This is a genomic window from Nitrosomonas eutropha, assembly GCF_003201195.1.
In the GTDB taxonomy this organism is placed as follows: Bacteria; Pseudomonadota; Gammaproteobacteria; order Burkholderiales; family Nitrosomonadaceae; genus Nitrosomonas; species Nitrosomonas eutropha.
The window spans coordinates 1-57671 of sequence record NZ_QICQ01000004.1; the positions used below are offsets into that span (position 1 = coordinate 1).

General features: G+C 47.0%; 50 protein-coding genes, 3 tRNA genes and 2 pseudogenes (1 of these 55 running past the window's edge). 23 read left to right on the forward strand and 32 right to left on the reverse strand.

From position 1 onward, the window contains the following. Positions 1 to 150 precede the first annotated feature (150 nt). The 3 genes from C8R14_RS02250 (at position 151) to C8R14_RS02255 (ending at position 2294) form a co-directional block, all read left to right on the forward strand. On the forward strand, positions 151 to 1446 hold the full coding sequence (locus C8R14_RS02250; protein ID WP_011634672.1) for a peptidoglycan recognition protein family protein: 1296 nt from the start codon (positions 151 to 153) through the stop codon (positions 1444 to 1446). A gap of 83 nt (positions 1447 to 1529) precedes the next feature. After that, entirely contained in the window at positions 1530 to 1697 is a 168-nt protein-coding gene (locus tag C8R14_RS13690) for a hypothetical protein (RefSeq protein WP_207204464.1), read from the forward strand. Beyond that, positions 1698 to 2294: an amidohydrolase family protein gene (locus C8R14_RS02255; protein WP_011634671.1), complete on the forward strand. Its 597-nt coding sequence runs from the start codon at positions 1698 to 1700 to the stop codon at positions 2292 to 2294. Positions 2295 to 2323: 29 nt separating this feature from the next. Here the strand turns inward: C8R14_RS02255 and C8R14_RS02260 are convergent, their stop codons facing one another. From C8R14_RS02260 to C8R14_RS02280, 4 genes are all read right to left on the reverse strand, one after another. Further along, positions 2324 to 2602, reverse strand: coding sequence for a hypothetical protein (locus tag C8R14_RS02260; RefSeq protein ID WP_166485007.1), 279 nt, complete (start codon positions 2600 to 2602; stop codon positions 2324 to 2326). Next, positions 2580 to 3701, reverse strand: coding sequence for a sigma-54-dependent transcriptional regulator (locus C8R14_RS02265; protein WP_166485006.1), 1122 nt, complete (start codon positions 3699 to 3701; stop codon positions 2580 to 2582). The genes C8R14_RS02260 and C8R14_RS02265 overlap by 23 nt, the downstream gene beginning before the upstream one ends. Positions 3702 to 4036: 335 nt before the next feature. Beyond that, positions 4037 to 5194, reverse strand: coding sequence for a DNA polymerase IV (gene dinB / locus C8R14_RS02270; RefSeq protein WP_011634669.1), 1158 nt, complete (start codon positions 5192 to 5194; stop codon positions 4037 to 4039). A 430-nt stretch (positions 5195 to 5624) separates the two neighbouring features. Next, a tRNA-Leu gene (locus C8R14_RS02280) sits at positions 5625 to 5709 on the reverse strand. A 98-nt stretch (positions 5710 to 5807) separates the two neighbouring features. Here C8R14_RS02280 and rnr point away from each other — a divergent pair. Next, entirely contained in the window at positions 5808 to 8012 is a 2205-nt protein-coding gene (rnr, locus tag C8R14_RS02285; RefSeq protein WP_011634668.1) for a ribonuclease R, read from the forward strand. Between the two features lie 27 nt (positions 8013 to 8039). After that, on the forward strand, positions 8040 to 8822 hold the full coding sequence (gene rlmB / locus C8R14_RS02290) for a 23S rRNA (guanosine(2251)-2'-O)-methyltransferase RlmB (RefSeq protein WP_011634667.1): 783 nt from the start codon (positions 8040 to 8042) through the stop codon (positions 8820 to 8822). Positions 8823 to 8891: 69 nt separating this feature from the next. Here the strand turns inward: rlmB and C8R14_RS02295 are convergent, their stop codons facing one another. The 12 genes from C8R14_RS02295 to C8R14_RS02350 form a co-directional block, all read right to left on the reverse strand. Beyond that, complete coding sequence (locus C8R14_RS02295) at positions 8892 to 9317, reverse strand: ExbD/TolR family protein (protein ID WP_011634666.1); 426 nt, start codon at positions 9315 to 9317, stop codon at positions 8892 to 8894. Then, positions 9317 to 10114 carry a MotA/TolQ/ExbB proton channel family protein gene (locus C8R14_RS02300; protein ID WP_011634665.1) on the reverse strand — a complete coding sequence of 266 codons (798 nt, stop codon included), beginning with the start codon at positions 10112 to 10114 and terminating at the stop codon, positions 9317 to 9319. Before C8R14_RS02300 ends, C8R14_RS02295 begins: the two co-directional genes overlap by 1 nt. Positions 10115 to 10117: 3 nt before the next feature. Further along, the gene (locus C8R14_RS02305) at positions 10118 to 10840 is read right to left on the reverse strand and encodes an energy transducer TonB (RefSeq protein ID WP_011634664.1); all 723 of its coding nucleotides are present in this window, start codon (positions 10838 to 10840) and stop codon (positions 10118 to 10120) included. 235 nt (positions 10841 to 11075) lie between these two features. Further along, a complete protein-coding gene (rng, locus tag C8R14_RS02310; RefSeq protein WP_011634663.1) occupies positions 11076 to 12527 on the reverse strand; it encodes a ribonuclease G in 1452 nt (483 codons plus the stop codon). 32 nt (positions 12528 to 12559) lie between these two features. Continuing rightward, entirely contained in the window at positions 12560 to 13183 is a 624-nt protein-coding gene (locus tag C8R14_RS02315; RefSeq protein WP_011634662.1) for a Maf family protein, read from the reverse strand. A gap of 81 nt (positions 13184 to 13264) precedes the next feature. Further along, positions 13265 to 13732: a 23S rRNA (pseudouridine(1915)-N(3))-methyltransferase RlmH gene (rlmH, locus tag C8R14_RS02320; RefSeq protein WP_011634661.1), complete on the reverse strand. Its 468-nt coding sequence runs from the start codon at positions 13730 to 13732 to the stop codon at positions 13265 to 13267. 91 nt (positions 13733 to 13823) lie between these two features. Continuing rightward, entirely contained in the window at positions 13824 to 14189 is a 366-nt protein-coding gene (rsfS, locus tag C8R14_RS02325) for a ribosome silencing factor (RefSeq protein WP_011634660.1), read from the reverse strand. Further along, positions 14186 to 14881 carry a nicotinate-nucleotide adenylyltransferase gene (gene nadD / locus C8R14_RS02330; protein WP_011634659.1) on the reverse strand — a complete coding sequence of 232 codons (696 nt, stop codon included), beginning with the start codon at positions 14879 to 14881 and terminating at the stop codon, positions 14186 to 14188. Before nadD ends, rsfS begins: the two co-directional genes overlap by 4 nt. A 53-nt stretch (positions 14882 to 14934) precedes the next feature. Further along, entirely contained in the window at positions 14935 to 16284 is a 1350-nt protein-coding gene (locus C8R14_RS02335) for a dihydrolipoyllysine-residue acetyltransferase (RefSeq protein ID WP_011634658.1), read from the reverse strand. A 72-nt stretch (positions 16285 to 16356) separates the two neighbouring features. After that, the gene (gene aceE, locus C8R14_RS02340; protein WP_011634657.1) at positions 16357 to 19017 is read right to left on the reverse strand and encodes a pyruvate dehydrogenase (acetyl-transferring), homodimeric type; all 2661 of its coding nucleotides are present in this window, start codon (positions 19015 to 19017) and stop codon (positions 16357 to 16359) included. A 41-nt stretch (positions 19018 to 19058) separates the two neighbouring features. Continuing rightward, positions 19059 to 19946 carry a bifunctional methylenetetrahydrofolate dehydrogenase/methenyltetrahydrofolate cyclohydrolase FolD gene (folD, locus tag C8R14_RS02345; RefSeq protein ID WP_011634656.1) on the reverse strand — a complete coding sequence of 296 codons (888 nt, stop codon included), beginning with the start codon at positions 19944 to 19946 and terminating at the stop codon, positions 19059 to 19061. A 137-nt stretch (positions 19947 to 20083) separates the two neighbouring features. After that, positions 20084 to 20743, reverse strand: a complete 660-nt coding sequence (locus tag C8R14_RS02350) for a hypothetical protein (protein WP_011634655.1) — start codon at positions 20741 to 20743, stop codon at positions 20084 to 20086. A gap of 248 nt (positions 20744 to 20991) precedes the next feature. Here C8R14_RS02350 and argS point away from each other — a divergent pair, with 248 nt between their 5' ends. The 3 genes from argS (at position 20992) to C8R14_RS02365 (ending at position 24210) form a co-directional block, all read left to right on the forward strand. Next, positions 20992 to 22752, forward strand: a complete 1761-nt coding sequence (argS, locus tag C8R14_RS02355) for an arginine--tRNA ligase (RefSeq protein ID WP_011634654.1) — start codon at positions 20992 to 20994, stop codon at positions 22750 to 22752. A gap of 23 nt (positions 22753 to 22775) precedes the next feature. Then, complete coding sequence (locus tag C8R14_RS02360; protein WP_011634653.1) at positions 22776 to 23441, forward strand: SPOR domain-containing protein; 666 nt, start codon at positions 22776 to 22778, stop codon at positions 23439 to 23441. Positions 23442 to 23556: 115 nt separating this feature from the next. Next, complete coding sequence (locus tag C8R14_RS02365; protein WP_011634652.1) at positions 23557 to 24210, forward strand: thiol:disulfide interchange protein DsbA/DsbL; 654 nt, start codon at positions 23557 to 23559, stop codon at positions 24208 to 24210. A 9-nt stretch (positions 24211 to 24219) separates the two neighbouring features. Here the strand turns inward: C8R14_RS02365 and C8R14_RS02370 are convergent, their stop codons facing one another. Then, on the reverse strand, positions 24220 to 24903 hold the full coding sequence (locus C8R14_RS02370; RefSeq protein WP_011634651.1) for a hypothetical protein: 684 nt from the start codon (positions 24901 to 24903) through the stop codon (positions 24220 to 24222). An 18-nt stretch (positions 24904 to 24921) separates the two neighbouring features. Then, positions 24922 to 27090, reverse strand: a complete 2169-nt coding sequence (locus C8R14_RS02375) for a RelA/SpoT family protein (protein WP_011634650.1) — start codon at positions 27088 to 27090, stop codon at positions 24922 to 24924. A 355-nt stretch (positions 27091 to 27445) separates the two neighbouring features. Here C8R14_RS02375 and C8R14_RS02380 point away from each other — a divergent pair. Together C8R14_RS02380 and C8R14_RS02385 are read left to right on the forward strand one after the other, a co-directional pair. Then, positions 27446 to 28146: pseudogene (locus C8R14_RS02380) on the forward strand (IS5 family transposase). A gap of 249 nt (positions 28147 to 28395) precedes the next feature. Continuing rightward, positions 28396 to 28482 (forward strand) — tRNA-Leu (locus C8R14_RS02385). A gap of 272 nt (positions 28483 to 28754) precedes the next feature. Here C8R14_RS02385 and C8R14_RS02390 read toward each other — a convergent pair. Further along, positions 28755 to 29143 (reverse strand): annotated as a pseudogene (locus C8R14_RS02390) (transposase); the annotation flags it as partial. 535 nt (positions 29144 to 29678) lie between these two features. On the opposite strand from C8R14_RS02390, the gene C8R14_RS02400 reads away from it, so the two are divergent. Both C8R14_RS02400 and trbK read left to right on the forward strand, forming a co-directional pair. Further along, the gene (locus tag C8R14_RS02400; protein WP_011634646.1) at positions 29679 to 30116 is read left to right on the forward strand and encodes an Hsp20/alpha crystallin family protein; all 438 of its coding nucleotides are present in this window, start codon (positions 29679 to 29681) and stop codon (positions 30114 to 30116) included. 382 nt (positions 30117 to 30498) lie between these two features. Further along, complete coding sequence (gene trbK / locus C8R14_RS02405; protein WP_041353518.1) at positions 30499 to 30690, forward strand: entry exclusion lipoprotein TrbK; 192 nt, start codon at positions 30499 to 30501, stop codon at positions 30688 to 30690. Between the two features lie 104 nt (positions 30691 to 30794). Here the strand turns inward: trbK and gatB are convergent, their stop codons facing one another. From gatB to gatC, 3 genes are all read right to left on the reverse strand, one after another. After that, positions 30795 to 32231 (reverse strand): Asp-tRNA(Asn)/Glu-tRNA(Gln) amidotransferase subunit GatB, encoded by a 1437-nt coding sequence (gene gatB / locus C8R14_RS02410; RefSeq protein WP_011634645.1) that lies wholly within the window; start codon positions 32229 to 32231, stop codon positions 30795 to 30797. 64 nt (positions 32232 to 32295) lie between these two features. Continuing rightward, positions 32296 to 33756 carry an Asp-tRNA(Asn)/Glu-tRNA(Gln) amidotransferase subunit GatA gene (gatA, locus tag C8R14_RS02415; protein WP_011634644.1) on the reverse strand — a complete coding sequence of 487 codons (1461 nt, stop codon included), beginning with the start codon at positions 33754 to 33756 and terminating at the stop codon, positions 32296 to 32298. A 64-nt stretch (positions 33757 to 33820) separates the two neighbouring features. Continuing rightward, positions 33821 to 34108: an Asp-tRNA(Asn)/Glu-tRNA(Gln) amidotransferase subunit GatC gene (gene gatC, locus C8R14_RS02420; RefSeq protein WP_011634643.1), complete on the reverse strand. Its 288-nt coding sequence runs from the start codon at positions 34106 to 34108 to the stop codon at positions 33821 to 33823. Positions 34109 to 34270: 162 nt separating this feature from the next. Between gatC and C8R14_RS02425 the strand changes: the two genes are divergently transcribed. From C8R14_RS02425 to C8R14_RS02450, 6 genes are all read left to right on the forward strand, one after another. Then, entirely contained in the window at positions 34271 to 35332 is a 1062-nt protein-coding gene (locus C8R14_RS02425; RefSeq protein WP_011634642.1) for a rod shape-determining protein, read from the forward strand. A gap of 362 nt (positions 35333 to 35694) precedes the next feature. Further along, positions 35695 to 36585, forward strand: coding sequence for a rod shape-determining protein MreC (gene mreC, locus C8R14_RS02430; protein ID WP_011634641.1), 891 nt, complete (start codon positions 35695 to 35697; stop codon positions 36583 to 36585). Next, on the forward strand, positions 36557 to 37108 hold the full coding sequence (gene mreD, locus C8R14_RS02435) for a rod shape-determining protein MreD (RefSeq protein WP_011634640.1): 552 nt from the start codon (positions 36557 to 36559) through the stop codon (positions 37106 to 37108). The genes mreC and mreD overlap by 29 nt, the downstream gene beginning before the upstream one ends. Further along, on the forward strand, positions 37105 to 38982 hold the full coding sequence (gene mrdA, locus C8R14_RS02440; RefSeq protein WP_011634639.1) for a penicillin-binding protein 2: 1878 nt from the start codon (positions 37105 to 37107) through the stop codon (positions 38980 to 38982). The genes mreD and mrdA overlap by 4 nt, the downstream gene beginning before the upstream one ends. A gap of 22 nt (positions 38983 to 39004) precedes the next feature. Further along, on the forward strand, positions 39005 to 40114 hold the full coding sequence (gene rodA / locus C8R14_RS02445) for a rod shape-determining protein RodA (protein ID WP_011634638.1): 1110 nt from the start codon (positions 39005 to 39007) through the stop codon (positions 40112 to 40114). 4 nt (positions 40115 to 40118) lie between these two features. Next, positions 40119 to 41072 carry a septal ring lytic transglycosylase RlpA family protein gene (locus C8R14_RS02450; RefSeq protein ID WP_011634637.1) on the forward strand — a complete coding sequence of 318 codons (954 nt, stop codon included), beginning with the start codon at positions 40119 to 40121 and terminating at the stop codon, positions 41070 to 41072. Positions 41073 to 41174: 102 nt separating this feature from the next. Here the strand turns inward: C8R14_RS02450 and C8R14_RS02455 are convergent, their stop codons facing one another. The 10 genes from C8R14_RS02455 to tkt all read right to left on the reverse strand — a co-directional run bounded on the left by C8R14_RS02455 (position 41175) and on the right by tkt (position 53326). Beyond that, positions 41175 to 41765 carry a hypothetical protein gene (locus tag C8R14_RS02455; RefSeq protein ID WP_041353517.1) on the reverse strand — a complete coding sequence of 197 codons (591 nt, stop codon included), beginning with the start codon at positions 41763 to 41765 and terminating at the stop codon, positions 41175 to 41177. Further along, complete coding sequence (locus C8R14_RS02460; protein ID WP_011634635.1) at positions 41762 to 42412, reverse strand: SCO family protein; 651 nt, start codon at positions 42410 to 42412, stop codon at positions 41762 to 41764. Before C8R14_RS02460 ends, C8R14_RS02455 begins: the two co-directional genes overlap by 4 nt. A gap of 40 nt (positions 42413 to 42452) precedes the next feature. Then, positions 42453 to 43064 carry a c-type cytochrome gene (locus C8R14_RS02465; protein WP_011634634.1) on the reverse strand — a complete coding sequence of 204 codons (612 nt, stop codon included), beginning with the start codon at positions 43062 to 43064 and terminating at the stop codon, positions 42453 to 42455. Positions 43065 to 43128: 64 nt separating this feature from the next. Further along, positions 43129 to 43737, reverse strand: a complete 609-nt coding sequence (locus C8R14_RS02470; RefSeq protein ID WP_011634633.1) for a cbb3-type cytochrome c oxidase subunit II — start codon at positions 43735 to 43737, stop codon at positions 43129 to 43131. Continuing rightward, a complete protein-coding gene (locus tag C8R14_RS02475) occupies positions 43727 to 45385 on the reverse strand; it encodes a cbb3-type cytochrome c oxidase subunit I (protein WP_011634632.1) in 1659 nt (552 codons plus the stop codon). Before C8R14_RS02475 ends, C8R14_RS02470 begins: the two co-directional genes overlap by 11 nt. Before the next feature lie 657 nt (positions 45386 to 46042). After that, positions 46043 to 47107, reverse strand: a complete 1065-nt coding sequence (gene fba, locus C8R14_RS02480) for a class II fructose-bisphosphate aldolase (RefSeq protein WP_011634631.1) — start codon at positions 47105 to 47107, stop codon at positions 46043 to 46045. 107 nt (positions 47108 to 47214) lie between these two features. Then, complete coding sequence (gene pyk / locus C8R14_RS02485; protein ID WP_011634630.1) at positions 47215 to 48705, reverse strand: pyruvate kinase; 1491 nt, start codon at positions 48703 to 48705, stop codon at positions 47215 to 47217. Positions 48706 to 48739: 34 nt separating this feature from the next. Continuing rightward, positions 48740 to 49918 (reverse strand): phosphoglycerate kinase, encoded by a 1179-nt coding sequence (locus tag C8R14_RS02490; RefSeq protein ID WP_011634629.1) that lies wholly within the window; start codon positions 49916 to 49918, stop codon positions 48740 to 48742. A 318-nt stretch (positions 49919 to 50236) separates the two neighbouring features. Then, positions 50237 to 51244: a type I glyceraldehyde-3-phosphate dehydrogenase gene (gene gap, locus C8R14_RS02495; protein ID WP_011634628.1), complete on the reverse strand. Its 1008-nt coding sequence runs from the start codon at positions 51242 to 51244 to the stop codon at positions 50237 to 50239. Between the two features lie 63 nt (positions 51245 to 51307). Next, the gene (gene tkt, locus C8R14_RS02500; protein ID WP_011634627.1) at positions 51308 to 53326 is read right to left on the reverse strand and encodes a transketolase; all 2019 of its coding nucleotides are present in this window, start codon (positions 53324 to 53326) and stop codon (positions 51308 to 51310) included. A gap of 242 nt (positions 53327 to 53568) precedes the next feature. Here tkt and C8R14_RS02505 point away from each other — a divergent pair. The 5 genes from C8R14_RS02505 to gyrA all read left to right on the forward strand — a co-directional run. Continuing rightward, positions 53569 to 53656, forward strand: a tRNA-Ser gene (locus C8R14_RS02505). Positions 53657 to 53872: 216 nt separating this feature from the next. Next, positions 53873 to 55036, forward strand: a complete 1164-nt coding sequence (hpnH, locus tag C8R14_RS02510) for an adenosyl-hopene transferase HpnH (RefSeq protein ID WP_011634626.1) — start codon at positions 53873 to 53875, stop codon at positions 55034 to 55036. 48 nt (positions 55037 to 55084) lie between these two features. Next, positions 55085 to 56215, forward strand: a complete 1131-nt coding sequence (locus tag C8R14_RS02515) for a glycosyltransferase (protein WP_011634625.1) — start codon at positions 55085 to 55087, stop codon at positions 56213 to 56215. After that, positions 56193 to 56825, forward strand: coding sequence for an ABC transporter substrate-binding protein (locus C8R14_RS02520; RefSeq protein ID WP_242500157.1), 633 nt, complete (start codon positions 56193 to 56195; stop codon positions 56823 to 56825). The genes C8R14_RS02515 and C8R14_RS02520 overlap by 23 nt, the downstream gene beginning before the upstream one ends. A gap of 69 nt (positions 56826 to 56894) precedes the next feature. Further along, positions 56895 to 57671, forward strand: the start of a protein-coding gene (gene gyrA / locus C8R14_RS02525; protein WP_011634623.1) for a DNA gyrase subunit A. Its footprint extends 1770 nt past the window's final position; 777 of the gene's 2547 nt are visible here — the first part of the coding sequence; the start codon lies at positions 56895 to 56897; its stop codon lies off the right edge, out of view.

Consider the following 57671-nt stretch of genomic DNA (forward strand, 5'->3'; position numbering starts at 1 on the left):
ATACTCACTGCGGTGTTCCTGCACCAGACGGACTGCGCGCGCTCTTACTTCGGGGGAATATTTATTTGATTTGTTCATGGCTCCATCTTCTCAGATAGTGGAGCCTCCTCAAAACCCGGGGCGGTTCAGACTGCTCTGAATCCGACCGGCTTGATCACCAATCAGCGGGAGCTTGAACTCGCATTCGAAAGCCCTTTCAGCGAAGCTGAGGAACTTGAGCTTGCCGCCGAATTACTGGCCATTTCCAGTGAAGAAGAACTGGATCTGTTTCTTGGCAAGTTATTCAAGGGGATCGGCCGGGGATTGAAGAAATTTGGCCGTTTCGTTGGCAAAAAAGTATTGCCTGCATTGGGTAGGGGTTTAAAAGCGATTGGCAAGGTTGCACTGCCAATTGTTGGCAAGGCGCTGGGATCTTTTATTCCGATACCGGGTGTCGGTACGGCTATCGGCGGTGCCATCGGAACGGCTGTCAGTAAAGCGCTTGAGCTTGAATTCAGTGGTTTGCCTTCGGAAGAAGCCGAACTGGAAATGGCACGGCGGTTTGTGCGTATTGCTGCGACAGCAGCCAGGCAGGCAGCTTTGGCTGACCCGCGTACTGATCCTGAAACAATCGCCAATGCTGCTTTGACGGCCGCAGCCCGGATGCATGTGCCAAATCTCTCTGCAGTGGTTCGAGGAGGAAATTTAGAGGTAGGCGATACAATTCATCGTGAATGGCACGTCAATAGCATTCAACCGAGGCAATCCGATCAGGAAGCATTTCTCGGTGATGCATGGAACTCGATTAGCACGGGAGCTCGCAGGCTCTCCGGTGGGGTGATCAATATGCTGCATGATTGTACGCCTATCGAAGACCGCACAAGTTTTGCGCCTAAAGACAAGCGCAAAGGAAAACCACGCGATATGAGTAAGGTATACGCACTGGTGTTGCATCAGACTGCCGGCAATCAGAGGAATACGCCACCTGACCGTTACGATGGTGTCACGGCACATTTTGTAATCAAGCCGAATGGACAAACACTACAATTGCATCCATTGACAGCTCGCCTCAATGCTTCAAATGGATTTAATGCTGGCAGTGTAGCCGTTGAATTTGCGGGTAATTTTCCTGATACAAGGGGTAAGCGCTATGTTTATCCGAACGGCGCATCACCTCAAGGGGTTCTGACTGCCGAACAGATCAAGGCCGGGCGTTGTTTGATTCGTTATCTTGTTAAAAACATGGGCCTTACTCATATTCTGGCACATCGACAATCCAGTGCAAGTCGTGAAAACGATCCTGGTCCGGATATTTGGTATCACGTTGGTCAATGGGCAATCAATAATCTGGGTTTACGGGATGGCGGGCAAAATTTCAAGGTTGGTAGCGGCAATCCTATCCCTGATAGTTGGCGAACATGGGGAAAAGCCAAACAGCCTGAGCTTGGTGAAGAGCTCTTCGTTTGAAACCAGTAGCGGAAATCAGCCAGTGGAGCACATTGATCCCGCGTACCGGGCAATCAAAATAATATAGCAGCAAGGAGGTTGTGATGATCATTGATTGCCATTGTCATGCCGGAAGCGGCGATGGACTGACCGGACCGTGGGATACACGGGCGCCCTTGCAGGATTATTTGCGCCGGGCAACGGTAGCAGGGATTCGGCGCACGGTACTGTTTTCTGCGTTTCATTCAAACTATGCTGCTGCCAATCAGTAGGTGGCACGCATTGTAGCGAGCAGGCCCGATCGTTTCTACGGTTTTGCTTTTATACATGCAGAGCGTGATCGAGGACGCGTGCATAAGCTGGTCGAGATAGCTGTCAAGCGCTACGGATTTGTTGGCATCAAGATACATCGTCATGATGCTGCCATTACACGCGATATTTGTGTGGCTGCCCGGGCTTATACCTTGCCGGTACTGTACGATGTGGCGGGTGAAGTATCTGTCTGTGAGCTGTTGGCGCAGGAATATCCGGATGTCAATTTCATTATTCCGCACCTGGGTAGCTTTGCTGATGACTGGCGGGCGCAATTGGCCCTGATTGATCATCTGGTTCGTCATCCGAATATATATGCTGATACCTCTGGCGTGCGGCGCTTTGATTTACTACAACAAGCAGTCAAACGAGCTGGAGCAGCCAAGCTGCTGTTTGGTTCTGACGGCCCGTGGCTACACCCTGGAGTTGAGCTTGCCAAGATCAGGGCGTTACGTCTGCCGTCTTCTCAGGAAGCCTTGATTCTGGGAGAGAATTTCCGGAATCTGATCAGTACAGTCAAGCGTCACCGAACGCTGTCATTGGTAAGTGGGTGGTGAAGCGGCCGCTGATTAGCCTGACCAAACGATTACAAAGGATTTCCAGCCTTACCGGTCGATGATCTATCTTTCTTCCTGTTCTGAATAGTACGGTCGGTTACTCCCAAAAGTTGCGCTGCCTGTTGGGTGTTGCCGTTTACTTGCTTCAGCACGATGCGAAATACCGCCTCCTCAGTGTTTCGGCTGATAGTTTTCAGGCCGATACCCCGGCTTAGCGCTACTCGGATTGCCCGTTCAAAGCCTGAGTCGCACCATTCTTTCCAGCCTTCTGCTTTTGTCGGTCGATCATCTGGCGGAATGCAGCCCACTGTAATAGCGCCTTTTCCTGTATAGCGGCATAGCATGCGTGCAACTACTTGCCCTGAGATCCCGTACATTGCCAGGATATTCACGGCGCAACAAATATTCCTGAACCGGTGTATCTAGTTCAGGTGGATCCTGAGCAGGATGATCTGTCTTCAGAAAGTACCTGGCCAGCGGGAGGATATCTTCAGTGCGTTCCCGCAAGGGGGGTAAATGGCAGATATAGCTGGCGATACGATAATAGAGATCTGTCCGAAATTCACCTTTTTGGACTTGAGCCCGGAGATCACGATTGGTCGCGCAAACCAGGCGAAATGAGGTGCGTTGCCAGGCATTACCACCGACACGTTTGAAAGTATGTTCCTGAATAACGCGCAGCAGCTGAGTTTGTAGAGTGAGAGTCAACTCGCCTATTTCATCAAGGAACAATGTGCCACCGTTTGCGAGTGCGAATACGCCATCCCGTGAGGATACCGCACCTGTGAACGCGCCCCGTTCATGCCCGAAAAATTCGCTACCGGATAATTCCGGCACGATAGTGCTGCAATCCAGTATTACCAGATCACCTTTGTCGGGGCGAGCGTCCAGGGTGTGAATGAGATTTGCCAGCAATTCCTTGCCGGTACCGCTTTCACCCAGGATCAGCACTGAAGAATCGGTAAAATGAGCTACTTCAACAACCTGGCGCAAAATTGCTTTCAGGGCCGAACTTTCTCCTACTAGCGTATTCTGTACGGCAGGTGAATTTACCATGCAATCTATTATTTCCCAGCGTTGCAGGCGGGTAATGATTTCATGGATGATTACCCTGTACTCTGTACACGTCAAGACATCGCAGGCACCTGCTTCCAGAAGCTGCCAGATAGTATTTCCCGAAATGGCACAATCGCAACAGAAAAGAGTCGGTATCTGCCCGCTATGACTAAGCTCACGTAATTGTTCACAAGTTTCCGATGTGATTTCCTTGCTGAAAACTACGCCAGGATGACCAGAAAGATAATCATCATGGTCTTTTATTTCGATTCCTTGTTCAATCAGGAAGGTAATAATGTCGTGAGTAGCTTGTCTCTGATACTTGCTCATCCAATGAACCCAGACTTTCATAGCTATTTCAACCTCCATCACTGGTATTTTCAAACGAAAAAATAGTGTTTTAATGAAGTGAAAATTGAAAAGGGCGTGTGTCAGCCAGGCTCCCGATGGGCCACAATAAGGAAAGAGAATGAAAAACTTCTTTGTATCATTCTGATGGCTGTGATATTCATGGCTTTCCTTTTGACCGACTACGGATAAAAGATTTTACTGGGTTGCCGGGTTATGCCAAGTGCTTATTTCATAAATATGGCGGGTGAGAATCAATAGGGTGTTCTAGATGTTTAGTGAACTCACAGGGATTTTCAGGGGATATTCTGCAGATAAATTTACGGAATATAGACTTTCTATCGGCTACAAAACAGTTCTTCCTGGAAAAGATGGCTTTCTTTCATGAGTTCATCAGCTCGGGACAGGTTGCTGGCACGAACGCCGAGCAATCTCAGTTTTTGTTCGAGGGGAACGCGCCGAAGGCAGTTTCCAGCAGCCTTGCGAATGGTGGTTGCATCAGCGGTGGGGGTACATAAAGTTTGATCGCGTGTGACGGTTTGAAAATCTTCATATCGTAGCTTGATGCCGATAGTTCGCCCGACATAGCCTTTGTGATGCAAATCTTCCGCAATATGTGTGCATAATCCGGTAAAAATAGCGGATAGTTTTTCCCGATCCTGGCGTGCGTGCAAATCTCGTTCAAAGGTAGTTTCGCGGCTGATTGATTTGGGTTCCGAGCTGGTTACCACCGGACGATTGTCGTTGCCAAGTGCTGCGTGATGCAACTGCAGTGCGTAACGCTGACCAAAGTGAATCTGGAGCAAACCGGGCTCAGCATTGGCTAACTCTCCAATTTTATGGATACCCAGATCTGCGAGTTTCGCTTGCGTTTTGGGGCCAATGCCATTGATTTTATGAACGGGTAAAGGCCAGATTCGATGTGGGATATCAGCATGTGTCAGGATAGTCAATCCATTCGGTTTTTCGAGATCAGAGCAGATTTTTGCCAGCAGTTTGTTGGGAGCTACTCCAATCGAGCAGGATAACCCAGTGGTTTCATGTACCGCCTGTTTGATACGCAGTGCAAGTGGAGTTGTTTCATCGGGATGTTTGCTCAGGTCGATATAAATTTCATCGATACCACGATCTTCTATATGCGGAGCGATGTTAGCGACTGCATTTTTAAATAACCGCGAATAATGATGATAAGTATCGAAATCTGCTGGTAACAATATGGCGTCGGGTGCCAGCTTTGCCGCCTGCATGATCCCCATCGCTGAAAAAATTCCGTATGCACGCGCTTCGTAAGTTGAAGTTGTTACTACGCCACGACCGGAATATTCGCGCAGCTTTGCATATAAACAAGTTCCATTCTGTTGCATGATTGGTTGGTGAACGGATCGGCCACCAATGACGACAGGCAACCCTCGTAATTCCGGATAACGCAGCAGTTCTACCGAAGCATAAAAAGCATCCATATCCAGATGAGCGATGCGGCGATTTTTCATGTTCATGAAGCAAGAATGTTTTTGAGCAGATTCCAGTGTATAAAAAAGCTGTAATCACTGGCTGTGAAAATAATCGGGCCGGCTGCCCAAGCTGTACTGGCGAAATTTGACGGTATGATATTGTAAGAGAAAGTAGTTTAATGGTATTCGTTTGAGGCCTGATGTATTTCCAGGTATCCGTACATTTAATGATACGATGTGTTTTTGCCTTTACATCGATGCTGTTGTCGTGGCTGATAAAATGATTGTCATCTTGCAAAAATTACGGAGTAATCCGGGCGATCAGCCGGGTAGAACTGAAGGTATGGAAGTCGAGGGTTTGCCAGATATTGATTGCGTGTATCGGGAGTACTGCCTAATTAAATTACACTGGCTTCACTAGAGAATCTATACAATACAAGTTAATGCCATGTGCTATTTTTTGAGGAAAGTACAATGGTGCCCAGAAGAGGACTCGAACCTCCACACCCGAAGGCACATGGACCTGAACCATGCGCGTCTACCAATTCCGCCATCTGGGCATTATTTTGATTATTGCTGTGTTGCTGGTTGGTTTTGTGAAAACCAGGCAGGTATAAACAACACATGAAGACCGCAAATTCTATAGGAAACCTTCGATTTGTCAATCAAGAGAAAAAGAAATAAGAAAAATCAGCTTCGCGAGCTTGATCCTTTTCTTAAGCGTGAGCAGACACGTTACGGGTTAGCGCTTCCCAGTCGAGAATTTATCCTGGAAGTATTGGATAAACAGGGAGTGCCAATCAGCGAGCCCAAGTTGCTTGAGTTGCTGGATATTACTGCTGAAGAATCTGAATTTTTTCATCGCAGGCTGTCTGCGATGATACGTGACGGGCAGATTATCTGTAATCGCAAGGGTGATATTTGTGTAACAGACAAGCTGGAACTCGTAAAAGGAACCGTGCAGGGGCATAGTGATGGTTTCGGTTTTTTGATTCCAGATGATGGCGGTACTGATCTGTTCCTGACCCCAAAAGAGATGCATAAAGTGCTGCATGGTGATCGCGTAATTGCCAGGCTTACCAATGACGTGGATCGGCGGGGGCGGCGGGAATGCAGAATCGTCAGGGTACTGGAGAGTGTTAATACGCACTTGGTTGGCAGGTTATATGAAGACCACGGTATTTTTTTTATTGTGGCTGAAGATAAACGTATTAACCAGGATATTCTTGTCCCAAAGGAAAATATCATGAATGCGCATGCTGGGCAGGTGGTGATGGCGAACATTATTCAGCAGCCAGGCCAACACGCTCAGCCTATTGGCCATATCGTTGAGATTCTGGGGGATTATGCAGCTCCAGGAATGGAGATTGAAATTGCATTGCGCAAATTCGATTTGCCCCATGAGTTTTCGCCAGAAATCATTTCCACCAAGTTTCCCAAGAAGGTTCTGAAGAAAGAGTTTGCCAAGCGAGAAGATATTCGCCATTTACCGCTGGTAACAATAGACAGTGAAACGGCCAAAGACTTTGACGATGCTGTTTATTGTCGCCAGGAAGGCAAGGATTTCAGATTGTTTGTTGCCATCGCCGATGTCAGCCATTATGTGCGCGATCAGGATGCGCTGGATAAAGAAGCATTTGATCGCGGCAATTCGGTTTATTTCCCGAGACGAGTTATTCCAATGTTGCCGGAAGTGCTTTCAAATGGGTTGTGCTCGCTCAATCCGCAGGTCGATCGGCTGTGCATGGTGTGTGAAATGCTGTGGACTGCCAAGGGGGAGCTGAGCGAATATCGTTTTTATCCAGCGGTGATGCTTTCCCATGCGCGCTTGACTTATAACATTGTTGCCGAGTTGCTGGATCAGCCCAAAGGGAATACCGCAACAGAATATACACAACTGCTACCGCATATTCAATTATTGTACCGGTTGTTCAAGGTGTTGCATAAATCCCGCAGAAAACGGGGAGCGATTGATTTTGAGACCATTGAAACAGAAATGGTTTTCAATAATCAGGGCAAGATTGAAAGAATATGCCCAGTAGAGCGTAATGATGCTCATCGCTTGATTGAGGAGTGTATGCTGGCGGCCAATGTGTGTGCTGCTGATTTTCTGGAGAAACACCAACAGCCCGTTTTATACCGGGTTCATGAAGGGCCGTCCGATGAAAAACTGGTGGCATTGCGAGATTTCCTGAAAGAATTCGGCTTGCAGTTACGTGGTGGCGATAAGCCCAGCGCTAAGGATTATGCCAGGACACTTGACCATATCCGGGAACGGACTGACGCACAATTGCTGCAAACAGTGATGCTAAGGTCTCTTAGTCAGGCAATGTACAGTCCGGATAATGCCGGGCACTTTGGTCTGGCCTATGAAATGTATACCCATTTTACTTCACCCATTCGGCGTTACCCGGATCTGCTGGTACATCGTGCCATCAAGGCAGTGCTTGCCGGCAAGCACTATGACCCTGGCGACTGGCATGAGATTGGAAAACATTGCTCACAAACTGAGCGCCGTGCTGATGAAGCTACGCGGGAAGTTGAATCTTGGCTCAAGTGTTTTTATATGCAGGATAAAATTAATGATTGCTTTGATGGCGTTATCACCGGGGTAACTGCATTCGGGTTGTTTGTTACCCTGAACACTATTTATGTTGAAGGTCTGGTTTATATTTCAGAATTACCCAGTGATTATTTTCGGCATGATTCGGTCAAGCATGTATTACGTGGTGAACGTAGCGGAATTAGTTTCCGGTTAGGTGACAGCTTGCGAGTAAAACTTGTCCGGGTCGATCTGGCCACCCGCAAGATAGATTTTGTCCTTGCAGACAATAACAATGCACGCAAGAAATCAAGCAAATAATATTCTTCTTCATTTCTCATCGCCATCATGTCTCATTCCCAGTATATTTTTGGCTTCCATGCCATTACCAGCCGTTTACGGCAACATCCGGACAGCATCAAGGAAATTTATCTGGATACCAATCGACAGGATCAGCGTGCGCGTGATTTGATGAATCTGGCTGAGACCACTTCCTCACGTCTGATTCTCTGTAATCAGGATCGACTTTGTAAAATGACCGGTACGACTCGTCACCAGGGTGTGGCAGCCCATGTGATGAAGTTGCAGCAGTACACTGCACTTGAAGATTTACTGGATGGATTGACCGAGCCGGCATTTCTGCTGGTGCTGGATGGCGTGAAGGATCCGCACAATCTGGGGGCGTGTTTGCGTGTTGCCGATGCGTTTGGTGTGCATGCGGTGATAGTCCCCAAGGATAGGGCAGTCGGTTTATCGGCAACGGTTCATAAAGTTGCCAGTGGTGCAGTGGATACTGTACCCTTTTTTGCTGTGACCAATCTGGCCAGAACCTTGCGTGAACTGAAGGAGGAGGGCATCTGGATCGTAGGTACAACTGCTGATGCATCCGATACACTTGATTCAATTACGCTGACAAGACCTATTGCCTGGGTACTGGGTGCCGAGGGTGAGGGAATGCGTCGCCTGACTCGGGAAACCTGCGATCAGCTTGTAAGTATCCCGATGAGCGGCAGTATCGAAAGTTTGAATGTATCAGTCAGTGCCGGCATATGCCTGTTTGAAACCTGCCGCCAGCATGTTCAAAAGGCAAAAACTGGGTTGAACTCACTTTCTGCGAAAGAAGTTGTTTGAACTGCGGGTGTGGTGGTTTGAGGTTAACTGCATATCCGATTCCTGTTCTATGGATGAGTCCAGTCCTTGTCAGGGTTGATTTTCGGTTGGGTCAGTCACAAAACCAATGCGTGCCAGCCCTGCCGTAGCAGCAATACTCATGACCTTGGTTACCAATTCATAATGTGTGTCACGGTCAGCACGAATATGTAACTCAGTTTTATCGGATTGTTTAACTGCCTCGGCAAAGCGTGCAGGTAGCTGATCCAGCGTAACAGGTTCTCCGCCCCAGTAAAAACTACCATCTGCATGTATGGCAAATTCAATATGTTCCGGTTGGGTTTGATTGAGGGTGCTAGATGCCTTGGGTAAATCAACTTTTACCGAGTGTGTGAGCAAAGGGGCTGTAATCATAAAAATAATCAGCAATACCAGCATTACATCCACTAGCGGTACCACGTTGATTTCAGTCATGGCCGTCTTGCTCTGATAACGGGTTGAATCACCGAAAGCCATTAGTGGTGCCCCTCTCCGCTGATAACGTCTGCTGATGGATTGGTCGGTTCTGTTACCCGGGTATGCTGTGAGATGGTTGATGCTTCTTTTTGAGGTGTTTTTTGATTATTTTCTTCGCTGGACTTGCTGCCTGTTGTCATGATGGTGTAGAGATCATGAGCGAAGTCATCCAGTTGGGCCATCCACAGGCGGTTGCGTCGTATGAAGGCGTTGTAGGCCAGTACAGCAGGTATGGCAACCGCCAGGCCCAGGGCTGTCATGATCAATGCTTCGCCCACCGGACCAGCCACTTTATCCAGCGTACCCTGACCAGACAGGCCAATCTGGATCAGGGCATGATAAATCCCCCAGACTGTGCCGAACAATCCAATATAGGGTGCAGAAGAGCCTGCTGAAGCAATGATGGTGAGACCATATTCAATACGGGCCGCTTCCTGATCCAGACTATTGCGCAGCGAACGGGTGAGCAGCTCGTTTGTACCACCAGCTGCTGCCAGTTTCTCCAGTCCGTGCTTTTGTGAATCTGCAGTGGCAGTCAATGCTGTTTTAGCCAGCTGAACAAACGCATGTCTATCAGTCATCGCACTGATCTCTGTTTTAAGCTGGGGCACAGAATCAATATGCCAGAAATGCTTGAGAAAATCTTTTGCGCGACGAGAGGCAATCATATTGCTGATACTTTTGGTCACAATCAGGTACCAGCTTGCGACTGACAAGGTAAGTAGAAGTATCAGCACACTCATTCCAACAGAGTCAACCTGTGTCAGAAAATTAGAGAACCCCAGTGTTTTTTCCATCTATTAACTTCCTTCGATGACAAAATTAAAAGGCTGCAGGGCAATTGCTGGTACTGCTTGTCCACCACGCATTGCTGGCCGGCAACGCCAGGTTTTGACAGCAGACAGGGCGGCATTGTCCAATCTTGAATATCCGCTGCTTTCGACAACTTTGGCGCTGCTTATTCGACCTGTTTCATCCAGCTTCACCTGGAGTATCAGCTTCCCTTCCTCACCCAGGCGACGGGATAGAGCAGGGTAGGCGGGGCTGGCCAGATCCGGACAGGATACAGACAATTCGGAAGACAGGGTAACCGGACCTGCTGGCATCTGTGCAGGTTTGGCTGCAGCGACCGTTTCATTGACGATTTTCTTTTCCGGTTCTGGTTCCGGTTTGTGTTCTTCAATGGGTGGCTCGGGCACAACCTTTTCCTGCTGGGTAACAGCAGGTGCCTTGGCTACCAGCTGGCGTTTAGGTTGAGGTTGTACCTTCCTGATTGGTGGCTTGGGTTTTACCTGAGGAGGCATATGTTCTGCTTTCAGCTCCGCTTTGGGCGCTTCGGCAACTTCTTCCTGTTTTTCAGGTGGCGCAATGAACTGCGCGTAAAGTGTGATCGTTTCTGGAGCTGTAGCACTGAAGCGATATTGCCACATGCCGTAAAGTACGGTGGCGTGCGCTGCTACCACTACCAGGAAGCTGATGAGAGATATACCAGTAAGGACCGGTTTATGATAGATTTTAGCCATACCATGTATGTAATGTGTGTTTTCTGTTTACGCGATTTTAGAGTTAACTGTTTGGTGTTGCGAAAACTAAAACTAAAACTAAAACGCTTAAGCTAGTCAAGTTGAACATGCTTGTATATTAATTTCGGATGCTATCAGAATTGATAACGATTATCAATCTCCTCATCGCTTTGTCTGAAAATTTTAGACCAGCCTAGTGCGGGTTGCAATGCGACATATTGTCGCAGGAGAAAGGTTAAATGAGGATGACGTCATATTGTTCTTGCGTATAGGTTGTACCTACCTGCAGGCCTATGGGTTTGGCAATGAAATCACCCAGTTGGGCGAGGCTCTGGGATTCTTCATCCAGAAAGAGATCAATTACTTGTTGTGAGGCCAGAATACGATATTCTTTGGCGTTGAACTGCCGAGATTCCCGTAACAATTCACGCAGAATTTCATAGCAGATCGTTTGTGCTGTCCGGATTTCTCCGCGTCCCTGGCAAGTCGGGCAGGTTTCGCAAAGGATTTGCGCCAGGCTTTCACGTGTGCGTTTACGGGTCATCTCGATCAGCCCCAGCGCGGTGAAGTCGTTGACAGTCATTTTAGTCCGATCCTTTTGCAAGGTTTTATTAAACTCAGCCAGAACTGCAGCCCGGTGTTCTTCGCGATCCATATCGATAAAATCGATGATGATGATACCGCCCAGATTACGTAGTCGTAGTTGTCGTGCAATCACCTGAGCAGCTTCAAGGTTAGTTTTGAATATGGTGTCATCAAAATTTCGTACCCCGACAAAGCCGCCGGTGTTGACATCCATGGTGGTCAGCGCCTCAGTCTGGTCGATGATTACATATCCGCCAGATTTCAGATCGACACGTCTGGCCAGTGATTTTTCGATTTCCTGCTCAACACCGTATAAATCGAATAATGGTCGCTCCCCAGTATAGTGACTGATTTTTTCCATGTCACTCATCATGTATTCCTGGGCGAAGGTGGTCAGCTTTTGGTGAGTTTCGCGTGAATCTATCCGAACCCGGTAGGTGTCGGCATTGACAAAATCGCGCAATACTCGATGGCTCAGATCCAGATCCTGATAAAGCAGGGAAGGCGGAGAAATGGTTAATGATTTTTTCTGGATGTCCTGCCAGAGTTTGTGAAGATAATCGATATCAGCCTGTAACTCTGATTCATCAGCGGTTTCGGCCATGGTCCGGATAATGTAGCCGCCGGAAGAATCAGGTGGAAGAATGCTCTGTAATTTCTGGCGTAACGATTCGCGCTCATTGTTATCTTCGATGCGCTGGGATACACCAATATAGGATTCTTGCGGTAAATAGACCAGCAAACGTCCCGCAAGACTGATCTGGGTGGAGAGTCTGGCACCTTTCACGCCAATTGCATCCTTGACGACCTGTACGAGGATGTTGCTGCCTTCAGACAGGAGTTGCTCTATCGGCTTATTGTGCTCAGTCTGGCCGGATTCATGGATATCTGCCACATGCAGGAAGGCTGCCCGTTCAAGACCAATATCAATAAAAGCTGACTGCATACCAGGCAATACACGGCTGACGCGTCCATTATAAATATTGCCTACAATGCCAAGGCTGCTGGTGCGTTCAATGTGCAGTTCCTGTGTGATTCCTTGTTCTATGATGGCAACACGCGTTTCTTGCGGGGTGACATTAATGAGAATCTCGCTGCTCATATAAACTGGGATCCGATTATATTTATTCTTGTTCAGAAAATGGGGATTCCTGTTTCTTCCAGTAGCTGGGAGGTTTCAAATAGTGGCAATCCAACTACACCACTATAACTCCCGCTGATGTTGATGATGAAAGCAGCTGCTTTTCCCTGAATAGCGTAGGCACCTGCCTTGTCATACGGCTCGTTGCTGGCAATATAAGCCCGGATTTCGTGCGGACTGATATCCCGGAATCGAACGATCGTTGTTGATAAACGTAACCTGATCTGCCCCTGGAATGCCAGCCCTACTGCTGTATGCACCTGGTGTTCTTGCCCAGAGAGTGCGCGCAACATTTCCTCCGCATGTCCGGTATCTTTTGGTTTTCCCAGGATACGACCGTCCAGAACAACAATAGTATCTGCAGCCAGTACAGGCAAAACGGGCAGGCTCCGCTGTTTCAGGCGTAGCCAGCCAGCTTCTGCTTTGGTATGGGTAATTCTGTAGACATAATCGGCTGGAGATTCTTCTGGAACAGGTGTTTCATCCACGTCAACCGGGCGGGATAAGGTTTCCCGCATGAGCAATATGGTGTGCCTGATGCCAATCTGCTTGAGCAGATCGCGTCTGCGAGCACTGCGTGATACAAGATAAATATAACTGCCAGCTGTAGTAATCATTCCCGGATCAAGCCTTAAGGTATGTTTCCATAAGCAAAATATTGTGCACTTGTAGCTGGAACTCTACAGCAGGATTACAAATTATGCACGGTGGTAGGGGTGATTCCGGGTGATGGAAAATGCCCGGTAAAGTTGTTCTGCCAGCAATACTCTCGCCAGCCCGTGCGGTAATGTCATAGTAGAAAGCGCTAGTTTTTCGTGAGCTATTTGTTTAATATCCCGGTGCAGTCCATCTGCTCCGCCAATGATGAACGTTACATCCCGGCCAGATTCTCTCCAATTGGTCATCAGTTCAGCCAGCCTGACAGTGGTGGCTTGCTTGCCTGATTCATCCAGAACAACAATATGGCACCCGGGCGGTAAAGCGATACGGATACGTTCACTTTCGGCTTGCAATAGTTGTTCGGTCTTTTTACCGATCCGCTTTTCCGGTTTTATTTCTACCAGCTGCATCTCGGCTTCTTTAGGCATGCGCTGGCTGTATTCTGTGTATCCTTTTTTAATCCAGTCCGGCATTTTATTGCCAACCGCCAGGATATGGAGCTTCATGATGCAGAATAATAAGCGTGCGAAATTTATAGGAATGAACAGGTTTAGGAAGAGGCTACGTTATTTTAAAACCAATTTTCGCAGCCATGAGTTAACCGTATACAGCGGAATTTTCCTGTGGTAACTGCCAGGATGATTCCGCCCAGAGTCCTTCCAGGTCGTAGTAACTACGGATAGCGGGTTGCATGATGTGAACAACGATATCGCCCAGGTCAACTAGCATCCATTCTCCTGTTTGTTCGCCTTCCATTCCGTAAACGATCCTTCCAGCTGCCTTTACCTTTTCTTGTACATGGCCTGCCAGTGCCTTGGTCTGACGTGTGGAATCGGCGCTGGCTATGACCATGGTATTGAATAATGCAGTCAGCTTGCTGACATTTATGACATGGATATCGCTGGCCTTGAGGTCTTCCAGAGCCATTATGACTGTTTTAAGTTGTTCGTTAGGTAATTTCATTTTTCTCCGGCATAAAAATTATGCTTGTCAATATAGTCGAGGACTGCTTCAGGCAGCAGATAGCGTGCACTTTTTCCTGAAGCAATGAGGCTTCTGATCTTGGTGGATGAAATATCCAGTAAGGTTGTGGGTGTAGTAAAGATGTGGCCACAGGGCAAATTTTTCAACTCTTCGACCGTAACTGCCTGGTGAGTCTGGCAAGCAGCTTTCAATTCATCGGGTAGATCGGACAGATTGTTGAGCAAAGCCGACCCAGGTCGATTGACAATAATAAGATGACACAATTCAAACAATTCACGCCAACGGTGCCAGTGTGGCAGCCTGATAAAGGCATCGGCTCCAATAATGAAACAAAGTGCAATATGCTTGCCTGCTTTGTATTTCGCTTGATATTCCTGTCGGATTTCTTGCAGTGATTCGACGCTGTAGGTTTCACCAGATCGTTTGATTTCACGGTCATCCACTGAAAACATAGCATTTCCACGAATGGCTTCGTGCAACATGGCAACGCGATGTGCTCCGGGTACAATGGGCGTATCGCGCAACCGGGGCTGGCCTGCGGGTAAAAAAAACAGATGGCTTAGCCGTAAAATTCCTGTCAATTCTTCCGCTATTCTCAGATGCCCATAATGAACGGGGTCAAATGTTCCACCGTAAATTCCGATGAGTGAGTATGCTGTTACTTCAGCCATTTGCCGATAAATAGACAATCAGGCACCGCATTGCCTGATTGGTTGTGCATCACTCAGAACAGCGCAAGTCGCATGTCTGTCAGAATGCTGGCCAAATGTGTAGTGAAACGTGCGGCCGCTGCACCATCAATTACCCGGTGATCATAGGATATCGAGAACGGGAGTATCAGGCGTGGAACAAATTTTTCATTCTGATAAACTGGTTTCAGACCTGCACGGGATATCCCTAGAATGGCTACTTCCGGCGCATTGATAATGGGTGTAAAGCCGGTTCCACCGATACCTCCCAGGCTCGATATAGTAAAGCTTGCACCTTGCATGTCACTGGGCATTAATTTACCTTTACGGGCAAGTGAGGATAGCCTGGCAAGTTCCTGAGCGATATCGATTACTCCTTTCTGATCGGCATCCCGAATAACTGGAACCACCAGCCCGTTGGGTGTATCGACTGCAAATCCCAAATGGTAGTAATATTTTATGATGAGTTGACTTTCCTCTGTACTGTTGTCCAGGGAAGCGTTAAATTCTGGGAATTTTTTCAGAGCTGCTGTAACCGCCTTGATAAGAAAAGCTAATATAGTTAGTTTGGTGCCGTTATTCTGCCGGGTTTCATTATGAGTTTTTCTGAGCGCTTCCAGATCGGTGATATCTGCCTCGTCGAACTGCGTGACATGCGGAATCATGACCCAATTGCGATGAAGGTTAGCACCTGAAATTTGTCGGATACGTGACAATGATTTCAGTTCGATTGGCCCAAATTTCGCAAAATCTACATATGGCCAGGGCAGTAGGTTAAGCACACTTCCAGTATTGTGTTCGCTAGCTAATACCTGTTTTACGAAAGCCAGTACATCTTCCTTGAGAATACGCAGCTTGGGGCCGGTTCCAACTACTCTGGTCAGATCCACTCCCAATTCCCGGGCAAATCGTCTTATCGAGGGACTTGCATGAGGCATTGTCTTACCATGCGCTCCGACTTCCTGATCAAGTTTCGGCAATGAAGAAGGAGGGGTCGCTGGTTTCGCTGCTGTGGTGGGTGTAGATTTGACCACCGGTATAGTTTCAGGCTGATTTGGTTCGGCTGCTGCTTCTGTTCGTGCGGGTTGTGGTTCGGATGGAGACCCGGATGGCTGAGGTTTGGAGACCTTTTCTTCAGCATTTGATACCACTTCCATAGTCAGGATTTCTGAATCCTTAGAGACCTTAGTGCCTGGCTGAAGCATAATTTCTCGGATTATTCCGGAGTAAGGCGAGGGCACCTCAACCGTGGCCTTGTCTGATTCCAACACGATTAAAGGATCTTCAGCCTGTACGCTATCGCCAGGCTTGACCACGATTTCGATAACCGGGACATCTTCAAAACTCCCGATATCCGGGACCAGAATTTTCTTGACTTCAGCCACATGTGCTCCTTGATTCGCTGCAACAAATATCGTCAGGGTGAGACAAAATTATTCTACCAATTGTGAACGGGCTTAAACCTTGACCGGTTCGGGTTTTTCCGGATCGATCGCAAAGGCCCGGATTGCCTTGGTTACCTCTGATGCCGAAATTTTTTCTTCATCCGCCAATGCCTTGAGCGCCGCAACTACGACGTAATGACGATCCACTTCAAAGAAGTGTCTTAGTTTCTCGCGTGTATCCGAGCGACCGAATCCATCCGTACCTAGTACGCGGTAACGATTCGGAATGAATTCCCGGATCTGATCGGCAACTATTTTCATGTAATCGGTCGAGGCAATAACAGGCCCTTCACGATCTTTCAGACAGGTTTCTACATACGATAGTCTGGCTGGCTCGTCTGGATGAAGCAGATTCCAACGTGAAACGCTAAGTGCTTCCCGCCGTAACTGGTTAAAGCTGGTGACACTCCAGATATCCGCTGAGATTTTGTAATCTTTTTCCAGAATATCTGCCGCAGCGATTACTTCTCGTAAAATCGTTCCGGAGCCTAGTAATTGCACATGCAATTTGCTGTTATGTTTATTCCCGTTACGGAACAGGTACATACCCTTCAGAATGCCTTGCTCGGCACCCTTGGGCATTTCCGGGTGCGAGTAATTTTCGTTCATCACGGTGATGTAGTAATAGACGTCTTCCTGCTCCTGGTACATGCGGCGTAGGCCATCCTGAATGATAACCGTAAGTTCATAAGAAAAAGTAGGGTCGTAGGATACACAGTTTGGAATGGTGGAGGCGGCCAGGTGACTGTGGCCATCCGCATGCTGCAATCCTTCACCATTCAGCGTGGTACGACCGGCAGTTCCCCCCAGCAGGAAGCCGCGACAGCGCATGTCGCCCGCCGCCCAGGCAAGATCACCCACCCGCTGGAAACCGAACATCGAGTAGAAAATATAGCACGGGATCATTTGCACACCATGTGTACTATAGGCAGTCGCCGCAGCCATCCATGATGCCATTGCCCCTGCTTCATTGATTCCTTCTTGCAGGATTTGTCCGCTTCTGTCTTCTTTGTAGTACATCAGTTGATCGGCATCTTCCGGAGTATAAAGCTGACCTACTGATGACCAAATGCCCAGCTGCCGAAACATGCCTTCCATACCGAATGTACGCGATTCGTCCGCTACGATCGGCACCACGTGCTTACCGATGTTTTTATCTTTTACCAGGATGTTGAGTATGCGCACAAATACCATTGTGGTGGAGGATTCACGCCCCTCACCGCTTGCTTTGAGTAATGTCTCGAATGCGGATAACGGTGGTACTTGCAGAGCTTCGGCCTTGCGGCGTCGGCGATGAATGAAACCTCCCATTGCTTGCTGCCGCTCACGCATATAGTTGTATTCAGGCGAACCTTCTTCAAACTTGAGATAGGGTATCTCGTCAATTTTGTCATCCGGTACTGGCAGTCCAAAACGATCTCGAAATGCCTTCAGCGAGGTCGTACCCATTTTTTTCTGTTGGTGAGTGATATTTTGCGCCTCACCGGCCTCACCCATACCGTAACCCTTGATCGTTTTGGTCAGTATCACGGTTGGTTGGCCGGTGTGTTTCATTGCTTCACTGTAGGCAGCGTAAACCTTGTGAGGATCATGGCCCCCCCGATTTAATCGCCAGATATCGTCGTCAGACATGCTGGCGACCATCTCCAGCAGTTCCGGATATTTTCCGAAGAAGTGCTGGCGCACGTAAGCACCGTCACGTGATTTGAAAGCCTGGTATTCACCATCGACGCATTCCATCATGCGTTGTTGCAGTAATCCCTTGGTATCTTTTGCCAGCAAAGGATCCCAGTAGGAACCCCATATAACCTTGATTACGTGCCAGCCAGCGCCACGAAAGGTACTTTCCAGCTCCTGGATAATCTTGCCATTTCCTCGCACCGGCCCATCAAGACGCTGCAGATTACAGTTGATAATAAAAATTAGGTTGTCAAGTTTTTCACGAGCCCCCAAGGAAACTGCCCCCAGAGATTCCGGTTCATCCATTTCGCCGTCACCCATGAGAGCCCAGACCTTACGGTCATCGGTTTTAGCCAGGTTGCGCGCCCCAAGGTATTTCATGAAGCGTGCCTGATAGATCGCCATAAGTGGCCCCAGGCCCATCGAGACAGTGGGAAATTGCCAGAAATCCGGCATGAGCCATGGATGAGGATAAGAAGAAAGACTGTTGCTGTCGTCTACTTCTTGGCGAAAATTATCCATTTGCTCGAGAGTTAGTTCATCTAACAGAAAAGCACGAGCATAAATACCAGGAGAAGAGTGGCCCTGTACGTAAACCAGATCTCCTTCTTTCTGTTCACTGGCAGCGCGCCAGAAATGGTTGTAGCCGACATCATAGAGCGTAGCTGCTGAGGCAAAGCTCGCAATATGGCCGCCAACGTTGGTATGGCGGTTGGCGCGTAATACCATTGCTGCTGCATTCCAGCGAATGTAGGAGCGGATACGATGCTCTAGCGCGTGGTTACCGGGTGAACGTTCTTCTCTACCAGTTGGAATAGTGTTGATGTAAGCGGTGTTAGCGCTATAGGGCAGGTAGGCGCCGGTGCGGCGCGTTTTTTCCACCAATTTTTCCAGTAGAAAATGAGCGCGCTCAGCCCCTTCGTTAATTAGCACCGTTTCCAGGGCATCCAGCCATTCCTGTGTTTCCTGGGGGTCGATATCCAGTGGATCCATATTGGGGTCTGCTCCCTGTTTACAAGTCTACAAGTTCAAGATTACTGCATAGAACCGCACCGAGCTTCAATCTGAGCTTTTGCTTTCGCGTGTTCCGCAGCTTCGATAGTATTATTCATCAGCATTGTGATAGTCATCGGTCCCACTCCACCTGGAACCGGTGTGATATATCCTGCTTTTTCTTTTACGCCTGAGAATTCGACATCACCACAAAGCTGTCCATCTGCCAGACGATTAATACCGACATCGATTACAGTTGCACCTGTCCTGATCATATCACTTGTCAGTAAATTTGCTTTGCCTGTGGCCATTACGATAATGTCGGCGCTGCGGGTGTGGCTGGCTAGTTCCCGAGTTTGTGAGGTGCAAATTGTGACAGTTGCGCCCTGTTCCAGCAGCATGAGCGCCATCGGTTTTCCGACAATATTGCTGCGCCCGACAACAACTGCGTGTTGCCCCTGAAGCGGGATGCCATATTCCGCCAGCATTTTCATGACGCCAAAGGGAGTGCACGGACGAAACAAGGCGTGTCCTGTTGCCAATGCGCCTACATTACAGGGGTGAAATCCGTCTACATCCTTTTCAATTGCTATGGCGGCAATGACTTCATTCATCTGGATATGGCTGGGTAAAGGCAATTGCACCAGAATACCGTGAATTTCGGGGTTAGCGTTCAAATCCTGTATCTGCCGTAATATAATTTTCTGGGGAGTATCAGCAGAGAAATTAAAAACCTTGGAGTGGATACCCAATTCTCCACAGGTTCTTGCCTTGTTGCGAACATATACGGAAGATGCCGGATTGTCTCCTGCCAGAATAACTGCCAGGCCGGGTTGCATCCATGTTTCCGAGAGGATTCGGATACGTTGTTTCAGTTCTTCGCGTAGTTTGCTTGCGATAAAATTACCGCTGATAATCGTTGCACTCATAAAATTCAGGAGATATCGAATAGAGCAGGTAAATAGCCTGCTTAAATCAGTAGGGCTGATTTAGGAAATTTTCGCCAAAATGTTTTTTTCCTGGCAAATTTTTTTTACGTTTCTGCTCTTCTCCAAGGGCTACTCAGTTAAAGAGGCGGAGTTTTGGAGCGTTTGCCTCTTTTTGTTTTGTAGCGATAAATCAAGAGGCCAATCAGGAACACGGGCGTTATGAACAGAAATGCCGTCAGTAACCCGATCGCCAGAATGGTGACGCCATCGCTTTCCGGAAGATAGATTGTTACGAACCATACACCAGCCATGGCAAAGAGCAAACCACCCAGCAATAAAATGATTTTTCCTTGATCATAGGAGTGCCAGAGTCCTTTTGATACTCTGGCTTCACCGACATAATGATCAAAGACCTCAGCCAGGCTATGATCACCGGGTTTTGATTCATAGCCCAATGCGAGTGCCAGCGCTTCATCACCATCCTCCAGTACAGACATTTTTCTGACGAATACAGCCTGCTTTTTGGCGCGGTTGGATTTGACACCATCCTTGACCATCATATGGTACAGCGCTTGAAATGCCTTTTCTTGTGCATCTGCTGTGGTTGCTTCGTATTGATCATAAAACTGCTGCATGACACCAACGAGATAAAGCTGAATAGTCAAATTTTTGAATTGCGGTGCAAAATCATATTTTTTATCTTTAACAAGCGGCAGTTGCTCTGCTAAAATTTCTTTTGTGTGCTTGATGCAGGCATCAAGTATCTCTTCCTCGAATTTTTCTTCTGTATTTTCCATTGTGAGCCGATCAGGATTTTCGTCCTTTGCGATAACAGTTTTAATTTCTCATTATATACTGGCTGGATAACACATGAAATCCACAAATCCTGAAAAGTAAAAGTAAGTCCAAGGAAGGTTCGAGCAAATGGGGAGCCTTTGCCAAGGCTCTCCGGGCAGGTTTTCGGATTCAATCTGTTCATCAAAACACGCAAACAAGTTTGCAGGCAAGCCGTTATAATGCGGACTTACCGAAATACTTTCCTGTCATGGCTACAACAATTCCCTTCGATTTTAGATCTCATTGTGTACAGCTGCTTGCTCAAGCAGTGAAACAAGTTCTTCCAGAAGAAACAGAGATACACATCGAGTTGCAGCGCCCCAAACAGATGGATCATGGCGATTATTCCACTAATCTGGCCATGAAACTGGCTAAACGTTTACGCCGGAATCCACTTGAGCTGGCAAAGGTGCTGATTGGAGCCTTGCCAGATTCTCCTTATGTGGGAAAAACAGTTGTTGCTGGTGGCGGGTTTGTTAACTTTTTTCTGAAGAAAACAGCGAAACAGCAATTTTTACTTACAGTGTTGCAGGCGGCTGATTCATTCGGACATAGTAAACTGGGGGCAGGAAAAACCATCCAGATTGAGTTTGTATCCGCTAATCCGACCGGGCCGTTGCATGTTGGCCATGGTCGTGGGGCAGCGTTTGGTGCCAGCCTGGCCAATATTATGGCTGCGGCAGGATATGCTGTTACACGCGAGTTTTATGTTAACGATGCCGGTCGCCAAATGGATATTCTGGCTTTGTCAACATGGCTGCGTTACCTTGATTTATGTGGTATCGCTCTTCCGTTTCCCAGCAATGCTTATCAAGGGCGATATGTTGTTGATATGGCGCTGGAAATACATAGGATACACGGCGATCGCTATGCTCATTACTCTGATTCTCCGACGCAACAGCTGGCTGAAATCAATGCTAAAGCGGCTGCTGACGGAGAAGACGAATACCTGGACAATCTTATCACCGCGGCAAAGTCTATTCTTGGTGAGGATTATGCCTATCTCCACAATTTTGTTCTGACGGAGCAGTTGAATGATTGCCGAAATGACTTGATGGAATTTGGTGTCGAGTTTGAAAACTGGTTTTCAGAACAATCATTGTTCGATAGCGGGATGGTAGCGCGTGCTGTACAGTTGCTGGATGATAAAAAGCTGCTGTATCGGCAAGACGGTGCGCTTTGGTTCCAATCTACCGGATTTGGTGATGAGAAAGATCGGGTTGTGCAGCGGGAGAATGGTCAGTATACATACTTTGCATCTGATATTGCCTACCACCTCAGCAAATATGAACGTGGTTTTGATTACATGCTGAATATTTGGGGTGCGGATCATCATGGCTATATTTCCCGGGTAAAAGGCGCTATTGAAGCACTGTCTCTTGATTCAGATAAACTTGAAATAGCGCTGGTTCAGTTTGCTGTCCTGTATCGGGATGGCAATAAAATTTCCATGTCCACCCGGTCGGGGGAATTTGTTACATTAAGACAATTACGTCAGGAAGTGGGTAACGACGCAGCCCGTTTTTTTTATGTGCTGCGTAAAAGTGACCAGCATCTGGATTTTGATCTTGATCTGGCCAAATCACAAAGTAACGATAATCCTGTCTACTATGTGCAATATGCGCATGCTCGTATCTGCAGCGTACTTGAGCAGTGGGGAGGGGCAGTGGATATATTTGGCAGGGCAGAAACGGAATTGCTAACTAATCCAGCTGAGTTGGTGCTTCTACAGAAAATAATTGATTTTCCGGATACTATCGAAGCAGCAGCAAAGGAACACGCTCCTCATCTTATTGCATTTTTTTTGCGAGAATTGGCAAGCGAATTTCATAGTTACTACAATTCGACGCGTTTCCTCATTCCGGATGAAGCGCTTAAAATAGCAAGATTGGCGCTGATTTCAGCCGTTTGCCAAGTGTTATCAAAAGGGTTGTCGTTGCTGGGGGTAACTTCGCCCCGCAAGATGTAGCTGAATGGAATACGGAAAGATTGATGAGTCGGGATTATAAATCCAGAAATTCGGTAAAAACACGAAAGAACGGTAGTTCTTTATGGCTTGGCTTATTTGTTGGCTATACCTTGGGCCTGGTAAGCGCTATCGGGGTGTGGCTATACATTAGCCAGGCTCCCAGCCCATTCCTTACCCAGGGGAAAGAGACTCAGAGCCAGTCATCCGGGAAGTCCGCACGGCAATCGTCGCCGCCGTTATCAGCAGAAAAAAAGATCCCGCCCCAGACAAATCAGGCGGAAACGAGTGGATCACGCTTTGATTTCTATAAAATCTTGCCGGGGATTGAGGAGCCTCCAGCCGAGGATACATTCGATCTTGCGCCACTGCCGCCAACTGCTGCGGTAACCAAGAAAACTCCGGAGAAATTGCCCGAAAGAATACCTGAAAAAGCTGCTGTGACCAAGGACCAGTACTACTTGCAGGCGGGTTCCTTCAAAAACGCTGGGGATGCTGAGAGAATGAAGGCTGAACTCGCTATGCTGGGCATTATTGCTTCGGTTCAGCTCGGAAGATCTGATAGTAATGTGCTTGTACACCGCGTACGGGTTGGCCCATTTACTAAAATGGAAGAGCTGGACAGGGTTCGTGCCTCACTACAATCAAACGGGATAACGACAAGTCTTGTTCGCGCAGCGGGCAACAACTAGGCACTGAATAACAAAGATCTCCAGCTGATATCGTTGTGTTGTTTGAAATAAGCTGGCTTTCTAGTATAAATTCCGTGAATATTCTTTCTGTCACTTTGAAAACGAGGAAAATTGGATGAACGTAAAAAAAATTATCTGCTTTCTCTTGGGTTTTGTCGCTATAAACCTGGCAGGAATTCTAACTGTTCATGCAGAAATCATTGAAGGTAAGGATTACAAGGTGCTTTCAACGCCTCAGCTAACGGAAACCGAATCACAACAAATTGAAGTCATCGAATTTTTCTGGTATGGCTGTCCTCATTGCAGTGATCTGAATCCCTATCTCGGCCGCTGGCTGGAAAGCAAGCCGGCTGATGTTGAATTTCGGTATGTTCCAGCAATTTTCCGTAATAACTGGGCACCTGCAGCCAGGCTTTTTTACGCAATAGAAAGTCTGGGTCTTGGTGAGATACTTCATGACAAGATCTATCATGCCGTCCATCATGAAAAAACAGATTTGTCAAAAGAGGAGACTCTGTTTAACTGGATTGAACAGCAGGGGGTTGAGCGCGATAAATTCATAGGTGCTTACAATTCATTTACTGTACAGAATCAGGCAAACAGAGCTGCTCAAATAACACGGCAATACCAGCTTACTGGTGTGCCGGCTCTGGTGATTGATGGCAAATATCTGACCAGCGGGAAAGCAGGTGGTCTTCCACAGGATACAATTTCGGTTCTCAATCAGTTGATTGAAAAGGTTCGTGAAGAAAGGAAAACTCGGCAGTAATACCGGCTTTTATTCCCAGGATGGAGGTGAGATTCCGTAAAGAATCGCAAATTGGATTGCTTTTTCTTCAAAAGCTTTTCTGTTGTCTTGGAGGCGTTCATAGGCAAACAACACGTCCCATATCGCACGTGTGTTGGTGCTTGCCTCTGCTTTATTTTGCAGACTGGCGATAAAGTGATTTATCTGTTTCAGCTCAAGTTTGATACTTTCCCGGGTCATGGAGGAAAAAAGTTTTGCAAGCTTTCTGAGCCCGTCGTTATCAATTTCCTGTACGTTGGAAAAATCAAGCAATATGTCGCCAGGAGAGCTGCGGCTACACTGGATAATCATATTAGCAGGTAATGTTTCTGCAGTAATTTTTTTCGGTATCTCAAATACAATTGGATTACTGGCTGCTTCTTCATTAAACCATCGAGTGTATTTCTGTTTCAAACCAGCAGATAGAGATACACCTGCTATATTTTTATATAATCTTTCTATTTTAGCCAAGTCATTTACCCGGTCAGTTGCCAGATAAAACATCGCCAGTAATTTCCACCCTGCTACATCTTCTACTTGTTCATTCTCCAGTAGTGATTCAAGTGCTTGCATCTTTATTTGTGTTTCATTAACTATTCGCTGAATCTCCTCGACAGGATCGGGGGGGATTGCCCCGGGTGAGGTGAAATCAAGCAACAGGTTATCAGCACTCATTTTTATAGAGTAATTAATTTATTGGTTTCTGATGCGCCCCATTTTGACTATTTCACCGATATGCTTCAGTCTGCGGAAAATTTGTGCAAGATGTTGACGATCCCTGGCCTGCAGGATAAAGCGCATCGTGGTGTAATCTTTGTCATTTTCCAACGTTATATCGTCAATATTTGAGTCAGCTTTAGCAATCTCTGCGGTTACTCTGGCCAATACCCCGCTTTTATTTACTACCGTCATGAATATATTGACCGGAAAGGTTCTGTCAATATTCGTTCCCCAGATAACGTCCAGTTGATTGTCTATGTTTTTATGATCCTTGATTCTGATTACTGCAGAGCAATCTTGTGTATGAATCACCAGCCCCTGATCTTTTTTAATCAATCCAACGATGCCGTCACCGGGTATAGGGTAGCAGCATCGTGCGAATTTGACTGCCATTCCCTCGGTTCCGAGTATGGTGATAGAGTTGTTGCCTTCAATATTTGATATAGATTCACCTGACGGGGTAGCGAGACGTTTAGCTATAACTGCAGCAAGCTGTTTTCCCAGAGCAATATCTGCCAAAAGTGCTTCCTTGGATTTAGCCCCGCTCTCTCTTGCCAGTTTTTCCCATTGTGAAGGCTCGATAGCTTCCGCGCTCGTACCAAAGGAATGCAATGCCTGATTCAACAGGCGTTCTCCAAGCCTGATCGATTCATCGTATTGAATGGTTCTCAGAAAATAGCGAATACTGGAACGTGCTCTGCCAGTTGCAACATAGGATAGCCAAACAGGATTTGGTTTGGCTGCAGGTGCAGTAATAATTTCCACGCGATCTCCACTTCTCAGGCGGGTGCGAAGCGGTGTGATTTCACCGTTGATTCTGGCTGCTACGCAGCAATTCCCGATATCAGTATGCACAGCATAAGCAAAATCTACTATGGTTGCGCCTCGTGGTAACGTTAATATCTTGCCTTGCGGAGTAAAAACATATATTTCTCCTGGGAATAGATCAACTTTGAGATGCTCCAGAAATTCCAGCGAATCGGATGAGTCATTCAAGGTCTCCAGCAAACCTTTCATCCACTGATTGGCTTTCATGTACAAATCATCCATTGCAGTGTCACTGCCCTTGTTCTTGTAAAGCCAGTGTGAAGCAACTCCGGCCTCAGCAATATGGTGCATTTCTTGGGTGCGGATCTGGATTTCTATCGGCAATCCATAAGGCCCAAGTAATGTGCTGTGTAATGATTGATAGCCGTTTGGTTTGGGGATGGCAATGTAATCTTTGAACTTTCCAGGGATGGGTTTGTATAGGCTGTGGAGGGCTCCAAGCGCCACGTAGCAAGATGAAACATCTTTAACAACCACTCGAAAACCATAAATATCCAGTACATCCGAGAAACGAAGATGTTTCCCTGCCATTTTCTTGTAGATACTGTACAAATGTTTCTCGCGGCCGGTTACCATGGCATCCAGCCCGGCTTCCTGTAAGCGCTGTTTGGTTGCTTCCAGGATTTTTCCAACTACCTCCCGGCGATTGCCTCTTGCTGCCTTGATTGCCTTGAGCAGAACCTTATAGCGGGTTGGATAAGAAAAACAAAACCCCAGCTCCTGCAGTTCCTGATAGATATTCTCCAGGCCAAGGCGATGTGCAATCGGCGCGTAGATCTCAAGCGTTTCTCGTGCAATACGGAGCTGTTTCTCTTGTGGCATTACCTCAAGTGTGCGCATGTTGTGCAGACGATCGGCCAGCTTGATCAATATGACTCGTATATCTTGTGCCATGGCCAGCAACATCTTGCGGAAATTTTCCACTTGCATATCTGCTTGAGTTTGGAACTTGATCCGATCGAGCTTGGAAACGCCATCTACAAGCTCAGCTACGGAAGAACCAAATCGTTTGCTGATTGCTTCCTTCAGGATACCGGTATCCTCCACCACATCGTGCAGCAGAGCGGCAGCGAGCGTTGTCGTATCCAGATGGAGTTCACCCAGTATTCTGGCGACTGCAACAGGATGAGAAATATAAGGTTCGCCGGATTTTCTGAATTGGCCGGAGTGTGCTTCCTGACTGAAGAAATAAGCATTTTTAAGTAAAACCATATCTTCAGACTTGAGATATTGAGATACCTCGTCAAAAAGCAGCCCCGCTTTTGATGTAATAACAGCGGAGTCATTTAAGTCATACAAAATAGCTTCTGACATGAAATTTTAAAATTTTTATGTATGAAATGATTTTTGTCGGCCGTGAACCGCTGTGCTGTGAGGACTATTTCTAATCCAAAGGATTAATTTCAAGCCCGCAGGTCACCTCTCTGTCTATGTGCGGCTATATCAGCCATGCATTAAGCTAACTAACTACATTGAGTGCGAAGAATCTTTACATAGGTTGATCTCATCGCCCAGCCATAATCTTAATTTTTAACATGCCCTTTATAAAAACGCTATTAATTTAACTACTTGGGGAAATTTTAGGGCCTGTTCCTGTTTGATCCCAAGCTATTAATTTAAAGAAGCAAGTTCGTATCGTTATAGCTCTCACCAGCAACACGAGCTTGCAATGCTCCGATTATTGCTCAATGCTGAGCTCTGGTCGAAGCTACTGGCCATTTTGCTTCACAACCACCTCTACAACAAGCAAGATTTGCTGTATAACTGTCGAAGGCATACTGTACCGCAGGTACCGGTTCATTCGGGAGCTGGAACAAGGTTTATAAACAATTCACCGCCTGGCCTGCCAGTGGAAAATGGCTCAAGGTATTTCAGGCTCAGGTGGTTGAGCCGGACATGGAGCAGACTCTCATCAATGCTAGCTATATCAAGGCTCACCAGAGCAGCAAGGATAAGGCAGTCGGGAAAAGCCGGGGCGGTGCAAAATTCACATGGCGGTAGATACCCACGGACTTCCCCCATCGCATTCGATATTACCGGTGGTCAGATCAATGATTGCACACACGCATCGGCTTTGATCCGGGCTGGGCGCAGCTCAATCCATTGTTGCAGACAAAGACTATGACAATCAGGCCATACGTGATCAAATCGAACAAAAAGGTGCCAAGGCAGTCATTCCAGGGAAGGGGTAACTCCAAAACAGATAATTCAGATCTGGATCGAGGACTATACCGATACCGACACCTGGTAGAAAATATTTTCGTATGGTTGAAACAATCCTGAGCGGTGGCCCTGCGCTTTGATAAACTCAAACAAAACTACGAAAGCCTCGTGGCTACGGCCTGTGCCTTTCTGTGGTTACTAATGTGAAATGGGCGCAGATCTTGCTATTTTTCTCGTGTTTATTGCAAATAGAGCTTTTTTGATTAGATCTAAAATAAATAGATTCCCATGGCTCGCCAGAATACAGGTTGTTGAAGAAGGCGTGATCAGGATATGCTCTAGATGAGCTGGTTTAAGTTTTTTTGCTCTTGATTTTTTTTGTTATGACAGAGAATCTGGTATTGGTTGCTGTGCAAGGTAATTTCAGTGATAATTACCCTCTTGCCACAAACTAAAGCCGGGATGGCGGAATTGGTAGACGCACGGGACTCAAAATCCCGCGAGGGCGACTTCATGGGGGTTCGATTCCCCCTCCCGGCACCAAAGAATCAAAGACTTATCGGGCTGGTTAATCTTTAATCATTTCCGAAATTCCTACTTTGTTGGCTTCACTTTCTCACCTTTCCTGGTGCAAATATAGTGCTCTGTCATAGTGACGCTTGCATGTCCAAGTGACTCTTGAGCTTGTCTGATACCCCCACTTGATTCCGTTTTATCTGTTCCTGCTTGTGCTCTTAGATGTTTAGTCCCACGGTGTGCTGGTGTAAAATATAACCAACTACGGAGGGATGATTTATGGGGCAGATATTACATGGAAGCGCCCGCACGCCTTCGGTAAATGGTTCTCCGATATAGCCGCTGTCGCACAGCAGACTTTGGACCTGCCCCAAGCTCGGCCTGCAGTGCTCCAAGGCTTGCAACACACCTTTGTGGTCAGTCACTTCCGCCGCCGTCACCGCAATGGCATACGGCAAGCCCTGAGTATCGACCGCGATGTGACGCTTGATATCCAGAGACCTTCTTGCCTGCGTCATAGCCCTTCTGGCCCGCCGTGTCCGTGTTTTTAACACTCTCCGCGTCCATGATCAAGAACGTGCTGCAAGCGTTGCGCCCCTGTCTGGTACGAACCTCGCCAACGGATTGTTTTTAACGCCCGCTCCAGCAGGCTCACTCCCTGCGCATCTGGCTCGCTCCATTTGCACCAGTTTTATTGGGACTGGATAATCTTCACTGAGTCTGCTGCGCGAATTACCGCTGGATACCCTGAAAATAGATAAATATTTTATTCAAAGCATAGAACAGGATCATACGAGAGATGGTCTGATTTTGCGATTTCCCGAGCCATTATCGCGCTGGGGATAATCTTGGATTGAGTGTGATCGCGGAAGGCATGAAAACAGAGAGGTACGTGGAGTTTTTACGCAAACATCATTACTATTTACTAAAGGGTTATTATTTCAGTTGTCCATTATCAGCAACGAGGCTTATGCATTTTATAGAAGATATAGAAGAATTTGGCTCGGATCAAGCTTGGGGCAAATCAGTCGAGGGATATGACTTGAAAATACTGAAGACATACTTATATTAATGTCTGTATGTTTCATAGAGTAGAAGAAATCATCCAGGCTGGTGTTTTAGAATGATTGGAGGTATCCAGATGGATGTTTGGGTCGGGATGTCATGCGGATTAAATGACAACCTGTTTTGGTAAATGTTTTTGACTTGGTATGGAGGTTATTATGGCAATTACGCGTTATGAACCGTGGGGATTACTATCTCAATTGCAACGAGAACTGGGGCGGGTGCGTGATGATATGGCGACCGAGGAGGGTGCTTTTGCTGTTGCGGAATGGGCGCCTGCTGTTGATATCAAGGAGGAGGAAGATAAGTTTGTTTTGCATGCGGATTTACCTGGCGTAAAGCCTGAAGCAATAGAGATAACTACAGATAACGGCATGCTTACCATCAAAGGCGAGAAACAGACTGAAGCCAAGGTAGAGAAGGAAGGATATAAACGGGTGGAGCGGACGCATGGTTCTTTCTTCCGGCGCTTCAGCCTTCCAGATACGGCTGATCTGGGCGCCATTACAGCGGTAGCTAAAGATGGTGTGCTGGTTGTTACCATTCCCAAACGGGAAGCTGTTCGACCCAAGAAAATCGCTGTGTCTGCAGAATAAGTCGGATGACAAACGGGGCCCACGGGTCCCGTTTGTCTAATCAGCTGGTTCCAGTTTTTCCCTCAACCCTATGTGCCAAGATATTGAATGGATTTCTGTTTGGTTGCTGAAACTAGCTTCTATGTTACTGCAATTAATATGGTTTTTCCGGGGACTGCATTGTGGATATTTTCCGGGAAAAGAGGGTGAAACTGTTTTAAGCCACGAGAACTCAGGTAAAATGATTTGACTTGTGGTTATTAGCTGCGAGTGTTTGGCGGTCGCAGGCGTTAACGATTGAATGTCTGATTCGGGATATTGGATAGTTGGCAGCTAGTTTAACAAGCGAAAACGGTGACGTGTGCGCCAGGTTTTAACGGATTTTTATAGAGGAAACCTTTAAATGAAATTTACATACTACATCATCTGTACTCTTGGCCTTGGTGTCGCTTTAGTTGGCTGTGGTAACGCTGCTCCTGAAGTATCTCCTGAAAATTGTGCAGGAAGAGGGATGGAAAGAGCGTTGGATTATTACAAAAACAATGAAGCCGAGCGGCAGAAGTTTATTGATGGATGCGATGCGCTGAAAAAATAAGTATTAGTAAAACAGAGTTTATGCATGAAATTCAGGCTCGATCTGGAGCAGCTATCGGACCTGAATTTTTTGTTTTGAGCGGTATGCTGAATTCATCCAGGGTTTTATTCTATCAAGTGTTTTTTAAGCAGTGTATTGACCTGGACGGGATTGGCCTTGCCTCTTGACATTTTCATTACCTGGCCGACCAGGGAATTAAACGCTTTTTCTTTTCCAGCGCGATAATCGGCTACTTGTTGTTGATTTGCTGCAAGCACCTCATTAACCCATTTCTCAATTTCGCTGTTATCTGAAATCTGCCTGAGGTTTTTTGCATCGATAATTGTATCGGCACTGTTATCGTTGCTTTGCCACATACTATCAAATACATCCTTGGCTATTTTTCCTGATACGGTGCCATCCGTGATCCGTAGCAGCAATCCTGCCAGTTGTTCAGGACTGACGGGACACTGGTCAATTTCGAGTCCTTCCTTGTTCAGTCTTCCACTGACTTCTCCTATAATCCAGTTAGCACAAAGTTTAATTTGTTCCGGGAGAAATTTGACGGTTTGCTCAAAATAGTCAGCCAGTTCACGTGCCGCGGTTAGTATATTGGCATCGTAGGCGGATAGACTGAAGTCCCGAATATAGCGATTGTGTCTATCTTCCGGTAATTCCGGCAATTTCTCTCTGATCTGTTTTATCCATTCCTGGGGGATAACAACTGGCAACAGGTCGGGATCCGGGAAATAACGGTAGTCATGTGCATCTTCCTTGCTGCGCATGGTGCGGGTTTCATCCCGGTCTGCATCATATAGTCGTGTTTGCTGGACTATGCTGCCGCCACTTTCCAGAATATCAATTTGTCTTGCCACTTCATAATCGATTGCTCTTTCAAGAAAACGGAATGAATTGAGGTTTTTGATTTCACAGCGTGTCCCCAGTACGTCCGAGCCAGCAGGTCGTACTGAAACATTGGCATCGCAACGGAAGGATCCTTCCTGCATGTTGCCGTCACAAATACCGATCCAGCGCACCAGTGAATGAAGTACTCTTGCGTAGGCCACAGCCTCGGCACTGCTGCGCATCTCTGGTTCCGAGACAATTTCTAGTAAGCCGGTTCCGGCACGATTCAGGTCGATTCCTGTCTTGTCGTGAAAACCTTCGTGTGTTGATTTACCTGCGTCTTCTTCCAGATGGGCGCGTGTCAGGTGTATGGTTTTTTCTTTATCCCCTGTCCGGATGGTAACATGCCCACCTTCAACGATTGGATGTGCCAGCTGACTGATTTGGTAGCCTTTGGGTAAATCAGGATAAAAATAGTTTTTTCGGGCAAAGATTGAGGGTGAGTTAATGGTTGCATTAATTGCCAGACCAAAGCGGATAGCATATTCAACCACTTGCCGGTTTAATACTGGCAATACCCCGGGCAGGGCAATATCCACTGCGCAGGCTTGTGAATTCGGCCGGGCGCCATACGCAACGGATGCACCAGAAAAAATTTTGGATCGGGTCAATAGCTGCACATGTATCTCAAGGCCGATGACAGTTTCCCATTGCATGATCAGGTAATCCTTTTTCTTTTAGTTGCTTGATATTAACCAGAGAGCAGAGGCCTGAAGATTTTTAGCGATTCATTTCCGGTGGAGTAAGCTCATGCCAGTTTGTCGCCAGCTGGTAGCGGTGAGCCGCATTCAGCATTTGTGCTTCCCTGAAGTAGTTCCCAATAATATGTAAGCCTACCGGCCTATTTTTACTGCCAAATCCAACAGGTATCGACATACCCGGCAATCCTGCAAGGCTGGCTGCGCTGGTGTAGATATCGGAGAGATACATCTGGATAGGATCGTTGCATCTCTCGCCAATATTAAAGGCTACGGTAGGTGAAGTCGGCCCCATGATCAGGTCGCATTGTTCAAAAGCTTTTTTGAAATCCTCGGCAATCAGACGGCGTAATTTTTGAGCCTGAAGATAGTAGGCATCGTAATAGCCATGGGATAACACGTACGTGCCAATAAGAATACGGCGCTTTACTTCATCGCCAAATCCTTCTGCGCGTGTTTTTGCGTATAAATCTTCCAGATTGGCATATTGCGCGGCACGATGGCCATATCGTACTCCATCAAAACGCGATAAGTTACTAGATGCTTCGGCGGGTGCGAGCACGTAATAGACTGGAACGGCAAGCTTGCTGTTTGGCAGGGATACCTCGACAAATGTGGCGCCCAGTTTGCGGTACTCTGCCAGAGCCGCTTCTACCGCACTGGAAACGTCACTGCTCATACCTTCTGCAAAAAATTCCTTGGGTAAGCCAATGCGCAGCCCGCTCACCGGTTTCTCCAGGTCTTGCGTATAGTCTTCTTTTTCCCGCTGTAGACTGGTTGAATCACGTTCATCAAATCCGACCATGACATTCAGCAGCAGTGCAAGATCTTCGGCAGATCTGGCCATTGGTCCAGCCTGATCGAGGCTGGAAGCAAATGCGATCATACCGTACCGAGAAACCAGTCCGTAAGTAGGTTTGATTCCACTAATTCCACATAATGCAGCTGGTTGACGAATGGAGCCACCTGTATCGGTGCCCGTTGCTGCTGGAGCCAGTCTGGCTGCTACCGCACAGGCCGAGCCGCCTGAGCTGCCGCCAGGAACGGCGAGCCTGTCCCAGGGATTTTTCACTGGCCCGTAATAGGAAGTTTCGTTACTGGAGCCCATGGCGAATTCATCCATGTTGGTTTTGCCCAGATTGACCATCCCCACCTGATCAAACTGTTTCACCACGGTGGCATCATAGGGTGAAATAAAATTTGAAAGCATTTTCGATCCGCAAGTTGTCAGCCACCCGTTGGCACAGAAAATATCTTTTTGGGCGATGGGTATTCCTGTGAGCAGTGTGGATTGTCCCGTGGCAATCATCTCGTCAGCGGTTCTGGCCTGATCCAGACTTTTTTCTTCATCCATTGTAATAAAGGCATTCAAGTCAGGATTGAGGGCCTTGATCCGGGCTAGAAATTCCCCGGTGAGTTCTGTGCTGGATATTTTTTTTTCTGAGAGCAGCGAAGAGAGCTGCCTGAGACTGGCATTTAGCATGATCTGTCAGTGCGGTGGAATATTTGGAAAATTGATAAGCAGAGATACGGTTTTATTGCCGGTGTTATTCGATTACCTTGGGAACCAGATAGTATCCATCTTCAACCTGGGGTGCGATGGATTGGAATTGTATGTGCTGATCAGATTCCGTGACAATATCCTCGCGCAGTCTTTGTGTCATGTCCTGGGAATGGCTCATTGGCTTGATCCCTTGTGTATCAACAGCTTGCATTTGTTCGATGAGGCTGAATATTCCGGATAACTGGATTAGGCTTTGTTGGGCGTCTGTCTCGCTAATTTCGATACGGGCCAACTTTGCAACGCGCTTGATATCGCTCAGTGATAGTGTCATTTTTGTAGCTTTCTGTTTAAACCAAAACAGGTAATAGAGTATCATGCACACCTGTCAAACACATGTTTTTATACATTTGCGGCGTTTGCTCCAAGAGCGAAATAATGAAATACCTGCAGTGCGTGTAACATACCGGATCTGTCATACTGGAATATCGTCATTATGTTTAATTTCCTGAGCAATAACTTTCTGGGCGGCTATTTTTCGACGGATATGGCTGTTGATTTAGGCACTGCCAATACATTGATCTATGTGCGTGGCCAGGGCATTGTGCTGAATGAGCCTTCGGTGGTTGCCATACGCCACGAAGGGGGGCCGGGCGGCAAGCGCATGATTCAGCAGGTTGGACAGGCTGCAAAACAAATGCTGGGCCGTACCCCGGGCAACATTACGGCAATCCGGCCAATGAAGGACGGTGTTATTGCAGACTTCACAGTCACCGAGCAGATGCTTAAACAATTCATCCGAAAAGCCCATCCTCCCCGTTTATTTTCAGCAAATCCCCGTATTGTTATTTCTGTGCCTTGTGGTTCCACCCAGGTGGAACGGCGTGCAATCCGGGAGGCGGCTTACGGCGCAGGGGCGCGTAAGGTCGAGCTGATTGAAGAACCTATGGCGGCAGCGCTGGGCGCGGATTTGCCGGTTGAAACTCCAATTGGCTGCATGGTAGTTGATATTGGCGGAGGGACGACAGAAGTCGCAGTGATTTCGCTGGGAGGAGTTGTTTATTCCAATTCGGTACGAGTTGGTGGTGACAGGTTTGATGAGGCAATTATCAATTACATCCGTCGTAATTACGGAATTATGATTGGTGAAGTAACGGCTGAGATTATCAAATCAGAAATTGGATCGGCTTATCCGGGCTCGGAAGTCCGGGAAATAGAAGTCAAAGGACGAAATCTGGCTGAAGGTATTCCTCGCAGCTTTACAATCTCCAGTAATGAGATTCTGGAAGCTTTGGCAGAGCCGCTTAATAGTATTGTTAGTGCAGTTAAAACCGCATTGGAGCAAACGCCTCCTGAACTCGGTTCCGATATTGCAGAAATGGGAATGGTGATGACAGGGGGGGGGGCGCTGTTGCGAGATATAGACCGTCTGATTATGGAAGAGACAGGGTTGTCGGTTATTATTGCGGATGATCCGCTTACCTGTGTTGTGCGGGGTGCGGGAATGGCCCTGGATAGCATTGATCATTCGGTTGGAATTTTTGTTAGAGATTATTAATTTATTTGTCTTTCCCGCCTTCTTCCATGGTGCAAGTTGTCATATAACGTAAGGGCGCGTCGGATTTCTGGGGTCTGTTTATGTGCTGCCAATTAGCCTGCTTATATCGAATACGTAATAACCACGCCACAAATCTTGACGATTAATTTGCTAAAATGGCAAGTCTGGATAGATCGGATTGGCCTTCGTCGAATTCTTACCCTTCTCAAGCGGTCTTCAGGTACAGAATCTGTGCCTCAAGCGCGTTGGTATAGTGCTTTATTGCATATCATTTATTCAAGTTTTCGGGCTGTTATTAGTATTTTTAGCAAGTGGCATGTTCCAATCTATGGGTTTGGGATACGGAAATACTGAGAGGCGCTATGCAAACTTCTCCACAATTCTTCAAGCCAGGCTCAAATCCTCTGACGCGGATGTTTTTCTTTGTGTTGCTATCTGTCTTTATGATGATTGCAGATGCTCGTTCTGATGCAATTTCTGAAGTACGGCGTGTAATTGCGATTGTCATTTTCCCGTTACAAAAATTGGCATATTTGCCTTTTTCCTTGCAAGAAAGAGTGGAACAATATATTTCAGACTTTAAACTCATTGAAGAAATTGATCACCTCAGGCATGAATATCTGAGCAGCCGCTATGATTTTTTCCGGTTACGGGCATTGACTAGCGAGAATGAGCGTCTGCGTGCTTTACTTGGGGCTGCTAAACAAACTGAAATTCAAACTATTCTAGCGGAGATACTTTATGTACCACGTGATCCTTTCAGCCGCAAGATAACAGTAGGTAAGGGGAGCTCAAGTGGTGTCAAGGCTGGGCAAATTGTGATTGATGATCTTGGTGTTATCGGGCAGGTGACACAGATTTATCCGTGGACGGCAGAAATCACGTTGATTACGGATAAGAACCATCTGGTGCCTGTGCAAATTGAGCGTAATAGCTTGCGAACAGTAATTTCAGGTACAGGTAGAAATGGCGAACTGGAGTTACGGTTTTTATCCATTAGCACGGATATCCAGGAAGGCGACCTGCTGATCACTTCGGGGATCGGAGGGGTTTATCCACCAGGATTACCTGTAGGACGGGTGACTCATATCGAGTACGATCGTTCACATAAATTTGCACGTATTATATGTACTCCCGTGGCGGGCGTAGATCGGCACAGGCAAGTTCTCATCCTGACCAGTTCGCCACCACCTGTTACGGAAATACCAGATAACCCTGAATCCCATGCATCCCAGACAAAACGGAAAATCTAGAATCAGGCGTTATGATTACGAAATCCAGGAATTTTTATTTCCTGCAAGAAAATCACTGATTTATATCAGTTTGATAACGGCAGTTTTAATTAACCTGATGCCGTTTGATAAAGTGATACTGGTTTTGCGCCCGGATTTTGTTGCGCTGACATTACTCTACTGGAATATCTATCAACCACAGCAAGCGGGCATGAGTATCGCTTTCATAAGTGGTCTGTTCATGGATGTCATCGATGTCAGTATCATGGGACAGCATGCCATTGCATATTGCCTGATCACGTTTTTTGCCTTGATCCTGTATAGACGTTTGCGCTTGTTCAATGCCTTTCAGCAAATTCCCGCAGTTTTATGGATACTGTTATCAGGGCAAGGAGTGGTATTTTTGACCGGGATTCTGGCAGGATCGTATATTCCTGAGTGGTATATTTTCCTGGCGAGTGTAACCGGGGCGTTATGTTGGCCCTTATTGGTTTTTCTGCTGGGAATATTTCGTAAGCAGCGAATTGATCGCGATGAAGTATGAGTGATATTGTAGAGTTACGTAATCATATACGTGAAACTCGGCATTTTCGCATCAGGTTGGTGATCAGTGCGATTGGTGTCGTGGTTTTGTTCAGTTTGCTCTTTGGTCGTTTTTTTTATCTGCAGGTATTGCAAGAAGAGCACTACACGACTCTCGCGGAGGCGAATCGCATTGCTATCCAGCCGCTGACCCCTAACCGGGGGCTCATATTTGATCGTAATGGAGATATTCTGGCTCAAAATTACACGGCCTACACTTTGGAGATAATCCCCGATCAAGTTAAAAATCTTGATGCAGCTATCAATGAACTGGCAACGATCATTGAGATTACTCCCGAGGATCGGAGACGCTTTAACAAGCTGAAACTTGAAAATACAAGATTTAAGAGCCTGCCCATACGTTCCCGTCTGACAGATTTTGAAGTAGCTCGTTTTGCGGAAAATCAGTATCGCTTTCCCGGGATGGATATCAAGGCGCATCCCCTCAGGCATTACCCGAAAGGAGAGCTGGTTTCTCATGTGATAGGCTACATTGGACGTATCAGCGACAAGGATCTGGAACAGCTCGAAGCGGATAAGCGGCTAAAGAATTACTACGGCTCCACGCATATCGGGCGGATTGGTATCGAAAAAAGCTACGAAAGTGTGCTGCATGGGCAGACTGGCTTTGAGCAGGTTGAGACTGATGCTGTTGGTCGTCCTGTACGTACTTTGTCCCGTGTTGCGCCAACTGCCGGGAACGATCTTACGCTTTCTCTCGATATTGGGTTGCAGCAGGCAGCTGTACAGGCTTTTGGGGATTATCGCGGTGCTTTGGTTGCGCTGGATCCATCTAATGGAGAAATTTTGGCTTTTGTCAGTAAACCGGGTTTTGATCCCAATTTGTTTGTGGACGGCATTGACCACCTTAATTGGCGTCTGCTTAATGAATCCATAGACAGACCCTTGAACAATCGTGCTTTACGGGGTGTATACCCTCCTGGTTCCACCTTTAAGCCATTTATGGCGCTGGCCGGGTTGGAGCTGGGTAAACGCTCTCTTCATTATGCATTTAATGATCCGGGTTTTTTCAGTTTACCTGGAAGTTCACACCGTTTTCGTGACTGGAAGCCGGGAGGGCATGGCTGGGTCGATTTGCGCAAATCTCTGGTAATTTCGTGTGACACTTACTATTACATGCTCGCACATGATTTGGGTATTACCAACATTCATGATTTCATCGGGCAGTTTGGTTTTGGTAAAGAAACTGGAATAGATATTCCAGGAGAAGCTGCTGGATTATTGCCTTCTCCAGAGTGGAAAAAGAGGCGATTTAATCAAAACTGGCTGCCAGGGGATACCATTTCGGTTGGTATCGGGCAGGGGTTTAATTTGTCCACGCCACTTCAGCTGACGTTTGCAATGATGTTACTGGCTAACGATGGTAGGGCCTACAGGCCGCATTTTGTTAGACAGCAGGTGGATCATTATAAGAATTTTGTGAAAGATAATTTTGTAGAGGAAATTTACAGACTGAATCTGAGGCAGGAATATCTGGATTCTGTCAGACAGGCATTAGCAGATGTTACCCGCCCTGGTGGTACAGCATCCCGTGCCGGTGCTAATACTGCTTATACCTTTGCCGGGAAAACCGGTACTTCTCAGGTAATCAATATCAAGCAGGGTGAACGCTACAATGCCAGTAAAATTGACGAGCGGCATCGCGACCATGCGCTGTTTACAGCTTTTGCGCCTGTAGAAAATCCCAGGATAGTGCTAACAGTACTGATCGAGAACGGTGGCTCGGGCGGATCAACCGCTGCCCCTATCGCTCGCAAAGTACTGGATTATTTTTTCCTGGGAACAATGCCAGAACCGGCTGAGAAAGCAGGGTAGCGGATGAATTCCTGATCGCGAGATGATTACTCCGGATATCAAGCAAGCATGGCATTATTGTACGCGCTATATTGATAATTTTCTGCTTGCCGGGATTTTTCTGCTAATGCTGACCGGGTTGATCGTGCTATACAGCGCTACCGGTGGGAGCTCTGCCCGGGTAATCAGTCAGTTAATTAACATGGTTGTTGCATATGTAGTGATGTGGGTAGTTGCGAACATTCCTCCGCAAAGGATTATGCGCATGGCCTTTCCGCTGTATGTACTGGGTATTGTCTTGCTGATTGCTGTAGCGTTATTTGGTGAAGTGCAGAATGGTGCCCGCCGCTGGTTAAATCTGGGAATTGTTCATATCCAGCCTTCAGAACTGCTGAAAATTGCTGTTCCTCTTATGATGGCGTGGTATTTTGACAAAGCTCACATTACTCTGCGTTGGCGGGATTATGTTATTGCTGCGCTTATTCTGCTGCTGCCGGTTGCGCTTATCGTGCGACAACCTGATCTTGGGACTGCCTTGCTGATCCTGATTAGCGGATTTTATGTTATTTTTTTGGCAGGTCTGTCATGGCGTCTCATGACTGGCTTGGCTGTGGCAGTGACAGTGAGTCTGCCTTTACTCTGGTCTTTTGGTATGCATGATTACCAGCGCAAGCGAATTATGACTATGCTTGATCCTTCACAAGACGCACTAGGCGCCGGGTATCATACGATACAATCCAGTATTGCTATTGGATCTGGCGGAATTGCAGGAAAGGGGTGGTTAAAAGGTACCCAGTCTCAACTTGATTTCTTGCCTGAACCGAGTACAGATTTTATTTTTTCAGTATTCTCAGAAGAATTCGGGCTGATTGGTAACAGTTTGTTATTATCGCTGTATCTGATCGTAATCGGGCGCTGCATGGTTATTACGGCCAGTGCGCCGACACGGTTTGCACGGCTGGTTGCGGGATCAATCACCTTAACTTTTTTTACTTATGTGTTCGTCAATATGGGTATGGTAAGTGGTATCTTGCCCGTTGTCGGCATACCTCTTCCACTCATCAGTTATGGAGGCACTTCTATGGTCACCATACTGCTGGGATTTGGAATTTTAATGAGCATACATACTCATCCAAAACTTGTTAAGACTTAAAAATATGAAACCAAATTCTTATTTCCATTCTGATATTCCAAGCAGAAGTGCACTATTTGTTTTTTCTGCTGTTGTCATATTATTTATGCTCTCAGCTTGCAGTAATACTCCCAGAGTAGGGCAATCATCCGTACAAGCACACACGAAGAGCTCATCTATTGCGGGAAGTGGAGGAGGGGGCTACTATCTCGATGATGGGCCGGAAGAAAATCCCCCGGCTAATCTTGATGCTGTTCCTGATGCAGTTCCCCGGGTTGAGCCTTTAAAAACAGCAACGATGCGCCCTTATGTTGCTCTTGGTAAAACCTACACACCGATGACCACACTCAAGCCTTACAAGGAACGCGGACAGGCTTCCTGGTACGGCAAGCGCTATCACGGTCAACGTACAGCCTCAGGTGATGTTTACGATATGTATTCCATGACGGCCGCCCACCCAACCTTGCCCATACCCAGCTATGTTCGTGTTACAAACTTACAGAATGGAAGCTCAGTAATTGTTCGTATTAATGATAGAGGACCTTTCCTGGAAAGTCGCCTGATTGATCTGTCTTATGTTGCGGCTCATAAGCTCGGTGTCCTGGCAAATGGCAGTGCCCGGGTAGAGGTGGAAAGTATTATTCCGGATCGTTTCAGCAGTCCTTATTCTGTGACAACACAATCCCAACCAGATATGGCTCCAAAGAGGGTGTCCAGTAACGATACTGGTAAATTTTATTTACAGCTTGCCGCGTTTGGCTCTGCCCATAATGCTCAATCTTATCTAATACAATTAAGATCCAATTTCCCCTCAATCACTCAACAGGCCTATATCAATCAAACAAGTGGTTTGCACAAAATATTTGTAGGGCCGTTCCCTGATTTGGAGGCTGCTACCCGAACAGCGAATACCATAAGCGCTTCGGGTTCTCCGAAGCCGATATTGGTTCCTCATACCTATATGGCCGGCTCGGAATAAGTATCCCGGATACTGTAGAAAGGCTGTCAGGAAAGAAATAGTGTTTGAGTCTATCACTGAGTGGTAGTAATGGTAAAAGGAGAGAGTTAGGGTGTAAAGAAGTTACATCTCACGATGTGATGTCTGCCGGGTTTCCTGATAGGTTATGCGCCATGTAATCCATGACAGCCATACTATAGCGATTACGGCAGCCAGCCCAATCAACCAGTTGCCAAGCTGTATCTGGTCATCAAGCAGATAGGCATTGCACAGGCGCAGCGGCGATTCAGTATACAACCACCCAACCACTCCCATCATGGGCAGCATATTGCCCAGAAAGAAAAATTGCAGAATCAAACCAGCTGGACGCCATGACAGACGTAGCGCCATGCCTGCCAGAACCAATGCGGTTAATTTAGCCAACTCCATTTTTGGGTGCAGTAATGCTTGATCAAGCACACGTGGTATCATCAGCACAGCGAGCGTAACACCTGTTATGAGTAATCCGCTGATTCCATACATATTCCAGCGAGCAATAACCTTACATATTCGTGCCGGCATTCCTCCGGCAAGCAAGGCAGCTGCTCCCATCCAGAGTGGAAACTGCACCAACATGTGACACCACATGCTTTTTTCCATTGCATGACGTACGCCAGGTGTGGCTATAAACAGCAGTAAGCCTATGCCTAAAACAGCTTGCCAACACTTGTTCACAACGAAGTTTCCTGTATCTGCTTGCGTGCCAGATGGCGCGCATAATCAAGTGCCAGCTGGTGCTCCTCAATATCGAATACACGCACCATGCGTCCAGCACCATCAAATACCAGCAGAGCAGCGTTGTGCTCGTAATCGCCACGGCCATCAGGTATCACCACTACTCCAAGCTGTTGCAGCAAAGCTTGTTCCTGTTTTGCCTGTAGTACTCGAACAAAACGCCAGAGTTCTGGCCTGGCACTCAAGTTATCGGCATAAGCTCGAAGTGCAGGCGGATCGTCATGTTTGCGATCAAAGCTGATGGAAAGCAAGCGAACATTTCTCGGACGCTCGTTACCCGCATCGTTGAGCAAGGCGGTTTGTATCTGCTGAAAAATACTACCCAATGAGGGGCATACGGCCTGGCAACGGGTGTAGATAAAGTCTGCGATCGTTACAACATTCTCTTGACGTAACAGGGTCGGAAGATCCGTTTCAGCAAGATCCGGCCCTTCGATTTGTACAGGGGAGATTTCGACAGGATGCAAAGCGACTTCCAGACGGCGTGCGTCTTCATCAGTCCAGATCTGGAAATCATAAGTTAGCCAGGATGCTGCACTCCAGCCGAGCAAAATGATTAATACACTTGTAATTACAGTGCGTATCATCTCTGGTTATTAGTGCAGGTGCGCCCTTGGCAGCTTACTACTAGTGATTCTTTTCACTTAGTGCCTTCAGTGCCGCCCCACCTTCAAATGGTGTAGTGCGTCCAGCACTGGATTGCCGTTCTGTCTCGAACAGATCGGCTGAAACTGCATCTGCTTTATTACTCCAGGCGCTGCGGATGTAAGTTGCCACCCTAGCCAGCTCCGCGTCACTTAATTGCGAGAAGGCTGGCATTAAACCCTGGTATTTTTGTCCAGCGATTTCTATTTCACCACTAACACCATGTAACAGGATATTGGCTAGAATACGTGGTTCACCCTGTACCCATTCTGAGTTGTCCAGTGGCGGGAAAACGCCTGGTACACCCAGTCCTGTGACTTGATGGCAAGCTGCACATTGTGCAGCGTACAAGGTCTTGCCATCGATAACCGTATTATCACTATCGGCTGTTTGCAGTGGTCTGGAAAGATCGGCCAATGTGCGCTGATCACCATAGCGAGACGTCGTCAGTGGTTCTGACATAAATAAATATACCACACCGAAAATAACCATTCCCAACGTGACTAATGTTGTCGTCATCGGAATTGGGCGAATGATTTCTTTGGGGTCAATGTTTTCACGGACTTGGGCGCGATGGTCATCATTATCGGCCATGGAGTGTACCTCTTTGGTTGAAAAGATCATGCCTGTATGTGGCAGAGCAATTTATTGATGTCATTTAGCGATCCTTTTTACCTGCGTTTTGTGGATCCGGCGGTAATATCGGGTAACTTCGGTCGAGGGATCGTAAATATTTCACCAGATCTACCGCTTCCGGGCGAGCAACTACTACTTTCCCTGATGGTACAAATTTTGGTGGCAGCTTGACGATTATCTCGTCATCTTCGGCTTGATCTTTAACTTCAAACATATAAGGATAAGAAGGCATGGTAGAATCTGGCACATACGCACGCGGCTGATACAAATGACCTAGATGCCAGTCCATGCTTGGCTGGCGCACACCGATATTCATTAGATCTGGGCCGGTACGCATGCTGCCTAGCAAGTGTGGTTTGTCGTAATAATAGTCACCAGGCGTGGTGACCCGTCCCCAGCCGCGATCAAAATCCGGAGCGAAGCTGCGATCGCGTGGCTGTTGGGTATGGCAATACAGACAACCGTTGGCGACGTAAATTTCTCGCCCACGTAATTCTGCGCTGGTGTAAGGTTTGAGTCCTTCAGGCGGCTGAATATCACGCACCTGGATATATGGAAGCACCACCAGTGCTGCGACGGCAATTCCAAAAGTCGTTATTGCGCCAGCAGTCAGCTTAGCTTCATTTTCCATGCATCATCTCCAGTTTCATTTTCTCCGGTGCAAACAGTGCTTCCCCGGTACGATTGGGGCCGAATCGCAGTATCATGACCAGTAAATGTCCGACAAAAATCACATGGCTAAGCCACATCAGCCCACCTCCTACACTGCGCCATTCCAGGTACGGAATAGTTAGTCGTACTGAATCCATAAATTCACGTGTGGTATCGAGCATTGCAAGGCCCTGTAGCCAGCCGCCCCAAGACAGGAAAACGAAATAGATTAGGATACCGATGCTGGCTAGCCAAAAATGCAGCGAAATTAGTTTTGGGTAGGGCCATTCCCAATGTAGTACACGCGGCATCATAAAGTAGATCGCACCGAAGAGTACCATTGAGACGAAACCGTAGGCGCCAAGGTGAGCATGAGCTACTGTGAAGTGTGTAAAGTGCGCAACTTGTTGAATGCTGCGTAAGGCCTCAAATGACCCTTGCACCGATGACAGCAGATACATAAAGCCGCCAAACATCATGAATCGTAGCGTTGGCGAATAAAGTGCCAGACGCATTCTCCCCCACATGGTTCCTGCCATATTGACTGAGAATGCAACTACGGGGATGATCATCATCATACTCTGCACGATGGATAGCGTAATCAGCCATCCAGGTACCGGCCCGCCAACTAGATGGTGCCCGCCCACCTGTGCGTAGAAAAACGCCAGTGTCCAGAAACCCAACAATGAAAGATTATAGGAACGCACTCGCCGCCCGATTGTTTTGGGTAGAAAATAGTAGATGGCGCCCAAGGCGATCGGAGTAAACCAGAGGCCTAGAACGTTGTGCCCATACCACCAGTTGGTCATCGCCTGTTGTACGCCAAAATGAACACCCGGAAGTTTTCCGACGGTAAACAGCAGCGAAATCCATAATAAGGCAGCGATGTGATACCACACGCTTACATAGAGTTCATGTGCTTTGCGGTGGAACAATGTATAAAATACCGAACCAATGATACAAACCATACCTGCCTGAATGAACAAGCCGATCTGCCATGGGATTTCCAGGTATTCCATACCATCGCTCCAGCCGGAACCGATTGCGCCAATGGAGCTGGCAATTCCGATGTTGATAAATGTCCCCCCCAGCATGACCCACATTGGTCCTTTCAGTGGTGTGCGCAACAAGCGTGGCAGCAGCCAGATGATAATGCCCAGTCCAACGTTGGTGATCCAGCCATAAAGTACTGCGATCAGGTGTACTGTTCGCATGCGCCCAAAGGTCATCCAAGCCTCGGATACCAGAAAGTCTGGCCAGTGTAATTTCAGTGATGAAATGAGACCAGCTGTCGCGCCCAGTATCAGCCACATACAGCCAAAGGAAATGAACATAAAGACCGGGAAGGCAGATGAACGGTCAGCAGCGATGCGATCCTTGATCTCATCCGGGTCTTCGGCTTGCGGCTCACTGCCGTGGGAAGCGGTTATCGCCTCTTGAAGGCGTTTTGCAGCCTGATCATCCAGAGCTGGATCATCTGCTTTGCCAATTTCTCCAGGTGCAAAAATTGTGGCGGCCGCTCGTGGGTTTTCAAACAGCAATCCTTTACGCAGCGACCAGATGAATACAAGCAAACCAATGAGTGATAATAAAAAGGCTGCCAGCAAGCTCAGTAATGCACTATCCATATTGCACTCTCTCTTGATTGTGTTGCAGTTTAACTAGCAACACTGTATTAACTTGCTTGTCCTCGACACGATAGCTGCTTGCTGAGGGATTTGCAGCCTAGAAGAATATTTGGATTCTAAGCTGACTCAACTATTTTCTTTACAAATATTAGAAGCTGTCAAGTTGTTTATCGCTTATCAGGATATCCAAAGCATTGAGACTCCTGCTCAACTTATTTTTTGATCGCATAAACATTCAAGCCGTTGTTTATTTATGACTCGCATATGGAAAAAGGGTAGCTGTGCAGGGGCCTCGTGTTTGTTTGAATGCTATTTTCTGGCTTCTTGGTGATATTTCATTTTTTAGATGGAGCAGATAAGTCACATCGATTCTGATTCGGGCCTGTAGTGGTTAAATGATTCTGTAAAGGATGTTAAGTTATACTATTGATTTGAATGAACAGAAGACAATCTTCACCAGAATTTAAAATTGAAGCTCCTGTGAAAGTTGAGGCAGTTTAGCCTGGAGAGGGAGAGGGGTGATAGGCTGCAGAGGCTGTGCCTTTGTTATAAACAGACTCACTGATTAGTGATGTGAATAAAAAGTGCCCCACATCCCCGATTTGAATATCTTTCCAGGAATTTGTGGGGCACTTTGGGGATTAGCCCGTTTTTAGATTACTTTACAATTGCTTTTAGTTCGCCGCTCAGGTAACGGTTTGCCATAGTTTCCAGCGAGATTGGCTTGATCTTGCCAGCTTGACCCGCGGAGCCAAATGCTTCGAAACGTGCTTTGCAGATATCTTTAGCAGCAACAGTGGCATCTTTCAGGAATTTACGCGGATCAAACTCGCTTTTGTTTCTGGCCAGATGACGACGAATTGCACCAGTCATGGCCAAACGGATATCCGTATCGATATTGACTTTACGCACACCATACTTGATACCCTGCTGAATTTCTTCTACAGGTACACCATAGGTTTCTTTCATTTCACCACCATATTCACGGATGATTTCTAGCCATTCCTGAGGAACGGAACTGGATCCGTGCATAACCAGATGGGTATTGGGAATTCTCTGGTGAATTTCTTTGATCCGCTCAATGGCGAGGATATCACCTGTGGGTTTTCGGGTAAATTTATACGCACCGTGAGAAGTACCGATGGCAATTGCTAGCGCATCCACACCGGTTCTTCTGACGAACTCGGCAGCTTCTTCAGGATCAGTCAGCAACTGATCATGTGAAAGTTGTCCTTCAGCACCGTGGCCATCCTCAGCTTCGCCCTGACCAGATTCCAGAGATCCCAGGCAACCTAGCTCGCCCTCCACGGAAACGCCTACAGCATGTGCCATAGCGACTACTCTGGCAGTGACATCCACGTTATATTCAAATGATGAAGGCGTTTTTCCGTCCTCTTCAAGCGATCCATCCATCATCACGCTGGAGAAACCGCTGCGAATGGCATTAATACACACAGAAGGTGAGGCGCCATGATCCTGGTGCATTACAACCGGAATATGGGGATAGGCTTCAACTGCTGCGGCAATCAGATGGCGCAGGAATGCTTCACCAGCATACTTGCGGGCGCCAGCCGATCCTTGCATGATTACCGGGCTATCACATTCATCAGCCGCCTGCATAATTGCATGAATTTGTTCAAGGTTGTTTACATTAAAAGCCGGAAGCCCATATCCGTTTTCAGCTGCATGATCCAGTAACTGGCGTAAAGATACAAGTGCCATTCAAGTCTCCTTTATATAAAATTAATATGTTTATTTTCTGATGAAACCAAACTTCATGTTCTTACGGGTGTATAAGCCGATACGCTAATCTGTTTGTAGGGTTAATTTTATAAATTAAGTGGATCAGAAAAGGTCTGCTGAGTCACTTCTTTCGTTATCTGTGTCGTTCCCCTGGAACCACCTACTCTGACAAGTTTCATAGTATTTGTTCCGCCAGCCTTGCCAACCGGTTCGCCAATTGTCATGATGATTAAATCTTCGTTTCGTACCGCGCCGCGTCTGAGCAACTCATCTTCCGCCATGCTGAGGATAATCTCAGGATCACACAATCCCTGTCCAAATTTTATAGGATAAACACCACGAAAAAGAGTGACCTTGCTCAGAGTATCCTCTTGTGGACTTAAAGCGAAGATTGGAACTTTCGAGCTTCTACGAGACATGAACAATGCTGTTACGCCGCTTTGTGTCAATGCAGCGATTGCTCGAATCTTGAGCGAACCGGCGGTGTACATGGTAGCTCGCGCAATAGCGTCTTCGATACTGACTGGTTGTGTATCCGGAGAACGGCGAAAACTCAGATTAACCGTATACTCCTTTTCAGCCTCCAGACAAACTCTTGCCATGGCTGCTACGGCTTCTACCGGGTATTGTCCTGCAGCTGATTCAGCAGACAGCATGACAGCATCCGTACCATCCAGCACTGCATTTGCAACGTCTGATACCTCTGCACGTGTTGGGATGGGATTGGATATCATCGATTCCATCATTTGCGTGGCTGTAATCACCAATTTATTGGCTTCACGTGCTGATCGTATCATGCGTTTTTGCAAGGCAGGAACTGCTGCATCACCTACTTCAACTGCCAGATCGCCCCGCGCGACCATAATTGCATCGGAAGCACTTAGAATATCATCCAACGCCAGAATAGCTTCCGAGCGCTCAATTTTTGCCATGAGCAAACTATGCCCCTGAGCCTCCTGCATTAATGCACGCGCTCGCCTGATATCTTCTCCCGAGCGAGGAAATGACACCGCAAGATAATCTGCCCGTAAAATTGTGGCAGTTTTGATATCCTGCAGATCCTTTGCTGTCAGAGCGGGGGCACTCAGACCTCCACCTTTCCGGTTTATGCCTTTATTATTGGAAAGTATCCCGCCTTGTAAAACTTCGCAATAGATTTCACTTTCCCTGACTTTGGTCACAGTCAGAACGATTCGGCCGTCATCCAGCAAGAGGACAGTACCTGCTTCAACATCGTTGGGCAGCTCCCGGTAATCCAGCCCGACCCGTTCCTGGTTACCCAGCTCGCACTCTGCATCAAGAATAAATTCATCCCTGGCTTTGAGCGTGATCTTTCCCTGAGCAAACTTGCCGATACGAATTTTTGGTCCTTGCAGATCGGCCAGCACACCTACCGTACGGCCAAGTGAATGGGCAAGTGAGCGTACTTGCTCCGCGGAAGCAATATGCTCGTCCTTTGTTCCATGTGAAAAATTGATACGGACGACATCGACACCGGCCTCAATCATTTGTCTCAGGATATCAGGGTTGCTGGAAGCTGGTCCCAGCGTTGCTACAATTTTTGTTCTTCGCATCATTTCCGAAATTCCTGGAAGAAAATCTTCTCAGGCCTCACTGTGCACGTAATTCCAGGATCTCGACAGCGGGTAGTTTTTTTCCTTCTAAGAATTCCAGGAATGCACCTCCGGCAGTGGATATGTATGAAACCTTATCGTAAATATCATACTTCTGAATGGCGGCAATCGTGTCACCACCGCCTGCCAGGGTGAAAGCATCAGTTTCAGCAATTGCCTTGGCGATTGCGTGTGTCCCTTCTCCAAACTGATCAAATTCAAACACGCCAACGGGGCCATTCCAGACAACTGTGCCGGCCTTCATGATGATGTTAACCAGTTCTTGAGTGCTCTTGGGGCCGATATCAAAAATCATGTCATCATCGGAAACAGCATTTGCTTCTTTTAGAACAGCAGGTTCATCTGCAGCAAATTTTTTTCCGACAACGACATCAATCGCGATGGGAATCGTTGCATTACGCTGATTCATTTTATCCATCAGGGATTTCGCTATAGGTACCAGTTCATCCTCACACAGAGACTTTCCAACATTGTTCCCAGCAGCCTTGAGGAAAGTATTAGCAATTCCTCCACCAACCACAAGTTGATCAACTTTCTCAGTAAGTGATTCCAGAACAGTCAATTTGGTGGAAACTTTGGATCCTCCTACAATTGCTACCAGTGGGCGTGCTGGCTGGTGCAAGGCTTTGGTTAAAGCATCCAATTCCTCGGTAAGTAAAATGCCAGCACAAGCAACTGGTGCATATTTGGCTACACCGTGTGTTGAGGCTTCTGCACGATGCGCTGTACCAAAAGCATCCATAACAAAGACATCACACAAATTGGCATATTTTTTTGCTGTTTCTTCAAGATTTTTTTTCTCACCTTTATTAATTCGGCAATTTTCCAAAATTACCAGCTCTCCGGGCGCAACTTCGAATCCACCATCAACCCAATCCTTGATCAATCGGACAGTTGTTCCCAGTCTCCGGCTAATATCATTGGCAACTGGCTGAAGAGAATTTTCCATGGCCCACACGCCTTCTTCCGGACGCCCCAGATGGGAAGTTACCATTACTCTTGCTCCCTGCTTCAGGCAATGATTTATAGTTGCCATGGATGCAGTAATGCGTGCATCTGAAGTCACCTTACCTTCTTTCACAGGAACATTCAGATCAGAGCGGATAAAAACACGTTTATTCTTCAGATCTAGATCGACAAGTTTAATAACTGACACATTGGCTCCATATTTTAGATAACTTGCTGATTTTATAAGATAATCAGATGGAAATTAATTAGTTGTTGAATTGAGAAGGACGATAAAAATATAGATGCATCTGTTCATAGAAGCGGCAATATCAAGATTAATTTCTTCTATAGATCATCAACTGATTTATCTGCAATTTCTTGCCCGGATTGGGATGAAAAATAGCTTTCTTGTTTATTGAAGCAACAAAGCTGTAACCAGTAGGGAACTGGTTACAGCACAATTTCCAGGGTAAGAAATAAACAACCAACCTCAGTGGTTTATTCCATGAAAAATATATCTTTAGCTTTAATTATTACGGCCAGCGATAACTCGTACCATTTCCAGTACCTTGCAGGAATAACCCCATTCGTTGTCATACCAGGCAACAACTTTCACAAAATTCTTATCCAGCTGAATGCCGGCTTCTGCATCAAACACTGATGTATGGGTTTCTCCACGAAAATCAGTGGAAACCACTTTTTGATCAGTGTAGCCTAATACACCTTTCATGGAGCCTTCAGAAGCTGTTTTCATTGCCTTACGAATTTCGTCGTAAGATGCATCTTTTTCCAGTTCCACTGTTAAATCTACAACCGAGACGTCAGAAGTGGGTACGCGAAAGGCCATGCCGGTTAACTTCTTATTTAATTCAGGAATAACCACACCAACTGCTTTGGCTGCGCCCGTAGAGGAAGGAATAATATTTTCGAGAATTCCGCGTCCACCACGCCAATCTTTATTGGAAGGGCCATCAACTGTTTTTTGTGTTGCCGTGGCAGCATGAACAGTCGTCATCAAACCACGCTTGATACCCCAAGTATCATTCAATACTTTTGCGATCGGGGCCAGGCAGTTGGTAGTACATGATGCATTGGAAATGATTGCTTCACCCTGATATGTTTTATCGTTGACACCATAAACATACATTGGCGTATCATCCTTGGATGGCGCAGTCATGACGACTTTAGGAGCGCCTGCCTTGATATGTTTTTCACAGAGTTCTTTGGTCAGGAACAATCCGGTGGATTCCACCACGACATCAACCTTGACTTCACCCCAGTTCAGTTCTTCTGGATCCTTGGTGGCAGTTAAGCGAATTTTCTTGCCATTAACTATCAAATTATTACCGTCAACAGATACATCTCCTTTGAAACGACCATGAACGGAATCATGTAATAACATATAGGCGAGATAATCCGGTTCCAGTAAATCGTTGATTGCGACAACTTCTATGTCATCAAACTCTTCTATAGAAGCACGAAAAACCATCCGTCCGATACGACCAAAACCATTAATGCCAACTCTAATTGCCATCCCTTTATCTCCGTATTTTTTACTAAAAACCTGTTTTGCAGACAAGAAAAGAACTTTCCGCGTTTATATAATTCTTTTTACCGCGTTTACGACATTTTCAACAGTAAAGCCAAAATATTCGAATAATTCTTCTGCAGGAGCTGATTCACCGAATTTATCGATTCCAACCACTTCTCCTTCAAGTCCGACGTATTTACGCCAGAAATCGGTTACACCGGCCTCTACAGCCACGCGTCTAATTCCCTTTGGCAAGACACTATCCCGGTACGCCAGATCCTGTTTATCAAAAATATTGGTACAGGGCATTGATACAACACGTACTGCAACACCGTTTTCAGCTAGAACCTTCTGTGCGCCCATTGCAAGTCCAACTTCTGAGCCAGTTGCTATGATAATTACTCGCGGGTTTCCATTTGCTGCTTCAGAAAGAATGTATCCTCCTTTCTTAATCAGGCTGATCGTTGCTGCATCTCGTTTCTGGAAAGGCAGATTCTGGCGGCTGAATATGAGAGACGTGGGGCCTTCTCTGCGTTCTATAGCAGCCACCCATGAAACGATAGATTCAACTGTATCACATGGGCGCCATACATCCATATTGGGGGCCATGCGTAATGTGGCGGTTTGTTCAACCGGTTGATGAGTTGGTCCATCCTCACCCAGCCCGATTGAATCATGGGTAAATACAAAAATATTGCGAATTTTCATTAATGCTGCCATACGTAAGGCATTTCTGGCATATTCTGAAAACATCAGGAAGGTTCCACCGTAGGGGATAATTCCGCCATGCAGTGACAGGCCGTTCATGATTGCACTCATACCGAATTCCCGTACACCGTAGTGAATATAATTTCCAGTAGTATTGCCGCTGGTTACTTTGGATCCTGACCACATGGTGAGATTGGAGCCAGTGAGATCGGCTGATCCACCGATCAGCTCGGGCAGTACCGGCGCTAGCGCCTCAATTGAATTTTGTGATGCTTTTCTGGTAGCGATACTTTCTTCTCTGGCGTTAATCTGACTGATAATTCCCTCAACATGATCAACCCATTTGATAGGTAACTCACCGGCCATTCTGCGAGTAAATTCGACAGCTTCGGCAGGGTATTTTTTGCTGTATTCCGCGAACATGGTGTTCCAGGCGGACTCCAACGCCTGGCCTTTGGTACGGGCATCCCATGCATCATAAACTTCTTGTGGAATTTCAAACGGCAGATAATTCCAGCCAATATGAGGACGGGCAGCAGCAATTTCATCTTTTCCGAGTGCCGCTCCGTGAATGGAGCTGGTGTTGGCCTTATTGGGTGAACCCATCCCGATTACTGTTTTACAGCAGATCAGTGTGGGCTTGTCCTGTACTTTCTTGGCTGTTTCAATGGCTGCTTGTATTGCCACGGGGTCGTGCCCATTAACATTTGGAACAACATGCCAGCCATAAGATTCGAAACGTTTCGGAGTGTTGTCTGTAAACCATCCTTCGACATGCCCGTCAATTGAGATGCCGTTATCATCGTAAAAGCAAATTAGCTTGCCTAATTGCAGTGTTCCTGCCAGCGAACAAGCCTCATGTGAAATGCCTTCCATCAGGCAACCGTCCCCCAGAAATACATAGGTGTGATGATCCATGATCGGGAAATAAGGCCGGTTGAATTCTTCCGCCAGAATTTTTTCGGCCAGTGCCATACCGACAGCATTGGTAAGGCCTTGCCCCAGCGGCCCTGTTGTAGTTTCAACGCCTGGGGTATAACCATACTCAGGATGTCCGGGAGTTTTTGAATGAAGCTGCCGGAAATTTTTTATATCTTCAATGGACAGATCATAACCAGTGAGGTGGAGCAGCGCATATATCAGCATGGAGCCATGCCCGTTTGATAATACAAAACGATCACGGTCTGCCCACTCGGGGTTTGCCGGATTGTGGCGCATGTGGTGAATCCATAACACTTCTGCAATTTCTGCCATACCCATTGGCATGCCCGGGTGACCGGAATTGGCTTTCTGGACTGCATCCATGGCCAATGCGCGAATTGCACTGGTCAAATTATTGAATACTGGTGCACCAAAGTCGTTGAATGCTTCCTTCATTTGCTCTCGTCCTCGATTATTCAAAAACTGAAACTGCCGCCCGCAATGTGATGCACCACATGATGACCAACAAAAACCGGCAAAAGAGGCCATTATCTCTTAAGACTGGTCAGTTCACAATACAGGATGCAATTTCTCTTGGGCTTCCTGGTTGTCAGCCGGATTTTAAGATGAAGGTCGTGGTAAAATAATTAATTGGAGGGTATTATCCCGCTTCCTAATTTCTGCAGTCTGTCATCCAGGGAAGAGTGGCCGAGTGGTTGAAGGCACTGGTCTTGAAAACCAGCAACAGGAAACTGTTCGTGGGTTCGAATCCCACCTCTTCCGCCATTCATGGTTTTATGAGGATATGCTTGGGGTTGCGTTTTTTGAATGGATAAAGATGGTGTCAACGTATCCTGATCCGGCAACTCTTGGATTTTTCTTGGCGTCAGCTTGATGGAGATAATATTCTTCTATCCGGAAAGACTGGATGGTTGCACAAGATTCTTAACGGGCAAAAAATCAAGACATTGGCTGGTATAAAAAAATGGAGAAAATTTAATAATGAGTGTTCCTCTTTTGCAGCAATACCGGGTAGGCAGTTATATACTGAAACAAAAACTCCGGGGTAATAAGCGGTATCCGCTGGTGCTGATGCTTGAGCCGTTATTTCAGTGTAACCTGGCTTGTGCGGGTTGTGGCAAGATTGATTACCCGGAAGAAACGTTACGTCGTCGTCTAAGTGTGGATGAGTGTTTGCATGCCGTAGATGAATGTGGAGCGCCAGTTGTTTCCATTGCAGGGGGTGAGCCGCTTATCCACAAGGAAATGCCGCAAATTGTGCAAGGCATCATTCAACGTAAAAAATTCGTATATCTTTGCACCAATGCACTGCTATTAGACGCTCGTATGGACGACTATCAGCCTTCTCCCTATCTGACATTCTCCATTCATCTTGATGGAAACCGGGAGCGGCATGATGCGTCGGTATGTAGAGAGGGAGTGTATGACAAGGTTATTCCGGTGATTGAGCAGGCGCTTCAGCGAGGTTTTAGGGTGACTGTCAACTGCACCTTGTTTCAGAGCGAAACAGCTGAGGAAGTGGCCGCGTTTTTTGATACCGCAACAGAACTTGGTGTTGAAGGAATTAATGTATCCCCTGGGTTCAGCTATGAGCACGCACCACGGCAGGATGTGTTTCTACAAAGGTCGGTAAGCAAACGGCTGTTCCGTTCGATTTTCCAGATTGGAAAAAAGCGCAAGACCCCCTGGAGATTCAATCATTCCAGCCTGTACTTGGATTTTCTCGCCGGCAATCAAAACTACCAATGTACTCCGTGGGGAAATCCCACACGCAACTTATTTGGTTGGCAAAGGCCTTGTTACCTGCTGGTGGATGAAGGCTATGCAGCAAACTTCCGGGAATTGATGGAAGAGACCGATTGGGATCGGTATGGTGTTGGGAATAACCCTAAATGTGCAAATTGCATGGCGCATTGCGGGTTTGAGCCTACTGCCATTAACGATACTTTTGCTCATCCTTTTAAGGCATTACGAGTCAGCATGCGCGGCCCGCGTGTAGAGGGACCCATGGCGCTGGATCCGCTGCAAACAAACAATGGATCGCAGCATGATACAAATAAACGGAAACCCTTTCCCGTGTCAGTAACTGTTGAACATAAGACCATTGCGCCGGCACCAGATCATTCGTCCGGTCCGGATAATTAATATTTTTTCCTGGCCTGAGAAAAGTCGTATTCCCGCTTATCGGAAGTCATGATTACATTGATAATGTATATGACTTTGGCAGGCGTATTTTGCTGGTGGGCTATCCTGCTGGCTCCGTGGCGGGCCTGGAGTATTCGGGAACAGCTCGAACCTTCAATTGGTGTAGAAGTAAATCGGTTCTTCAGCGATGTCACAGTTCTGATTCCTGCACGTAATGAAGCACAGTTTATCGATCAGACTCTGAGCAAGCTTCAAGCTCAAGGTGAGGATTTGCGGATTATTGTAATTGATGATCAATCGGAAGATCGTACTGCAACCCTGGCGAAGAGACCAGGGATAGAGATTATCTCTGGTACAACCCCGCCTAAAAACTGGAGTGGAAAGTTATGGGCGTTGGATCAGGGGCTGCAGCAGGTGCGTACGCAGTATACTTTGTTGCTGGATGCAGATATCAGCTTGTCACCTGGTATTTTGGAGGCTTTGTTAAATAAGGCGCATCAGGAAAATTTATCGCTAGTGTCGTTAATGGCTGAGCTGCCAGTCAAGCGTTTCTCCGAACACCTGCTGGTGCCAGCTTTTATATTTTTCTTCAAACTGTTATATCCATTTAGGCTATCTAATAAACCAGAGTCCCGTATGGCTGCTGCTGCGGGCGGGTGCATTCTGGTCAAAACCAGTGTGCTGAAATCTATTAATGCTTTTACCAGTATTCACAATGCGCTAATTGATGACTGTACGCTGGCCGCTTTGGTTAAACAGGCCGGTTTTAAAACCTGGATCGGACTTAGTCATGCTGTTCAAAGTCATCGAGGCTATGACAGTCTCGCTGCCATCTGGAACACCGTTGCCCGTACTGCATTTACGCAACTGCATTATTCATTGTTGCTGCTGTTTCTGTGTACGTTGATCATGACCAGTATGTTCTGGTGCGCGCCATTGTCTGCGATTATTTATGCGGATAAGATTTTTGTGGCCAGCAGTGTGCTTACCTGGCTGGCCATGCTGATTGTTTATACACCCGTACTCAGATTTTATCGAAGCTCGCTACTCTGGGGTGTCGCATTGCCTGTAACTGGCACGCTATACCTGCTGATGACCTGGACATCTGCGTTCAGATACTGGCGAGGAATACGGGCTCACTGGAAAAATCGACGCTATGAAGCTTCTGAACACAACTAACAGAGTATTTAAGCTATTGGTGGTTGCCATGCTGGTGATGACTGCTGCTGGATTGCAGGCAGAGTCATCTAAAAGCGATGGTACCGAGGTGGTGATTACTCTGCAGAATGGTTTGATCCAGGCTATGCAACAGGGCCAGAAAATTGGCTATAGCGGTCGCCTGAAGCTTCTTACCCCCATCATTCAACAGACACATGATCTTGCAGCAATTATCCGTTCTGTGCTGGGCGCGCACTGGGCAAAACTCAACTCTGATCAGCAGCAGGCTATTAGCCAGGCATTTCAGGAAAACAGCATTGCGACCTACGCAGACCGGTTTAGCCAGTATGATGGCGAGCAGTTCAAAATTGTTGAACGGACACAGCTTCCGCGAGGACGGATACTGGTTCGCAGCCAACTCATTCGTACCGATGGTAATCCTGTTAATTTTGATTATGTGATGAACAAGACCAGTGGAGGCTGGCGCATTATCAATATTGTAGTTGATGGAGTTAGCGATCTGGCCTTGAAACGGGCTGAATACAACGCCGTGTTGCAAAAAAATGGTATCGCCGCCCTGATTGATATGCTGGAACAAAAAACTGCTTATATTGAGCAGAGCCATCAGTAATTCTTGCGCAGCAGTTGCTTCGCCCGTATGGGTATAACCTGAATATTTCACCACTAAAGTAGTTTATACATGGAACAATTCGCAAAGGAAACATTGCCCGTCAGTCTTGAGGATGAGATGAAGCGCTCTTACCTCGATTATGCGATGAGCGTTATCGTAGGACGAGCCTTGCCTGATGTGCGTGATGGGTTGAAACCGGTACACCGGCGTGTGCTTTACGCCATGCATGAACTATCCAATGATTGGAACCGGCCATATAAAAAATCTGCACGTATCGTTGGTGATGTGATTGGTAAGTATCACCCGCATGGTGATACAGCTGTCTATGACACGATCGTGCGTATGGCACAACCTTTTTCTCTGCGTTACATGCTGATAGACGGGCAGGGTAATTTTGGCTCGATTGATGGCGATAATGCAGCAGCTATGCGCTACACCGAAATCAGAATGTCGCGTATTGCCCATGAGTTGCTGGCCGACCTGGATAAAAATACTGTTGATTTTGGCCCCAACTATGATGGCTCCGAACAGGAGCCATTGATTCTGCCGGCAAAAATACCCAACTTGCTGATTAATGGTTCATCCGGTATTGCGGTGGGTATGGCAACCAACATCCCGCCTCATAATATCAGCGAAGTGATTGATGCTTGCTTGCTATTGCTAAGTGATCCAGATATCGATATCGCTGGGTTGATGGCTTGTATTCCGGCCCCCGATTTTCCAACTGCCGGCATCATTTACGGTATATCTGGTATCAAGGATGGATACCAGACTGGAAGAGGGCGCGTCATTATGCGTGCCCGAACGCATTTTGAAGAGCTCGATAAAGGAAATCGCCACAGCATC

Coding starts and splice junctions, on each gene's coding strand:
- C8R14_RS13690 (WP_207204464.1), top strand. CDS start 1,530: ATGATCATTGATTGCCATTGTCATGCCGGAAGCGGCGATGGACTGACC.
- C8R14_RS02265 (WP_166485006.1), bottom strand. CDS start 3,701: ATGAAAGTCTGGGTTCATTGGATGAGCAAGTATCAGAGACAAGCTACT.
- dinB (WP_011634669.1), bottom strand. CDS start 5,194: ATGAACATGAAAAATCGCCGCATCGCTCATCTGGATATGGATGCTTTT.
- rlmB (WP_011634667.1), top strand. CDS start 8,040: ATGTCTCATTCCCAGTATATTTTTGGCTTCCATGCCATTACCAGCCGT.
- C8R14_RS02295 (WP_011634666.1), bottom strand. CDS start 9,317: ATGGCTTTCGGTGATTCAACCCGTTATCAGAGCAAGACGGCCATGACT.
- C8R14_RS02300 (WP_011634665.1), bottom strand. CDS start 10,114: ATGGAAAAAACACTGGGGTTCTCTAATTTTCTGACACAGGTTGACTCT.
- C8R14_RS02305 (WP_011634664.1), bottom strand. CDS start 10,840: ATGGCTAAAATCTATCATAAACCGGTCCTTACTGGTATATCTCTCATC.
- rng (WP_011634663.1), bottom strand. CDS start 12,527: ATGAGCAGCGAGATTCTCATTAATGTCACCCCGCAAGAAACGCGTGTT.
- C8R14_RS02315 (WP_011634662.1), bottom strand. CDS start 13,183: ATGATTACTACAGCTGGCAGTTATATTTATCTTGTATCACGCAGTGCT.
- rlmH (WP_011634661.1), bottom strand. CDS start 13,732: ATGAAGCTCCATATCCTGGCGGTTGGCAATAAAATGCCGGACTGGATT.
- rsfS (WP_011634660.1), bottom strand. CDS start 14,189: ATGAAATTACCTAACGAACAACTTAAAACAGTCATAATGGCTCTGGAA.
- nadD (WP_011634659.1), bottom strand. CDS start 14,881: ATGGCTGAAGTAACAGCATACTCACTCATCGGAATTTACGGTGGAACA.
- aceE (WP_011634657.1), bottom strand. CDS start 19,017: ATGGATCCACTGGATATCGACCCCCAGGAAACACAGGAATGGCTGGAT.
- folD (WP_011634656.1), bottom strand. CDS start 19,946: ATGAGTGCAACGATTATCAGCGGTAATTTTATCGCAAGCAAACTACGC.
- C8R14_RS02350 (WP_011634655.1), bottom strand. CDS start 20,743: ATGGAAAATACAGAAGAAAAATTCGAGGAAGAGATACTTGATGCCTGC.
- argS (WP_011634654.1), top strand. CDS start 20,992: ATGGCTACAACAATTCCCTTCGATTTTAGATCTCATTGTGTACAGCTG.
- C8R14_RS02360 (WP_011634653.1), top strand. CDS start 22,776: ATGAGTCGGGATTATAAATCCAGAAATTCGGTAAAAACACGAAAGAAC.
- C8R14_RS02365 (WP_011634652.1), top strand. CDS start 23,557: ATGAACGTAAAAAAAATTATCTGCTTTCTCTTGGGTTTTGTCGCTATA.
- C8R14_RS02370 (WP_011634651.1), bottom strand. CDS start 24,903: ATGAGTGCTGATAACCTGTTGCTTGATTTCACCTCACCCGGGGCAATC.
- C8R14_RS02375 (WP_011634650.1), bottom strand. CDS start 27,090: ATGTCAGAAGCTATTTTGTATGACTTAAATGACTCCGCTGTTATTACA.
- C8R14_RS02400 (WP_011634646.1), top strand. CDS start 29,679: ATGGCAATTACGCGTTATGAACCGTGGGGATTACTATCTCAATTGCAA.
- trbK (WP_041353518.1), top strand. CDS start 30,499: ATGAAATTTACATACTACATCATCTGTACTCTTGGCCTTGGTGTCGCT.
- gatB (WP_011634645.1), bottom strand. CDS start 32,231: ATGCAATGGGAAACTGTCATCGGCCTTGAGATACATGTGCAGCTATTG.
- gatA (WP_011634644.1), bottom strand. CDS start 33,756: ATGCTAAATGCCAGTCTCAGGCAGCTCTCTTCGCTGCTCTCAGAAAAA.
- gatC (WP_011634643.1), bottom strand. CDS start 34,108: ATGACACTATCACTGAGCGATATCAAGCGCGTTGCAAAGTTGGCCCGT.
- C8R14_RS02425 (WP_011634642.1), top strand. CDS start 34,271: ATGTTTAATTTCCTGAGCAATAACTTTCTGGGCGGCTATTTTTCGACG.
- mreC (WP_011634641.1), top strand. CDS start 35,695: ATGCAAACTTCTCCACAATTCTTCAAGCCAGGCTCAAATCCTCTGACG.
- mreD (WP_011634640.1), top strand. CDS start 36,557: ATGCATCCCAGACAAAACGGAAAATCTAGAATCAGGCGTTATGATTAC.
- mrdA (WP_011634639.1), top strand. CDS start 37,105: ATGAGTGATATTGTAGAGTTACGTAATCATATACGTGAAACTCGGCAT.
- rodA (WP_011634638.1), top strand. CDS start 39,005: ATGATTACTCCGGATATCAAGCAAGCATGGCATTATTGTACGCGCTAT.
- C8R14_RS02450 (WP_011634637.1), top strand. CDS start 40,119: ATGAAACCAAATTCTTATTTCCATTCTGATATTCCAAGCAGAAGTGCA.
- C8R14_RS02460 (WP_011634635.1), bottom strand. CDS start 42,412: ATGATACGCACTGTAATTACAAGTGTATTAATCATTTTGCTCGGCTGG.
- C8R14_RS02465 (WP_011634634.1), bottom strand. CDS start 43,064: ATGGCCGATAATGATGACCATCGCGCCCAAGTCCGTGAAAACATTGAC.
- C8R14_RS02470 (WP_011634633.1), bottom strand. CDS start 43,737: ATGGAAAATGAAGCTAAGCTGACTGCTGGCGCAATAACGACTTTTGGA.
- C8R14_RS02475 (WP_011634632.1), bottom strand. CDS start 45,385: ATGGATAGTGCATTACTGAGCTTGCTGGCAGCCTTTTTATTATCACTC.
- fba (WP_011634631.1), bottom strand. CDS start 47,107: ATGGCACTTGTATCTTTACGCCAGTTACTGGATCATGCAGCTGAAAAC.
- pyk (WP_011634630.1), bottom strand. CDS start 48,705: ATGATGCGAAGAACAAAAATTGTAGCAACGCTGGGACCAGCTTCCAGC.
- gap (WP_011634628.1), bottom strand. CDS start 51,244: ATGGCAATTAGAGTTGGCATTAATGGTTTTGGTCGTATCGGACGGATG.
- tkt (WP_011634627.1), bottom strand. CDS start 53,326: ATGAAGGAAGCATTCAACGACTTTGGTGCACCAGTATTCAATAATTTG.
- hpnH (WP_011634626.1), top strand. CDS start 53,873: ATGAGTGTTCCTCTTTTGCAGCAATACCGGGTAGGCAGTTATATACTG.
- C8R14_RS02515 (WP_011634625.1), top strand. CDS start 55,085: ATGATTACATTGATAATGTATATGACTTTGGCAGGCGTATTTTGCTGG.
- C8R14_RS02520 (WP_242500157.1), top strand. CDS start 56,193: ATGAAGCTTCTGAACACAACTAACAGAGTATTTAAGCTATTGGTGGTT.